The organism is Corynebacterium sp. P3-F1, assembly GCF_030503635.1.
Classification (GTDB): domain Bacteria; phylum Actinomycetota; class Actinomycetes; order Mycobacteriales; family Mycobacteriaceae; genus Corynebacterium.
Genome location: NZ_CP129965.1, coordinates 1317945 through 1374807, shown reverse-complemented (window position 1 = coordinate 1374807; position 56863 = coordinate 1317945). Strand labels below are relative to the sequence as shown.

General features: G+C 63.4%; 52 protein-coding genes, 5 tRNA genes and 2 pseudogenes (1 of these 59 running past the window's edge). 29 read left to right on the top strand and 30 right to left on the bottom strand.

Annotated features, from left to right (window positions below):
- Window positions 1-57: 57 nt before the first annotated feature.
- From tgt to QYQ98_RS06405, 6 genes are all read right to left on the bottom strand, one after another.
- Window positions 58-1323 carry a tRNA guanosine(34) transglycosylase Tgt gene (gene tgt / locus QYQ98_RS06430; RefSeq protein WP_302006065.1) on the bottom strand — a complete coding sequence of 422 codons (1266 nt, stop codon included), beginning with the start codon at window positions 1321-1323 and terminating at the stop codon, window positions 58-60.
- Window positions 1320-3770: an MMPL family transporter gene (locus QYQ98_RS06425; protein WP_302006064.1), complete on the bottom strand. Its 2451-nt coding sequence runs from the start codon at window positions 3768-3770 to the stop codon at window positions 1320-1322. The genes tgt and QYQ98_RS06425 overlap by 4 nt, the downstream gene beginning before the upstream one ends.
- Before the next feature lie 94 nt (window positions 3771-3864).
- A tRNA-Ser gene (locus QYQ98_RS06420) sits at window positions 3865-3952 on the bottom strand.
- Window positions 3953-4018: 66 nt separating this feature from the next.
- Window positions 4019-4231 carry a CsbD family protein gene (locus QYQ98_RS06415; protein ID WP_302006063.1) on the bottom strand — a complete coding sequence of 71 codons (213 nt, stop codon included), beginning with the start codon at window positions 4229-4231 and terminating at the stop codon, window positions 4019-4021.
- Between the two features lie 128 nt (window positions 4232-4359).
- Window positions 4360-4833, bottom strand: a complete 474-nt coding sequence (locus QYQ98_RS06410) for a nucleoside deaminase (RefSeq protein ID WP_302006062.1) — start codon at window positions 4831-4833, stop codon at window positions 4360-4362.
- A 26-nt stretch (window positions 4834-4859) separates the two neighbouring features.
- Entirely contained in the window at window positions 4860-5384 is a 525-nt protein-coding gene (locus QYQ98_RS06405) for a tRNA adenosine deaminase-associated protein (RefSeq protein WP_302006061.1), read from the bottom strand.
- A 105-nt stretch (window positions 5385-5489) separates the two neighbouring features.
- Here QYQ98_RS06405 and QYQ98_RS06400 point away from each other — a divergent pair, with 105 nt between their 5' ends.
- Window positions 5490-6500: a prephenate dehydrogenase gene (locus QYQ98_RS06400; RefSeq protein ID WP_302007711.1), complete on the top strand. Its 1011-nt coding sequence runs from the start codon at window positions 5490-5492 to the stop codon at window positions 6498-6500.
- Window positions 6501-6597: 97 nt separating this feature from the next.
- Here QYQ98_RS06400 and QYQ98_RS06395 read toward each other — a convergent pair.
- The 4 genes from QYQ98_RS06395 to QYQ98_RS06380 all read right to left on the bottom strand — a co-directional run bounded on the left by QYQ98_RS06395 (window position 6598) and on the right by QYQ98_RS06380 (window position 8406).
- Window positions 6598-6670, bottom strand: a tRNA-Arg gene (locus QYQ98_RS06395).
- Between the two features lie 87 nt (window positions 6671-6757).
- Window positions 6758-8119, bottom strand: a complete 1362-nt coding sequence (gene mgtE / locus QYQ98_RS06390) for a magnesium transporter (RefSeq protein WP_302006060.1) — start codon at window positions 8117-8119, stop codon at window positions 6758-6760.
- Window positions 8120-8239: 120 nt separating this feature from the next.
- Window positions 8240-8315: transfer RNA gene (locus QYQ98_RS06385), tRNA-Arg, on the bottom strand.
- Between the two features lies 1 nt (window position 8316).
- Window positions 8317-8406 (bottom strand) — tRNA-Ser (locus QYQ98_RS06380).
- Between the two features lie 77 nt (window positions 8407-8483).
- On the opposite strand from QYQ98_RS06380, the gene hisC reads away from it, so the two are divergent.
- From hisC to QYQ98_RS06340, 8 genes are all read left to right on the top strand, one after another.
- Entirely contained in the window at window positions 8484-9509 is a 1026-nt protein-coding gene (gene hisC, locus QYQ98_RS06375; RefSeq protein WP_302006059.1) for a histidinol-phosphate transaminase, read from the top strand.
- Between the two features lie 354 nt (window positions 9510-9863).
- The gene (locus tag QYQ98_RS06370) at window positions 9864-10154 is read left to right on the top strand and encodes a hypothetical protein (RefSeq protein ID WP_302006058.1); all 291 of its coding nucleotides are present in this window, start codon (window positions 9864-9866) and stop codon (window positions 10152-10154) included.
- Window positions 10155-10308: 154 nt separating this feature from the next.
- Entirely contained in the window at window positions 10309-10635 is a 327-nt protein-coding gene (locus QYQ98_RS06365; RefSeq protein ID WP_302006057.1) for a hypothetical protein, read from the top strand.
- Window positions 10636-10642: 7 nt separating this feature from the next.
- Window positions 10643-11209, top strand: coding sequence for an ATP-binding cassette domain-containing protein (locus QYQ98_RS06360; RefSeq protein WP_302006056.1), 567 nt, complete (start codon window positions 10643-10645; stop codon window positions 11207-11209).
- A complete protein-coding gene (locus QYQ98_RS06355; protein ID WP_302006055.1) occupies window positions 11190-11378 on the top strand; it encodes a hypothetical protein in 189 nt (62 codons plus the stop codon). Before QYQ98_RS06360 ends, QYQ98_RS06355 begins: the two co-directional genes overlap by 20 nt.
- Before the next feature lie 11 nt (window positions 11379-11389).
- A complete protein-coding gene (locus QYQ98_RS06350; RefSeq protein ID WP_302006054.1) occupies window positions 11390-11590 on the top strand; it encodes a trypsin-like serine protease in 201 nt (66 codons plus the stop codon).
- A 28-nt stretch (window positions 11591-11618) separates the two neighbouring features.
- A complete protein-coding gene (locus tag QYQ98_RS06345; protein WP_302006053.1) occupies window positions 11619-12047 on the top strand; it encodes a hypothetical protein in 429 nt (142 codons plus the stop codon).
- A 49-nt stretch (window positions 12048-12096) separates the two neighbouring features.
- The gene (locus QYQ98_RS06340) at window positions 12097-12477 is read left to right on the top strand and encodes a phage holin family protein (protein WP_302006052.1); all 381 of its coding nucleotides are present in this window, start codon (window positions 12097-12099) and stop codon (window positions 12475-12477) included.
- A gap of 149 nt (window positions 12478-12626) precedes the next feature.
- Here QYQ98_RS06340 and QYQ98_RS06335 read toward each other — a convergent pair.
- Both QYQ98_RS06335 and QYQ98_RS06330 read right to left on the bottom strand, forming a co-directional pair.
- Window positions 12627-12711: transfer RNA gene (locus tag QYQ98_RS06335), tRNA-Ser, on the bottom strand.
- A 158-nt stretch (window positions 12712-12869) separates the two neighbouring features.
- Window positions 12870-14120, bottom strand: coding sequence for an aminotransferase class V-fold PLP-dependent enzyme (locus QYQ98_RS06330; protein WP_302006051.1), 1251 nt, complete (start codon window positions 14118-14120; stop codon window positions 12870-12872).
- A gap of 154 nt (window positions 14121-14274) precedes the next feature.
- Here QYQ98_RS06330 and QYQ98_RS06325 point away from each other — a divergent pair, with 154 nt between their 5' ends.
- On the top strand, window positions 14275-15123 hold the full coding sequence (locus tag QYQ98_RS06325) for an ABC transporter permease (RefSeq protein ID WP_302007709.1): 849 nt from the start codon (window positions 14275-14277) through the stop codon (window positions 15121-15123).
- 38 nt (window positions 15124-15161) lie between these two features.
- Window positions 15162-15962, top strand: coding sequence for an ABC transporter ATP-binding protein (locus QYQ98_RS06320; protein WP_302006050.1), 801 nt, complete (start codon window positions 15162-15164; stop codon window positions 15960-15962).
- Window positions 15963-16152: 190 nt separating this feature from the next.
- Here QYQ98_RS06320 and QYQ98_RS06315 read toward each other — a convergent pair whose 3' ends face one another.
- Window positions 16153-16905 (bottom strand): hypothetical protein, encoded by a 753-nt coding sequence (locus QYQ98_RS06315; protein WP_302006049.1) that lies wholly within the window; start codon window positions 16903-16905, stop codon window positions 16153-16155.
- Between the two features lie 328 nt (window positions 16906-17233).
- Between QYQ98_RS06315 and QYQ98_RS06310 the strand changes: the two genes are divergently transcribed.
- Window positions 17234-18172 carry a glycosyltransferase gene (locus QYQ98_RS06310; protein WP_302006048.1) on the top strand — a complete coding sequence of 313 codons (939 nt, stop codon included), beginning with the start codon at window positions 17234-17236 and terminating at the stop codon, window positions 18170-18172.
- Between the two features lie 9 nt (window positions 18173-18181).
- On the opposite strand, the gene QYQ98_RS06305 is transcribed toward QYQ98_RS06310, so the two are convergent.
- From QYQ98_RS06305 to QYQ98_RS06295, 3 genes are read right to left on the bottom strand one after another with little or no spacing between them, the layout of a single operon-like run.
- A complete protein-coding gene (locus tag QYQ98_RS06305; protein WP_302006047.1) occupies window positions 18182-18640 on the bottom strand; it encodes a GtrA family protein in 459 nt (152 codons plus the stop codon).
- A 6-nt stretch (window positions 18641-18646) separates the two neighbouring features.
- Window positions 18647-19576 (bottom strand): hypothetical protein, encoded by a 930-nt coding sequence (locus QYQ98_RS06300; protein WP_302006046.1) that lies wholly within the window; start codon window positions 19574-19576, stop codon window positions 18647-18649.
- A gap of 29 nt (window positions 19577-19605) precedes the next feature.
- A complete protein-coding gene (locus QYQ98_RS06295; RefSeq protein WP_302006045.1) occupies window positions 19606-20121 on the bottom strand; it encodes a hypothetical protein in 516 nt (171 codons plus the stop codon).
- Between the two features lie 35 nt (window positions 20122-20156).
- Here QYQ98_RS06295 and QYQ98_RS06290 point away from each other — a divergent pair, with 35 nt between their 5' ends.
- The 7 genes from QYQ98_RS06290 (at window position 20157) to QYQ98_RS06260 (ending at window position 31267) form a co-directional block, all read left to right on the top strand.
- Complete coding sequence (locus QYQ98_RS06290; protein ID WP_302007708.1) at window positions 20157-20387, top strand: hypothetical protein; 231 nt, start codon at window positions 20157-20159, stop codon at window positions 20385-20387.
- A 119-nt stretch (window positions 20388-20506) separates the two neighbouring features.
- Entirely contained in the window at window positions 20507-21922 is a 1416-nt protein-coding gene (locus QYQ98_RS06285) for an FAD-binding oxidoreductase (RefSeq protein WP_302006044.1), read from the top strand.
- Between the two features lie 61 nt (window positions 21923-21983).
- Window positions 21984-22748: a decaprenylphospho-beta-D-erythro-pentofuranosid-2-ulose 2-reductase gene (locus QYQ98_RS06280; protein WP_302006043.1), complete on the top strand. Its 765-nt coding sequence runs from the start codon at window positions 21984-21986 to the stop codon at window positions 22746-22748.
- Window positions 22749-22786: 38 nt separating this feature from the next.
- The gene (locus tag QYQ98_RS06275) at window positions 22787-24790 is read left to right on the top strand and encodes a galactan 5-O-arabinofuranosyltransferase (protein WP_302006042.1); all 2004 of its coding nucleotides are present in this window, start codon (window positions 22787-22789) and stop codon (window positions 24788-24790) included.
- A gap of 38 nt (window positions 24791-24828) precedes the next feature.
- Window positions 24829-28347, top strand: coding sequence for an arabinosyltransferase domain-containing protein (locus tag QYQ98_RS06270; protein ID WP_302007707.1), 3519 nt, complete (start codon window positions 24829-24831; stop codon window positions 28345-28347).
- An 80-nt stretch (window positions 28348-28427) separates the two neighbouring features.
- Complete coding sequence (locus QYQ98_RS06265) at window positions 28428-30356, top strand: M13 family metallopeptidase (RefSeq protein WP_302006041.1); 1929 nt, start codon at window positions 28428-28430, stop codon at window positions 30354-30356.
- Window positions 30353-31267: a hypothetical protein gene (locus tag QYQ98_RS06260; RefSeq protein WP_302006040.1), complete on the top strand. Its 915-nt coding sequence runs from the start codon at window positions 30353-30355 to the stop codon at window positions 31265-31267. Before QYQ98_RS06265 ends, QYQ98_RS06260 begins: the two co-directional genes overlap by 4 nt.
- 56 nt (window positions 31268-31323) lie before the next feature.
- On the opposite strand, the gene QYQ98_RS06255 is transcribed toward QYQ98_RS06260, so the two are convergent.
- The 5 genes from QYQ98_RS06255 to QYQ98_RS06235 form a co-directional block, all read right to left on the bottom strand.
- Complete coding sequence (locus QYQ98_RS06255) at window positions 31324-32139, bottom strand: hypothetical protein (RefSeq protein WP_302006039.1); 816 nt, start codon at window positions 32137-32139, stop codon at window positions 31324-31326.
- A gap of 80 nt (window positions 32140-32219) precedes the next feature.
- Window positions 32220-32999, bottom strand: coding sequence for a VOC family protein (locus tag QYQ98_RS06250; protein ID WP_302006038.1), 780 nt, complete (start codon window positions 32997-32999; stop codon window positions 32220-32222).
- 3 nt (window positions 33000-33002) lie between these two features.
- Window positions 33003-33302, bottom strand: a complete 300-nt coding sequence (locus QYQ98_RS06245; RefSeq protein WP_302006037.1) for an RNA-binding S4 domain-containing protein — start codon at window positions 33300-33302, stop codon at window positions 33003-33005.
- 80 nt (window positions 33303-33382) lie between these two features.
- On the bottom strand, window positions 33383-34057 hold the full coding sequence (locus tag QYQ98_RS06240; RefSeq protein ID WP_302006036.1) for a LysE family translocator: 675 nt from the start codon (window positions 34055-34057) through the stop codon (window positions 33383-33385).
- The gene (locus QYQ98_RS06235; RefSeq protein ID WP_302006035.1) at window positions 34058-34762 is read right to left on the bottom strand and encodes an SDR family oxidoreductase; all 705 of its coding nucleotides are present in this window, start codon (window positions 34760-34762) and stop codon (window positions 34058-34060) included.
- Between the two features lie 46 nt (window positions 34763-34808).
- Here QYQ98_RS06235 and QYQ98_RS06230 point away from each other — a divergent pair, with 46 nt between their 5' ends.
- The 3 genes from QYQ98_RS06230 to QYQ98_RS06220 all read left to right on the top strand — a co-directional run bounded on the left by QYQ98_RS06230 (window position 34809) and on the right by QYQ98_RS06220 (window position 39354).
- Entirely contained in the window at window positions 34809-35393 is a 585-nt protein-coding gene (locus tag QYQ98_RS06230; protein ID WP_302006034.1) for a sugar O-acetyltransferase, read from the top strand.
- Window positions 35394-35542: 149 nt separating this feature from the next.
- A complete protein-coding gene (locus QYQ98_RS06225; RefSeq protein ID WP_302006033.1) occupies window positions 35543-37825 on the top strand; it encodes an ATP-dependent helicase C-terminal domain-containing protein in 2283 nt (760 codons plus the stop codon).
- A 47-nt stretch (window positions 37826-37872) separates the two neighbouring features.
- Window positions 37873-39354, top strand: coding sequence for an amino acid permease (locus tag QYQ98_RS06220; RefSeq protein ID WP_302006032.1), 1482 nt, complete (start codon window positions 37873-37875; stop codon window positions 39352-39354).
- Between the two features lie 96 nt (window positions 39355-39450).
- On the opposite strand, the gene QYQ98_RS06215 is transcribed toward QYQ98_RS06220, so the two are convergent.
- Both QYQ98_RS06215 and QYQ98_RS06210 read right to left on the bottom strand, forming a co-directional pair.
- The gene (locus tag QYQ98_RS06215) at window positions 39451-39741 is read right to left on the bottom strand and encodes a hypothetical protein (RefSeq protein ID WP_302006031.1); all 291 of its coding nucleotides are present in this window, start codon (window positions 39739-39741) and stop codon (window positions 39451-39453) included.
- A 71-nt stretch (window positions 39742-39812) separates the two neighbouring features.
- Window positions 39813-40559, bottom strand: a complete 747-nt coding sequence (locus QYQ98_RS06210) for a TSUP family transporter (protein ID WP_302006030.1) — start codon at window positions 40557-40559, stop codon at window positions 39813-39815.
- Window positions 40560-40585: 26 nt separating this feature from the next.
- Here QYQ98_RS06210 and QYQ98_RS06205 point away from each other — a divergent pair, with 26 nt between their 5' ends.
- Window positions 40586-41728: an AbrB family transcriptional regulator gene (locus QYQ98_RS06205; RefSeq protein ID WP_302006029.1), complete on the top strand. Its 1143-nt coding sequence runs from the start codon at window positions 40586-40588 to the stop codon at window positions 41726-41728.
- Here QYQ98_RS06205 and QYQ98_RS06200 read toward each other — a convergent pair.
- On the bottom strand, window positions 41725-43377 hold the full coding sequence (locus QYQ98_RS06200) for a DUF885 domain-containing protein (RefSeq protein ID WP_302006028.1): 1653 nt from the start codon (window positions 43375-43377) through the stop codon (window positions 41725-41727). The two genes, QYQ98_RS06205 and QYQ98_RS06200, sit on opposite strands and share 4 nt — an antisense overlap.
- Window positions 43378-43609: 232 nt before the next feature.
- On the opposite strand from QYQ98_RS06200, the gene QYQ98_RS06195 reads away from it, so the two are divergent.
- On the top strand, window positions 43610-44689 hold the full coding sequence (locus QYQ98_RS06195; RefSeq protein WP_302006027.1) for an ROK family transcriptional regulator: 1080 nt from the start codon (window positions 43610-43612) through the stop codon (window positions 44687-44689).
- Between the two features lie 33 nt (window positions 44690-44722).
- On the opposite strand, the gene QYQ98_RS06190 is transcribed toward QYQ98_RS06195, so the two are convergent.
- The 3 genes from QYQ98_RS06190 to amn form a co-directional block, all read right to left on the bottom strand.
- Window positions 44723-45973 carry a glycosyltransferase 87 family protein gene (locus tag QYQ98_RS06190; RefSeq protein ID WP_302006026.1) on the bottom strand — a complete coding sequence of 417 codons (1251 nt, stop codon included), beginning with the start codon at window positions 45971-45973 and terminating at the stop codon, window positions 44723-44725.
- A 173-nt stretch (window positions 45974-46146) separates the two neighbouring features.
- Window positions 46147-47058 carry a Sir2 family NAD-dependent protein deacetylase gene (locus tag QYQ98_RS06185; protein ID WP_302006025.1) on the bottom strand — a complete coding sequence of 304 codons (912 nt, stop codon included), beginning with the start codon at window positions 47056-47058 and terminating at the stop codon, window positions 46147-46149.
- An 80-nt stretch (window positions 47059-47138) separates the two neighbouring features.
- Window positions 47139-48521, bottom strand: a complete 1383-nt coding sequence (amn, locus tag QYQ98_RS06180) for an AMP nucleosidase (protein ID WP_302006024.1) — start codon at window positions 48519-48521, stop codon at window positions 47139-47141.
- Window positions 48522-48571: 50 nt separating this feature from the next.
- Between amn and QYQ98_RS06175 the strand changes: the two genes are divergently transcribed.
- The 3 genes from QYQ98_RS06175 (at window position 48572) to QYQ98_RS06165 (ending at window position 52631) form a co-directional block, all read left to right on the top strand.
- Window positions 48572-49564, top strand: coding sequence for a hypothetical protein (locus QYQ98_RS06175; protein ID WP_302006023.1), 993 nt, complete (start codon window positions 48572-48574; stop codon window positions 49562-49564).
- Window positions 49565-49656: 92 nt separating this feature from the next.
- Complete coding sequence (locus QYQ98_RS06170) at window positions 49657-51072, top strand: M20/M25/M40 family metallo-hydrolase (RefSeq protein WP_302007706.1); 1416 nt, start codon at window positions 49657-49659, stop codon at window positions 51070-51072.
- Window positions 51073-51128: 56 nt separating this feature from the next.
- Window positions 51129-52631, top strand: coding sequence for a succinic semialdehyde dehydrogenase (locus QYQ98_RS06165; RefSeq protein ID WP_302006022.1), 1503 nt, complete (start codon window positions 51129-51131; stop codon window positions 52629-52631).
- A 166-nt stretch (window positions 52632-52797) separates the two neighbouring features.
- On the opposite strand, the gene QYQ98_RS06160 is transcribed toward QYQ98_RS06165, so the two are convergent.
- A complete protein-coding gene (locus tag QYQ98_RS06160; RefSeq protein ID WP_302006021.1) occupies window positions 52798-53991 on the bottom strand; it encodes an alpha-amylase family protein in 1194 nt (397 codons plus the stop codon).
- Between the two features lie 285 nt (window positions 53992-54276).
- Here QYQ98_RS06160 and QYQ98_RS06155 point away from each other — a divergent pair, with 285 nt between their 5' ends.
- Entirely contained in the window at window positions 54277-54633 is a 357-nt protein-coding gene (locus QYQ98_RS06155; RefSeq protein WP_302006020.1) for a hypothetical protein, read from the top strand.
- Window positions 54634-54987: 354 nt separating this feature from the next.
- Window positions 54988-55116, top strand: a pseudogene (locus QYQ98_RS06150) (IS30 family transposase); the annotation flags it as partial.
- Between the two features lie 436 nt (window positions 55117-55552).
- Here the strand turns inward: QYQ98_RS06150 and QYQ98_RS06145 are convergent.
- A pseudogene (locus QYQ98_RS06145) lies at window positions 55553-56806 on the bottom strand (glutaminase); the annotation flags it as partial.
- A 39-nt stretch (window positions 56807-56845) separates the two neighbouring features.
- A protein-coding gene (locus QYQ98_RS06140; protein ID WP_302006019.1) for an aquaporin crosses the window boundary here: on the bottom strand, window positions 56846-56863 show its 3' portion. It continues 435 nt past the right edge of the window; the window shows 18 of its 453 coding nt (coding positions 436-453); its start codon lies beyond the right edge, outside the window; the stop codon is at window positions 56846-56848.

The following is a 56863-nucleotide window of genomic DNA, read 5'->3' as shown; positions in this document are numbered from 1 at the left end:
CGCGCCGGTGCGCGGGCAGAGCGGGCGCGGGCAGAGCGGGCAGGCCCGGCCTGCGCGTTAACGCCCCGCGTAGTAGCGCCCCAGGAACTCGTCGCGGTAGGCCTCGTAATCGCCGGCGTCGATGGCGGCGCGAATGTTGTCCACAAGCCGCACCATGAATTCGAGGTTGTGCATGGTGCACAGGGTTCCGGCGAGGTACTCTTTCGCGCGCAGCAGGTGGTGGATGTAGGCGCGGGAGTAGTGCTCGGAGACGTATCCGCCGAATTCTTCGTCTACCCCGGCGAAGTCCCGCTTGAAACGGGCGGCCATGAGATTCATGCGTCCGTCCAGGGTGTACACGCCGCCGCGGCGGCCGAGGCGGGTCGGGGCGACGCAGTCGAAGGTGTCGGCACCGGCCTCGATGGAGGTGAACAGGTCGTCGGGTTCGGAGATTCCCAGCAGGTGGCGGGGCTTGTTTTCGGGGAGTTCGTCGGTGACCCAGCCAACGATGGTGCCCAGGTTCTCTTTCTCCAATGCGCCGCCGATGCCGAAGCCGCCGAAGCCGCGTCGCCCCTCAGCGCGGGCTTCTTCGTCCAAACCGATGAGACCGCGGGTGGCTTGCCGGCGCAGGTCCTCGTACTGAGCGCCCTGCACGACACCCCAGAGGGACTGGAGAGCTTTGCCTGGGCGCGCCTGGGTGAGGCGGTCGTGTTCGACGAGACAGCGCTCTGCCCAGAGGCGGGTGCGTTCGATGGAGTGGTCCTGGTAGGCACGGGTATCCACGAGGGTGGTCAGCTCATCGAAGGCGAAGATGATGTCTGCACCCAGCTGGTGCTGGATCTGCATGGACACCTCGGGGGTGAACCGGTGGGAGGAGCCGTCGATGACGGATTTGAAGTCGACGCCGTCGTCGTCGACACGCGCCATGCGGTCCTTGTTGGCGGCGCGAATGTCCGCGTCGGTCAGGCCCGCGACGTCCATGGCCAGGATTTTTTTGAAGCCGACCCCGAGACTCATCACCTGGAAGCCGCCGGAGTCGGTGAAGGTGGGACCGTGCCAGTTCTCGAAGGCGGCTACTCCGCCGGCTTCGTCCACAGTGTCGGCGCCGGGCTGGAGGTAGAGGTGGTAGGCATTCGACAGAATCGCCTGCGCGCCAGTCTGGCGGATCTGCTCCGGAGTCAGCGTTTTCACCGTGGCCTTTGTGGCCACCGGGACGAACGCGGGGGTTGCGATGTCCCCGTGGGGGGTGTGAATCACACCTGTGCGGCCGTGGCGTCCCGGCGCCTCGTCGAGGCGGGTGCCCACGTCGAAGGAGAGGTCGCTGGCGGGGGTTATTTCGGTCATGCTGGGGCATGGTCCTTTCCGGAGCCGTAGCCTTCGGCGACACGGCCTTCAAACTGCCGCTCGAGCGCCTCGCCTTCGATGTCGAGGTTGGGCAGGATCCGGTCGAGCCATTTCGGCATCCACCAAGTGGTCGTGCCCAGGATGAACATGGTGGCAGGGACAAGGGCCATGCGGACGAAGAAGGCGTCGAAAAGAACCGCTGCTCCGAGCGCGAAGCCGAAGATCTTGATGAACGGCAGCGGCTGGTCGATGAATGCGACGAACACGGCAATCATGATGATGGCGGCGGCGGTGACCACGCGCGCGCCGCGGGCGAAACCTTCGACGGTGGATTCGTCCACGGCATCGAGGACAGCTTCCGGGGAGTCGCCGGGGCGGTGCAGGCGCATGTACTGCTCGCGCATGCGCGTGACCAGGAAGACTTGGTAGTCCATGGCGAGGCCGAAGGTGACGCCGATGAGCAGGATCGGCAGGAACGACAGGATCGGTCCGGGGGTGTTCACCAGGCCGGTCACGCCTTTTTGGAACACGAGGACGGTCGCGCCGAAAGCAGCGCCAACGGATAGCAGGAAGCCCAGCCCCGCGACGAGCGGCACGAGAATCGAGCGGAAGACGATGATGAGCAGCAGGATCGCCAACCCCACCACGATGGCGAGGTAGAGCGGCATGGCGTTCGCGAGCTCCTCGGTGATGTCCATCTGCACAGCGGTGAAGCCGGTCAGTCCGACGTCAGCGCCGGTGGCATCCTCGATCTCCGCATCCGTCTCACGGAGCGCGTGCGCGGTGTCCACGGTGTACTGGTCGTCCGGCCCGGTTTCCGGGGTGGCTAGGATCTGCGCGGCCGTCATGTCGTCGTTAACGCCGACCAGCTGCGCGTGCCGGATTCCGGAGACGCTACCCGCGCGTTCCATCGCGTACAGGAAGGAGGACAAAGCAGCTTTTTGCTTATCGACGCCCTCTTCTCCCTCTTCCACCGCATCATCCGGGATGAGGCTCATGTAGGGGCCGAGCGCCTCCGAGTCCGGGTTCACGGTGTGGGCGTCGACAACGAGTAGGAACGGCGCGTTCACACCCGCGCCGAACCCCTCGGCCATGAGGTCGGCGGATTTGCGCTGCGTGGTGTCTTTGTCGCCGTTGGAGTCCGAGGGCAGGGACATCTCCATGTCCAGCACCGGCAGCGAGCACACCCCGAGGAAAATGACCACGCCCGCCATGACCACAGCTGGCGCTCGACGCACGGTGTTGACCCAGGTGCGGCCGAGTGAACGGGTGTCCAAGTCTTTGGCGGGACGGTTTCCGGGCCCGGGGTTGCCGGCGACACCGGGGATCTGACCTGCGAAGACCTTATCGCCGAGCAACCCCAGCAAAGCCGGCAGAAGTGTGATGGCCACGAGAACTGCGATGGCCACCGTGGCGGCAGCGGACAGACCCATCCAGGAGAGGAACTCGATGCGTGCCAGCACGAGCGCCACTAGCGCGGTGAAGACCGTCGTGCCTGCGAAGAGCACGGAGGATCCTGCTGTTCCGACAGCGAGGCCCGCGGCCTCCGGCCCCGGCAAGCGGCGCCTTTCTTGTTTGAAGCGCGAGAGGATGAACAGGGCGTAATCAATGCCCACCGCCAGACCGATCATCACGGCCATGATCGGGGTGACCTCGTTGAGTTCCGCGAAGCGGGTGGCCATGAGGATGAGGAATGTGCCGAGCCCCACTCCAATGACGGCTGTGATCACTGGCATACCGGCGGAGACCAGGGAACCGAAAGTGACCAGCATGACCACGAACGCGACACCTATACCGATGATCTCGCTCGTCGTCTTGATCTCGATCGGGTCACCGAACCCCGGGCCGCCCGCCTCGACCTGCAAGCCTTTGGACCGGCCGAGCTCTAACGCCTCGTTGACCACTGAACGCTCAGCGTCAGTGACCTGCATGGAGGTTTCCGCACCGAACTGGAAGGTGGTGTAGCCGATCCGGGCGTCGTCGGAAAGCAGGCGCACGTTGTGCGCGTCCGCTGTGGCGCGCTCCTCGGGCAGCCCCATCTCCGTCATCATGGAGACAATCTGTTCTGTCTGCGATTTGGACACAGTGACCGGGTTACCGAAGCGCTCGGTTCCCTTTATTCCGGGGAGGTTGTCCTCCACGTACGCGACTGTCTCATCGATAGCCGCCATGTTCCTGTCCTCGTCGAGGCGCTGCCCGTCGGGTGCTTTGAAGACGAGATTCACCGATGGAGCTTGAACTGGGTCGCTTTGACCCGGGAAATTCTCGCCGAGCGATTCCAGCGCGTCAATGGAAGGAGTTCCGCTGATCTGGAAATCAGACGAGAGCGGCTTTGACAGAGTCGCAGCGCCTGCGGCCCCGGCGGCGAAGAGAAGCAGCCACGCGATAATGACCTTCCACTTGTTCAGGAAGGACCACTTGCCTAGCCGGTAGAGGAACGTCGCCACGGGGATCCTTTCGCAAAAACAAGAAGTTCGTGGTCCGGTACGTTGATCGGCGATATTTCGCCGAATCTTACCTAAACCACGAACTTCTTGAAAATGGCGGTAGCGGCGGGATTTGAACCCGCGGAGGTTTTACCCTCACTCGCTTTCGAGGCGAGTACCTTCGGCCGCTCGGACACGCTACCGCAGAACAGAGTAGCGGTAGCGTGTCCCGGGAACCAAATTCTTAGGTACCTGCCCCAAGCGACGGACTAGTTCTCGTCGCGGGCATCCTGGATCTTGCCAGCGACCTCGTTGGCCTTGTCCTTGATCGCGTCGCCAGCCTCGTTCAGCTTCTCCTTGATGCCGCCGCCGAGCTGGTCAGCCTTGCCCTCGTTCTCCAGGGACTTGTTGTCGGTGACGTCGCCGAGAGCTTCCTTCGCGTCGCCCTTGACCTGGTCCAGCTTGCCATCGAGATCAGCCATGATGCTTCTCCTTCTAAATCGTTTTCGTTTACGTAGACCATCGTAGAGAGGTCGGCCTGACCATTCCGTAACAATTCAGTGTCAATCGCCCCGCCAGCGCATTGTGCCGTGCGACCGCAGGCGGTCGGTCAGCGGAGACGTTCGAAGAAGCCCGTCATTAGCTGGGCTGTCTCGGACTCGAGCACACCACCGCGGACCTCGACGGTGTGGAGGTGAGCGGGGTCGCGGAGGACGTCGATAAGCGAGCCCACAGCTCCCGTCTTGGATTCGTACGCGCCGAAGACGAGGCTTCTCATACGCGAACCGAGGATGATGCCTGCGCACATCGTGCAGGGTTCGAGGGTGACCACGATCTCGCAGCCGTCCATACGCCAGGTGCCCAAGGCGCGCGCTGCATTTCGCGTTGCGACGACCTCCGCATGCCCCGCCGGATCCTGGTCCGTTTCCCGCCTGTTCGTCCCGGTGGCGATCTCTGTCCCGTCGGGCCCGTAGATGACGGCACCGACAGGAATATCCGCCGCCGGCGTGGTGCGGGCCACCTCGATAGCGCGGCGCATCCGCTCTTCAGCGCGTCGCTCCAACTGGCTCGCCGAGTGGCTCATCGGGCCTAGCACCGACTCTAAATCCCCTAACGAAGCGTCCGGTCCAGTTCGTCGATGAACCCCAGCTCTTCCGCAATAGCATCGATGATGTCGGAGGGGTCGGCCTCGGTGTCGTCGATAAGCACGCTCATGATCTCCTCGCTCATGCCCACATCCTCGAGAATCCCGAAGTCGCCGTCGGCCCAGCCGTCTATATTGTCCAGCTCGTCGGGATCGATGTCGGGAATGTCGATGCCGGCGGTGTCTAAGATGTCCGCGGCGAAATCGTCGTCGACCGCCATCGTCGCGTCCGAAATCAGCACGCGCGTTCTCGACGGGCCGGGACGGACAATGACGAGGTATTCCTCCTCGACGTTGAGCAGCGCGAACGCCGCACCCTCGCTGCGGAGCGCACGGACCGCATTGACGGAGGTCGACAGATTTTCGAAGTCATCATCGAATTCCGCGACGACCCACTCGCCGTCGCGACGTGCCACAGTGACAGCGAAACCGTCCTCGGGTGCGCCGTCGTATCCGCCACCCTGACCAGCATGCCCTCGTCCGTCACTCATGCCTAGTCAGACTACTCGCGTTGTGGAAAACTTGTCAGGGTGATTGAGCAACACCGTACGACAGGCAACCCGGGGTCCATCGCACGCTTCGGGGGGCGGCGCACACTGCCCACCACCTGCATCATCGGGCTGGGGCTCATCGGCGGCTCCATCATGCGCGACCTCTCCGCCGCGGGGCTGCCCGTGTACGGCTACAACCACTCGCGCTCCGGCACCCGCACCGCCAGCCGCGAAGGCTTCGACGTCTCCGATGATCTCTCGCGCGTGCTCTCCCGCGCATCCTCTGACCGTGCGCTCATCATCATCGCTGTGCCCATGCACGCCGTGGAGGATGTCCTAGACTCCATCGCCATGTACGCACCGAACTGCGGTGTGACCGACGTGGTCAGCGTGAAAAAACCTGTCGACGAGCTGATCAAAGCCCGCGGCATGCAGCTGCGCTACGTCGGCGGCCACCCGATGTCCGGCACAGAGGACTCCGGCTGGGGAGCATCCCGCGAAGGCCTATTCACCCGTGCCGCCTGGGCAATCACGTACGACTACGCGATCGAGTGCGACGAGGCCGGTCGCCGAGTCCCCAACGATTGGGTGGACTTGTTCGGCCAGGTCTGCGAGCTTGCCCGCGTGTGCGGCGCCGAGGCCGTGCCCGTGTCCGTGGACACGCACGACGAGGCCGTCGCCCGTGTGTCGCACCTGCCCCACGTCTTGGCGGAAGCACTGGCGATCGTCGGCGACCGCGGCGGAACTCTCGCCCAATCCTTGGCCGCCGGGTCCTTCCGCGGCGCGACACGGGTCGCCGGCACCGAGCCCGAATTGGTCCGAGCCATGTGCGAGACCAATGCCGATGCCGTGGTGAAGACCCTGGACGAAATCATCCCTCTGCTGCAGGAAGCCCGGGAGTCCTTGGCCGCGCCCGAACCCGATATCGAGCAGCTTGCCGGCGCAGGCTACCGTGCCGTCACCCGCATGGGTGCGCGCAAGGGAGCCCGCGCAGAATCCGTGTCCCCCGTCAAGATCTCCTCGCGGCCTGTCATGCGCATCCAGCTCGGCGCCGACGGGTGGGTGAAAGCTCTCCGCCAGACAGAATCGCTCGGCGGGCGCATCGACGTCTTCTGACGTCTCGGTGATGGGCCGGGCGACAAAGGCGGCCCCAGCAATAAAGCCCGCGATCCAGCCTGGCTGACAGGTCCTGGATCACGGGCTTTTGTGAACGTGCGCCCGGAGGGATTCGAACCCCCAACCTTCTGATCCGTAGTCAGATGCTCTATCCGTTGAGCTACGGGCGCGTGTTTTACAACGAGATGTAACGGTACACCACGATGAACAGCGGGCAAAATTTGCAGGTCACCGGGGCGCCAGTGCCGCCACGATGATCACAAACCGAGGATCGATGTGGCGATGAGGAAGTAGACGATCAGGCCCGTCGCATCACAGAAGGTGGAGATAAAGGGGTTGGAGAACACTGCCGGGTCCGCGCCGACTGTCTTGGCCACGATCGGCATCGCTCCACCCACTGTCGCCGACATCGTGCAGATGGACAGGAGGGTCAAACCGATTACCATGCCGATGTCGAAGCCGTAAACCAGTGTGGCTAGACCAAAGCCGAGGGTGCCCAACACAGCACCCAGCATCAGGCCCACCCGGACTTCGCGCCACATGACTTTGAGGACGTCGGACTTCTTGACGTCGCCAAGCGCCAATGCTCGCGTGACTGTGGTCGCCGCCTGGTTGCCCGTGTTCCCGCCGGTTCCTGTGAGCAGCGGGATGAAAAGGGAAAGCACCACGGCTTGCTCCATCTTCTCCTCGAAAATGTCCAAAACCTGGACGGTGAGGATCGCGGAGACAGCGAGGACCAAAAGCCACACGATGCGCGAGCGCACCAAGCTGGTCAGCGGGGTGGACAGGTACGGCTGTTTCAGGGATTCGGAGCCACCCTGGCGAGCGCTGTCCTCAGTATCCTCGCTCTCAACGATGTGCTGCGCCTCGTCGAACGTGAAAATGCCCACGAGGCGGTTGCCGGAATCCACCACGGGAATGGCCAACAGTGCGAGCGGGAGGAACCAGCGCGCAGTCTCCTCAGCGTCGGCGGTGGCGACGACCGACGGGGACTCCTCCAGCAGCTCCACCACCGGGATGTCACCCTCAGCCAAGAAGAGCCGACGCATTTTGACGATGCCGGTGAGCTGCTGGTTGCGGTCGATGACGGGCAGGGTGTACAGCGTCTCCAAATCTTCGTGCTGTTCGCGCAGCAGATCACGTACCTCGTGCGCTGTCATCTCCCCGTAAATCTCGGGAATCTCGGGGGACATGACTCGGCCAACTGTCCCTTTCTCGTACCCGAGAACGGCGTTCGTATTCTCCTTATCCTTTTCGCCTAGGTCTTTGAGCAGGCGTTCGGCGACGGGGCCCGGAAGCTCGTCGAGAAGCATGACGCGGTCTTCCGCGCCCATGTCCTCGAAAAAATTTCCCACGCTGTCGCTACCCAGCGCGCGCACCATATCCGCCTGGTGGCGCGGATCGAGCGCGTCGAATACCGCCCCTGCGCGCTCCGGCGGCAAAAGGCGGAACAGGACAGCACCGCGCTTGACCGGCGAGTGCTCGATGAGCCGGATGATGTCGCTGAGCTTGGCATCCTCGAGTAAGCCGGAGATTTCCTCCGCACGGTCGCCCCGCAAGCGGGTCTCCACGAGTTTCTCCAGTTCCACGAGGGCATCGCGCTGCTTCGTTGTCGTCATGGCGACCTCTTTCCTCCAGTGCACGCTATATCCGTTCACCGAATCTACTTCACGGTGCGGCCCAAGCCACTAAACGAAAAGAGAAACCGGCGAGACAACGCTCTGACCGGCGAAAATGAATGGTGCGCCCGGAGGGATTCGAACCCCCAACCTTCTGATCCGTAGTCAGATGCTCTATCCGTTGAGCTACGGGCGCATGGCGGAGATGACAGGATTTGAACCTGCGGACCTCGTGAAAGGTCAACTCCTTAGCAGGGAGCCCCAATCGGCCACTCTGGCACATCTCCATAGCCTTGTTACACACTACCCACAACCGGGCAGCCGGACAAAAACCTGGGCGCGGGCAGGAATAGACTCTATATGCATGATTCGCCGCGATCTCGACGACATTCCCGCATACGTTCCAAGCAAGAGCGATCCGGACGCGCTCAAACTGTCTTCTAACGAAGCTCCGGAGGGCCCGTTGCCGTCAGCTGTGGCCGCGATGGAAGCTGCTGCGCGAGGGGCGAACAGGTACCCGGACATGGCGTCGACCGCGCTGCGTCAGGCACTCGCCAGCCACTTAGGGGTCGAGATGGAAAACGTCACCGTTGGCTGCGGCTCCTCCGCGTTGTGCCAGCAGCTCGTCCAGGCAACGTCTAGGGCGGAGAACAACGTTATTTTCCCGTGGCGCAGCTTCGAGGCGTACCCGATTTTTTGCCAGGTTGTGGGAGCAAAACCACGCCCGGTTCCCCTTCTCGCCGACGGCAAGCACGATCTAGAAAGCATGCTTTCGCTTATCGACGCTTCCACCTCGCTCATCTTCCTTTGCTCCCCCAACAACCCCAGCGGTCAGGTAATCACCCGCTCCGAATTCACGGCGTTCATGGACCGCGTCCCCGACCATGTCACCGTGGCACTGGATGAGGCATATGTGGAGTACAACCGCGACCCCGCGGCTGTGGAGGGCCGCACTGTATTCCGCGACTATCCCAATCTTGTGTGCTTGCGCACTTTCTCCAAGGCGTACGGTTTGGCCGGTGCCCGCGTCGGATACGCATTCGGCGCCGCGAACCTCATCCAGGCGTTGGACAAGATGGGCATCCCTTTCCAGGTCAGCGCCGTCGCTCAAGCCGGGGCGATCGCATCCCTGGAGCATTCCGAGGAACTTCTCGCCCGTGTGGAAGACACCGTCGGCGCGCGCGACGTGGTCGCGGACGGCATCGGCGCACTGCACTCTCAGGCCAACTTTGTGTGGTTGCCGGACGTGGATTCCGCCGACCTTGCCCGGCAGCTGGCAACCCGTGGGATCCTTGTCCGCGCCTTCCCCGAGGGCTTGCGCGTCACTGTGACAAACCGTGAGGATGCTGAAGAATTCCTGTCGGCGTGGGAAGCTATTTCCCAACCATAATTTTCCCTCCTTAGCTTGCGATCCCTGCAGATGAGGGCCGTTAGGGATGTGCCAACTACCGCCCGAAACCGCATAACGGATTGATGACATCCAGATAATGCATCAGCAACTTGATCGATGTAGCTGTTGAAAGCCGAAACGGAGCCCCCTAGCGTCGTCGGCGAACGCGGTGCACACCACCGAGGAACGTTCCACAACGAGCCTTCGACTGCGAATTCTCGGCAGTCTCCTGAAGTCTCAGGCGGATGATCGCGAAAGACCGACCCCGTTCACCTTCCTCACTCATTCACTTTCACTTCGAGACTGCCGAGCGCGCCACCCGCGCGGTCTTCCCTACCTCGGAAAGGATTGTCAATGCCCAAGTTCAAAGCACGTACCGCCATCGCAGCACTCGGCGCTATAGGCGCCGCAGCCATCTCCCCGGCCATCGCAGCAGCAGCCACCAACGCCCCCTCGACTGCTGTCCTGACCTCAGAGCAGGCCCAGGCAGTGGAGAGCGAAAACTACGGCTTCTGGAGCGAGGTCGGAGGCGGAGCAGCCAGGGTGCCGCCACCGGTGCGGCGGGCGGCTGCGCTACCGGTGCCGTTGATCACTTCACCGATGGCGACTAAGGCGAACGAAGTATCTCTTCTCTTCAACGTGTAGTTCGTGCTTCCAGCGATAACTTATGCTCAAAGCTTCGTCGGAAGCACGAGCACACCCGCAAGATTGGCTATCTTGGCCTTAGCCCATCCCTATCGCACAACTAATCCGTTAATTCTTCGATGAACTTCTCGAGACAGTTAGCTAGGAGAAAACCATGCAAACAACCCAGTTCACAACGTCGCTGAATATCGACGAGATCAAGAGTCGCCTATCCCCACTCGACAACTTCAAGATCGAGGAGGAAGAAGACAACACCATGACCGTCAAGGTGGGAAGCCTGTTCAAGTACAAGATGATTGGCGTTTATCTCACCGACAACTATCAGGCCCCATTGAGCATTGCCGTCCAGGAATCCACCGACAGCAATGCCCCCACGACCGTGCAGGTCTCAGCACGCAGCTACGAACTGATTGACGCAAAAAAGGCTTCCGACTTCTTCGAACGTGGCTTCACAGAGGTCCGTGAGCTTTTGGAAGCATGACGAGACTATGGGTGACACAGTCCGGTTTCTTCAGGGCGCAAACGTAGGGCACAATGGGCGCGCTCTGCTGACAGATGTCGACCTTGAGCTGCAGGCCGGCACCGTCACACGCCTCGTCGGCGCCAATGGTGTCGGAAAATCCACGCTCATTGACTCTGCTTTAGGGCTCCTGCCACTCGTCGACGGCACCTGGCAGTACCCCCACCAACCGGGCTCCCCCAGCTACCAGCGCGAAATCGGTTACATGCCTAGTACGGTTCCGGGCTACCCCAACCTCACGCTCAGGCAGTGGCTCGACCTTGTGGCCACTGGGTTCTCCATTCCCTCCAGCGACGTGAAGGCGACGTCGGAGGACCTCGGCGGCCGGGGCGACCCAAAGACGCTGCTAGCCAACCTCTCATCGGGCAACCGAAAGAAGTCCCTCTTCGTGCCCGTCATTTCCATTCCCCGAAGTGCCATTTTCCTCGACGAGCCGTTCGAAGAAGTGGACCTTTACGGTTACCGCGGGGCACTGCGGCCCCGAGGGCGCCGAAGTCAGAGAAGGGGACAAGGTCGTGGGCACCATCACCAATAACTATCTTGTCGATGGAGCGGGGGCAGATGTCGCGCTCATCGACCTCGACGACAACTACGACACCGAGGCTCTCCCAGATTCCACCGCATTCGCCTGCACTGAGACCCCGGACACCACGGATGGCGTGATCATGGACGGGCCTTCTCCGGCGAGCAAGCCGGCGCAGTAGTCTCCGAGAAAGTGCATAAGGAGGCCAGCGCGTTCGGAGAGAAATACACGGTCGAATACGTGCTCACCGATAACGAATCCGAACGCGGCGACTCCGGGGCTCCCGTCGTCACCGATACCGGTTGCCTCGCAGGAATCCTCAACGGAGGAAACGGCGAGTACTCCGCCCTGACATTCCTGCCCGAAGACATCCTCGATGATGCCGGGCTCTAACCGGCCAGAAACCGCTAGGATTGCGGGCATGAAGCTCAATTACTCCCTCACCTCCGGTTTCGCTTCGGGCGACGGCGCTACGCCGACCCGCGACAACGTCTCGTCCTGGATCGCATGGGCCCCTGTGCAGGCCGCGGAGTTCACCGCAAACACCACGTTGGGCACCACGTTCTACCTCACCCCGCGCGCAATTCCCCAGCTCACCGAGGACACCCTTCTCCTCGGTGTCCCTGTCGGGGAAGTGGGCATCGATATCGATGCGTCTCTCGACCCGCAACAGCTCTCCTACACCGGCGGCGCGAGCGCGACCGTCGAAGCTCCCCGCCCGGTCGAGCTCGACGCGGTTCGCGTCGTTGCGGCGAAGAGCGGCCCTGCTCGTCGAAAAGCACAAAACGCGCTTATCGACGCCCCCGGCGAACGCCAATTCCACATCATGCACGAACTTTTTGAGCAATAATTAGTTGCGCAATTACTTCTCCTTAGTTGGAATTAGAAAGGATAATTTCATGCGTTTCGCAATCGATGTAGTCATGACGGCCCTTGCCCTGTGGCTGGTCACCCTGATCGTCCCCGGGGTGGAAATCATGGGCGGGGTCGGCGCGTTCATCTGGGTCGCGCTCGTGTTCATGTTCGTGAACGCATTCATTTCCCCGGTGGTGAAGCTGATCAGTCTCCCCCTGACAATTCTCACCCTTGGCCTGTTCTCTCTGTTGGTGAACACCTTGCTGTTCTCGATCGTGGGTTGGATCTCCGACGGCCTGGGCAACGGCCTCGCCATCAGCGGTTTCTGGGCCGCGTTCTTCGGCGCTATCGTGATGGCGATTGCCAGCTGGATCGTCGAAGCCGTGTTCAAGGCTGCCGGCATCGGCTCCTCTGCCTCGGTGTAACGCGGCCGCTCGACCCCAATAGCTCTGCCTGCTCCCGCCCTGCGCGGGGTGCAGGCTTTTCGCTGTTTTACACCTATTGACTAGACCTCGGCTGGTAGCCGGTTCATGGCCGAACAGATCGTCCGCCACTTGTGATATGAGCTGACCTGCGGAGACGGCGGGATTTGAACCCGCGGAGGTGTGACCCTCGCTGGTTTTCAAGACCAGTGCATTCGGCCGCTCTGCCACGTCTCCCCGCCGCACACGAATGTGCGACTCACTTACTCTACAACACCGCGCATCCTGGCCTGCCAACGAGCGGAACGGCAAAACAGCGAAACAGGCGGAATGAGCAGAGCGGGGCAGAATGAGCGGCACCCACACGAGGCACACCAGCCCGAACTCGCAGGCCTCTAAGCCAGTGACGCCACAACTCGGATAAGTTGCTCCACATCGCCTTCCGTGTTGAAGGGCCCCAGGCCGACAGTCACCGCACCGCCCATTTCCTCGATGCCCATCTCGGCGAACAACAATGTCGCCTGCTGCGGAGTGGTCAAGGTTGTCACGATGCCATTGTCGAAGAGACGCTCGTACACCGTCGACGCCGGCACGCCCTGTACACCGAAGGTCAAACGCGGCAGGCGGTCGTTGCTGGCCTCAGAAGCCGCCTCACCAGTCACACCAAGGATGTGCACCGCGGGGAGTGTCCCCAGGAAGGTGTACAGGTCATCGCGCAGCCCGTCTAAATAAACAGTCATCTGCTCCATCGACCGCGTCAAACGTGCACGACGAGTGGTGCGCCCAGCCTGTTCAGGGACCAGATCCGCCACGTGATCGACCAGTGCCGCGGCACCTCCAGCCAACGCCGGCGAGATATCCAGAGACAGTTTTTCCGCCCCGCTCACACGCGGATCCCCGTTCAAGGCTTCCAAGCGTTTGAACATCGCAGTGTCGCGCACGACCAGAGCCGCCAAGTGGGGGCCGCCCAACGCGCCGAGGTCGAGACCGACCACATCGGCACCCCACGCGTCGAAATCCACCGCGTGGTACGGCGCATACGCTGTGGCATCCACCACCACCCACGCACGTGAACGCTCCCGCACCTGATCGACGATCTGGGAAACAGGAGCCACCGTTCCCAGAAGAGGATGGGCGGCGGGAAGGGAGACGAGGCGGGTCGAGCCGTCGATAAGCTGCCCGTATTGCCACGCAGGAAGCTCGCCCGTCCCCAAATCCACGTGAGCCGTGCGGACTGTAGCCGGCGCTCGGCGAACAGCTGCCATCAACGCGGGATCATCGAGCGCGCTCACCACAAACGACGAGTCGTAACGGAACATTGGGCGCATCCCCGTCACCAACGCCGCATACAGCACAGGAAGACTTGGCCCGAGCACAACACGCTCCGCCGACGCCCCCACCAAGTCCGCGACCGCATGGCGTGCCGACGCCACAAACGTCTCCCCCTCCGGACGCCCCCACGCCCGCCGCGAATGCGACCCCGCATTCACCTCCGGCGCCGCCACCGCCGTCGCCATACGGAACGACCGCGCCACTGCCGCCGACACGCGCTCCGGGACCTGCGGGCAATCATGCGCGTTGAGGTACGTCCAGCCATCCGAAAGAGAGGTGTAAAGCCCGCGCACGCTGGCGACATCGTAAGCCACGCCGAAGCTCCCTTCCGGACGAAATCAAAGTGTGAGGCTATTGAACACCACCCACGCCACAAGCAACAAGTATGCCTGCACAACTTGGCACTCGCAGGGCACTAGGGTGGAACGAGTGCAGGACAACGAACAGCTGCTTGCCGACGTCTCCCGCATGACCTCGGCGGCCCACGATCACACCCCCGCATCCACGTCCGCGACCCTCAGCGCAGCCGCCTCCGACCTCGCCCGCGGGTGGGGACAGCACGAGCTATGGCTCCAACTCGGTTGGCAGGACATCAAACAGCGTTACCGCCGCTCGACGCTTGGACCGCTTTGGATCACCATCGCGACCGGGGTCATGTCCCTAGCACTCGGCCTGTTGTACTCGATGCTGTTCCAGATCTCCGTCCGCGAATTCCTCCCGCACGTCACCGTCGGATTCATCGTGTGGGGCTTCATCTCCGGGTGCATCAAGGACGGCGCGAACGTCTTCATCGAGAACGAAGGCTTGATCAAGCAACTTCCCTCAGCCCTGTCAGTGCACGTGTACCGCCTTGTGTGGCGCCAACTGCTGTTCTTCGCCCACAACATGGTCATCTGGCTGCTGCTCGTTCTCGTGTTCCGCATTGAGCTCGGATGGAACATCCTGCTGTTCATTCCTGCGCTCGCCCTGATGATCATCAACGGCGTGTGGGTGACCATGCTCTTCGGCATCATCGCCACCCGCTTCCGCGACGTTGCTCCCCTGCTCGAAGCGCTCGTCCAGCTGCTGTTCTATGTCACACCGATTGTCTGGACCACCAAGACCCTGCGCGAACAAGGCGGCGAGGTGGCCCAGCGCGCCCGCATCGCCGAACTCAACCCGCTCTACCACTACCTAGAAGTCGTGCGCGCACCGCTCATTGGCGAAGAGCTCGCGCTCTACCACTGGTGGGTAGTGCTGGCCGGTACGGTGATCGGCCTGTTACTAGCCCTGCTGGCCATGAAACGCTGGCGCTTCCGCGTCCCGTACTGGGTTTAACCTCAATTCTTGAATCAGGTGTAAACAAGGAGTTCACCATGGTTTCCATTGACACCTACAACGCCTGCGTCGACTTCCCCATTTTCGACGCCAAGTCACGCTCCTTGAAGAAAGCGGTGATGAGTTCCGCCGGCGGCGCCATCGGAAAAAACGCCTCCAACACCGTCGTTGTGGAGGCGCTCCGCGACATCAACCTGCACCTGCGGGAAGGCGACCGCGTAGGACTCGTCGGCCACAACGGTGCCGGCAAGTCCACGTTGTTGCGCTTGTTGAGCGGGATCTACGAACCGACCCGCGGCGTTGCCGACGTCCGTGGTCGAGTCGCACCCGTGTTTGACCTCGGCGTGGGCATGGACCCGGAAATTTCCGGCTACGAGAACATCATCATCCGCGGCCTGTTCCTCGGCCAGACCCGGAAGCAGATGAAAGCCAAGATGGACGAGATCGCCGAGTTCTCCGAGCTCGGCGACTATCTAGCCATGCCCTTGCGCACCTACTCCACCGGCATGCGTGTCCGCTTGGCACTCGGGGTGGTCACCTCCATCGAGCCTGAGATCCTTCTTCTCGATGAAGGCATCGGCGCCGTCGACGCCGCCTTCATGGCCAAAGCCCGCGTCCGCCTCGCCGAACTAGTCAAGCGCTCCGGCATCCTCGTCTTCGCCAGCCACTCGAACGACTTCTTAGCGCAGCTGTGCAACACCGCGCTGTGGGTGGATAAGGGGGAGATCAGGCAAGCCGGTCTCGTCGACGAAGTAGTTGAAGCGTACGAAGGCCCCGAAGCCGGCGACTACGTCCGCGACCTTCTGACCCGCTTCGACGAGGACGATCCCGCCACCTAGGATGAGCCCGCCCACGCTCACCGGGATCCCCCCTACCCTAACCGCCGCTTGGGGCTTGGGTGGGTGGGGCCCGGGGGCGTCGATAAGCAGCTGGTGAATTTGTTTACATTTTCGGCAGTGCCTACCGTCGACTCAAAATGCCTCTACCTGCAACTATAAAGCGTCACGCATTCCTAGTTTGTAAACAAATTCACCGCTTGATCTTCACCAACCTTTCGAGATAGCGGGCACTGTCGAACAATGTTCCCGCAGTGAATCGAATGATCACCCAACCCTGCAAGGTGCTTTCGACGTTGATCCGTGAATCCCGATCTCGCTGCTTCCTCTGCAGATGGTGTTCCCCGTCGTACATGATCGCGATCTTGAGCTCCGTGATGGCCAAATCAAAAACCGTGACTATTTTGCCGTTAGCAACCAGAGGCACCTGTTCCGATAGCTCGACCCCAAGATCAGCGCAGATTCTGGAACAGATAAGTCGCATCTCCGTTTCCTTCGGCGAATCAGCGAGGGCGCTCGAGTGCGACATCAGCTTGAGCAGCCATCGCCGATTCACCCGTCCTTTCGACGCCATGACAACCTCGTCACAATGCAACCCCAGAAAACGTCTCACCGAGTCTAGGAGCTGGATCTCCTGAATCTCTTCGAGTGACCATGGCTCGATCCGCGGAACCACCCAAGCATGCGAATGTGCCCTCACTTCAGCAATTGCCTCAGCCGCGGCCAGTGCGGGTTCAGAAATGAGCAGAGGACGATCCTTGAAAAATACTGTCCACGTCTTGGTCCACCCGACCCGCGTTACCCGTGGTGTGAATTGGGTCGCCTGAACTGTCCGTTTCACAGGCCCGTGCAATGTGGTGTCGCAGCAGTCGGCGAAGAACCGTAACCCGAAAACTGCGAGCGCGCTCAGACCGCATATCGAATAGTGAGGATGCTCGAGTGCCATGGCGACGGCCCGTGCATCTGCGGGCGCTTCGTACACGATGCTGCAGGGGTGACTCGCTGATTCCCGGAACGCGAGCTCGCTAGGACGCAGCGCGTGCTCGGCAAGGTAGTGGCTCGACGAGATTCGAGCACCTACCACGTCATCCCGCAACGTATGAGTGTGGCGGAGCGCGACGTCCATCTTGTTCCGAAGAGAGACTGTCCTGGGCGCGACACGTTGAGGTTGCATATCTACTTAGACTGCATCCGAGCATCCTGCGGTTCCGTGTCGCACTCAGCCCGCCACTCCCAGCCCAGCCCGGTCGAGGCTGCGTGGCAGAATGGTGCGCATGAATTCCCCCGCAGAACGCCCACGCGCCGCCGCTGACGCAACGCTGAACCCGGCGGGAACGACGGCCGCGGTGATTGTGACGCACAAGCGTGTGGAGCTGCTCCGGCATTCCCTCGAACAGGTGGTGGGGCAGACTCACCCGGTGGATTGGGTGATTGTGGTGGACAACGGCCACGAAGCTGAGGTGAAAGACCTCCTCGAAGGGCTCGCGGGCGATAGGGCGGTGTACTTGGCATCGAAGACGAATCTCGGGGGCGCGGGCGGTTTCGCGTACGGCTTCTTGCACGCTTTAGCGCTCGGCGCGGACGCGATCTGGTGCGCGGACGATGACGGACGCCCGGCGGACGAGCATGTGCTGGCTACGCTCTACGAGGTCGCCCGCCGCGAGAAGCTGGCCGAGGTCTCCCCCGTCGTGTGCAATATCGACGACTCGGACCGTCTCGCTTTTCCCCTCCGCCAGGGCCTGGCTTGGCACCGCCGCCGGGAGGAGCTAGAGGGCGATTTCCTGCCGCAGTACGCGAGCCTGTTCAACGGTGCGTTAGTCAGCGCCACGGCGATGGAACGCATCGGTGTACCGGATTACCGCCTGTTCATCCGTGGCGATGAGGTGGAGTACCACCGACGCCTCGCCCAGTCGGGTCTGAAATACGGCACGGCGTTGACCACGGCGTACTTGCACCCCGATGGGTCGGCTGAGTTCCACCCGATCATGGGCGGCCGTGCTCACGCCCAGTGGCCGGACAACGAAACGAAGCGCTATTTCACCTACCGCAACCGCGGTTACATCATCAACCAACGTGGGATGCGGAAGATGAAGTTTCAGGAGTTGGTGCGTTTCGGCTGGTTCTTCCTCGTTCAGCGCCGCAGCCCGCGAGAGTTCAGGGAGTGGCTTACCCTATTGCGCATGGGTGCACAGGAAGACTTCCAGCGCCCCTAGCGCTCAGAACTACCGCGGCGGCTCGTTGACGACAACGCGGGTCGGCTCGCGGAAGATGAGCACGCGCTGGAGCACGAAGTTGGTCACGGTGGCCACGCCTTGCGCGATGACGAAGGACACCGCGTCTTTCCACGGGTTCACCAGGCCGAGGGCGATCAGGGGGTCGTTAGTCACCCAGTACAGGAAGGTCTGCACGCCGAGGGTGGACAGATACAGCACGAACACCGCGAGCGCGCGTTTGCCGGTGATTTTCGCCTGGAACGTGAACTTCGAGTTCAGCAGGTACGCGACGAGTGTTCCCAGGCACCACCCGATCACTTTCGCGGTCACACGCGTGAACCCGAAAGAATGGGTGAGCAGGTACGTCAGACCGAAATCGAGCACGGCGCAGAACACGCCGACGACAAGGAACCGCAGCAGCTGACTTTTCGCGCTGGTGGGCTGAGTCGTTTCAACCTTCGAAGACACGCCGGATTACTTTACCCGAAGCAGCGCGCGATAAAGGTCAAGCTTATCGACGGCCGACCTGCCCCCCGCCCCGTATCCCCCCACGGATGCGAGCCTGACCAGGGAGCCCGCGCATAGTTGGTGAATCTCATCGGCGCAGTAGGCGCTGCCGTCTTCCCTGGTTCGCCCCAAAGCTGCCATGGCGGATTCGACGACATCGTCGCTGCTGGCGTCGTCGACGAGGCATGACAGAGCGAGGACGGTGCACCAGAAGGCGTCTCGTGCCTCACCGGTGCGTTCGCGGGGCAAGGTGTTCAGGATGTGCACTTCGGAGGGTTCGAGCTCAGCGGGGCGGGCTAGGTCGAGTGCCTGCAGCAGGGGCACGAAGTCCATGTTCCGCGAGCGCGCGACCACATCCACCACCTCCGGGCGGGCAGTGGCCAGGACAGCTTCCACTGCTGACGGACCGAGGAGCTTCGCGTTGATGGCGGCGACGTCGAAAGGCTCACCCGCGAATTCCCCGGCACCGGCCACGCACAATGCGCGCGGCGTGGCATCGTCGCGCGGATAGACGTCAAGGAGGGAAAGGGTGAATTCCCACAAACCCCAGTGAAAAAACAGGGTGTCTCCGGGGGAACTGAGGTAATCGCCAATCGTTCCGGTGGTGTCCAAGCGGCCGGAGTCGGAGGCGGCGCGGGTGAACCGGCTCGGGGTGGGCGTGTCCCCCGGCACCGAAAACGCGGTGTGGAGTGCCCGTTGCACATCCTCGAGAGTGCTGTCGGAACTAAGGCCGATGTGGCGGAGCACGGTTTCGTCGGCAAGCGAAGTCGCGCACCGCACCAAAAGCGTGCTGGGGTTCTGGCGCGGTGCCCCGCGCAGGCGGGCGCGAGCGGCGTCAAGGTCGACGACAGACGCCACCTGTTGGCGGCTGCGCGGTCGATACAACGTGCTCGGCATGGGCCCCACCCTAGTGGCGCTAGTGCGGTTTAGCTGGCGGTGAATCGTGCCACGGCCTCCGAGCCAGCGAAAACCAGGGCACCGACGATGAGGCCGAGCAGCGTATTGGGGCGTTTCGCGCCGCGGCGGCGAAGGGCGCCGGCAAACTTGTTTTGCACCGCGATGCTCAGACGCGCCCCGCCGATGGTCAGTGCAAGAACGCCGCCAAGCAGCGCCCACGTTTTCGCCGGACTGCCGGTCTCAGCGGTGTGCTCCACACGGGCCGTGAGGTCGTTGCGCGGATCTTCGTCGAATGCGTTGAAAACGGCGACGGTTCCCGTGAACGCCGCGGCGACCGCTGCCCACGAAGCCAATCGCGCTGGCTTGGACCGCGCATAGTCCGGCACCGCTGTGAACGCCACAGCGAATGCCGCCTGGAGCAACCGGCCACCGGTGGTGTTGTCCAAGGCGTTGTAATCGATCCGGGTCTCCCCCGTCTGCTCCTGGACTGTCTCTGCCGTTGTGGGAGTCTGCTCCCCGGCGCGTTCCGTCTTTGGCTCTTCCATGCCACCACACTACTGCCGGAACAGCGGACCGTATGATGATCCGCATGGCCCACAACGACGATTCCCCACACATCGCGGCCCAACTCACGGATTTGCCGCTGGATGATTTCATGACTCGGCTCATCGCCCAGGAATTGCCGCTTCTGGATAGCACGAGCCGCTCCATCGTCTACGCCGAACTGCGCGAATACAAAGAATCGGGCAAGCCCCTGATCACTAGCCAGGAAGAGCTGCCGCAGCGGATCCGCGACATCATGGAGTTGTGATCCTCCTCGCTAATAGGCCCTAGTCGGGCATTTCCGCCCCATCGTTTTTCCGCCGCCGGGACTAGGCTGGCCGATAGTGCCCAAAACCAAGGCAACCGAAATCGATGGGGATGGAAGAGATGGAACTTCACACCACTACGAAATCGCTCTACGGCTGGGGCCGCACGGCTCCGTCCACCGCGCACGTCCTGGCTACGCCGGACGTGGACGTAATCAAGGAAGCTGTCCGCCAGGTCGCCGAGGACAACGCGACACTGCCGGAGAACCGGCGCCGCGGCGTCATCGCACGCGGCATGGGCCGCTCCTACGGCGACCCGGCTCAAAACGGCGGCGGGCTCGTCGTGGACATGCAGCCGCTGAACAAGATCCACGACATCGATGCCTCCACCGGCATCGTCGATGTCGAAGGCGGCGTGACGCTGGACCAGCTGATGAAGGCGGCGTTGCCGTACGGCCTGTGGGTCCCGGTGCTGCCGGGCACCCGGCAGGTGACCATCGGCGGTGCGATCGGCCCGGACATCCACGGCAAGAACCACCACTCCGCCGGCTCCTTCGGCGACCATGTTCTATCCATGGAATTGCTCGTTGCCGATGGCCGCGTCCTGCACCTCGAACCGGAAGGCTCCGCGGATGACCCGGACGGCACGCTGTTCTGGGCCACGGTCGGTGGCATGGGCCTGACCGGCATCATTCTCCGCGCGCGCATCCAGATGACGTTCACGGAGACCGCCTACTTCATTTCCGACACGGTGCGCACAAACACCTTGGACGAGACGATTGAGGAGCACTCCCACGGCCAGGAGGAGGGCTACACCTACTCCTCGGCATGGTTCGATGCGATCTCCGCTCCGCCGAAGACGGGCCGCTCCACGATTTCCCGCGGCTCGCTGGCCACGCTCGCGCAGCTGGAGGAGTTCGCGCCGAAGCTGGCCAAGAACCCGCTGAAGTTCTCGGCGCCACAGCTGATGACGGTGCCGGACATCTTCCCGTCGTGGACCATGAACAAGCTGACGCTCATGGCAATCGGTGAGGCCTACTACTTCATGGGCAAGCCCAGCAAGAACGACATTTTGAACCTGACGCAGTTCTACCAGCCGTTGGACATGATCGCGGAGTGGAACCGCGGCTACGGCCCGGCCGGCTTCCTCCAGTATCAGTTCGTCGTGCCCACCGATGCCGTCGAGCCGTTCAAGCAGATCATCTACGACATCCAGTCCTCCGGCCACTACACCGCCCTGAACGTGTTCAAGCTCTTCGGCGAGGGCAACCGCGCGCCGCTGTCCTACCCGATGCGCGGCTGGAACGTGTGCGTGGACTTCCCCATCCGCGACGGCCTGCACTCCCTCCTGGACCGCTTGGACGAGCAGGTCATGGAGTTCGGCGGCCGCCTCTACCTGGCCAAGGAATCCCGCACATCCGCCGAGAACTTCCACAAGATGTACCCGGAGATGGGCAGCTGGCTGGAGACCCGCCGCGCGATCGACCCGACCGGCGTCTTCGCCTCCGACATGTCCCGCCGACTGGAGCTCTCTTAGGTCGCTCAAGAGAAATCCGCTTACGAGATAACGAACTGAGAACAGGAAAAGGACAAACACCATGCTTAACGCAGTTGGACAGGCACAGAACATCCTTCTTCTCGGCGGGACGAGCGAGATCGGTCTCGCGATCGTCGATGAGCTCGCAGCTCGCGGCGGTTCCCCTACCGTGACACTCGCCGCGCGCAAGAACAGCCCGCGTATCGACGCAGCAGTCGAAGAGGTCACCAGCCACGGCGCCGGCGAGGTGCGTGTGCTGGACTTCGACGCCTTCGATACCGCCTCCCACCCGGCTGTCATCGAGGAGGCGTTCGCGCACGGCGATGTCGACGTGGCCATCGTGGCTTTTGGCACCCTGGGCGACCAGGAAGAGCTGTGGCAAAACCAGGAGGCCGCGGTCGCATCAGCACAGACGAACTTCACCGCCCCGGTGTCCGTGGGTGTGCTTCTCGGCCAGAAGCTCAAGGATCAGGGCCACGGCACCATCATCGCGATGAGCTCCGTGGCGGGCATGAAGGTGCGCCGCTCCAATTTCGTCTACGGCGCGACCAAGGCGGGAATGGACGGCTTTTACACCCAGCTCGGCGAGGCGCTGCGTGATTCTGGTGTCACCGTCACCGTCGTTCGGCCGGGCCAGGTCCGCACGAAGATGACGCAGGGGCTGGATGAGGCGCCGCTGACCGTCGATAAGCAGGATGTCGCGAAGGCTGCTGTGGCCGCGGCCCTCGACGGGAAGCCGAATGTGTTCGTGCACAAACTCTTCGGCCCGATCTCGCTCGTGCTCCAGCACATTCCTGCGCCGATCATGCGCCGCTTGAGCTTCTAATACAGGCAACGGCCCAACGCTGTGCGAAACTGTCAGGTATGACAGAGCACCTCACCGAGCAGCGCGAGCGGCAGTCAGGATCGACGATTGCGGAGCGCAAACGTGTCTCCGCACACGCACCAGATCGCTTATCGACGTCAGGCGCCCTGGTGCGTTTTGTCTGCGCCCTTCTCGGCGGCGCCGCATTCGCGCTCGTCTCCTGGTACATCCTGCATTCCGTCTCCCTGGCGGCGTTCAACGTCTCCATGCTCACCCGCGCCTTGGCAACAGCATGCTCCCTGCTGGTGATTGTGGCGGTGGCCGCACTGACCTGGCTGTGGCTGCGCGACGGTGACGGGCGCAGGCCCCGTTGGCGCGAAGTACTCACGGAGCTGGTGTGCACCCTGGCCCCCGCCGGGCTGGTGGTCTCCGCACTTGGCGTTCCTCTTTCGGCAACTAAGCTGTACCTCGACGGAATTCAGGTGGACCAAGGCTTCCGCACCCAGTTCCTGACCCGCATGGCGGAATCCGCCGCCAACCAGGACATGAACTACATCGACATGCCGACGTTCTATCCGCTGGGATGGTTCTGGCTCGGCGGGCGCATGTCGAACCTCCTTGGCATGCCGGGGTGGGAGGTGTACCAGCCGTGGGCGCTGATGTCACTGGCTGCGGCCGGCGCCGCGCTGGTGCCGGTATGGCGGAAACTTATCGGTTCCTTGCCTGTGGCCACCGCGATTGCCCTCGCCACCACGGCGATCTGCTTGACCATGGTGCCGGATGAGCCTTATGCCGCGATCGTGGCCATGGGCGTGCCCGCCGCCGCTGTAATGGGGTGCCGCGCGATGCGGGGTTCGTGGGAATCCACTATCGCGCTGACTGTCTTCCTGGGCGTTTCCGCCTGCTTCTACACGCTCTATACCGGCATTGTGGCGTTGATGATGGTCACGTTCGCCGTCATCGCCATGGTTGCCCGGCCGCGCGGGCAACGGTGGTGGGTGCCGCTGCGCCAACTGGCTGTGATGGGTTTCGGGTCCATCGCCATCGCTTTGGTGGCGTGGGCCCCCTACATCACAGGTCTGCTGACCAGCCCCGAGGCCGTCAAGTCGACTGCGCAGCACTTTCTCCCGTCTGAGGGAACGACGATCCCGATGCCGTTCTTCGAGCTCAGTGCTGTCGGTGCCCTCAGCCTGCTCGGCCTCATTTACATCGTCGCACGCTTCCGCGAACCGGAAATCACGTACCTCGCTCTCGCGGTGAGCGTCTGCTACGCCTGGGTTTTCGGCTCCATGGTGATAGCGCTCGCTGGCACGACCTTGCTAGGTTTCCGCGTGGAAGTGCTCATCGCGCTTCTTTTGTCCACTACCGGCATTTTCGCTATCGCCGACCTGCGTCTCGCCGGCGTGGAATTTCTGTATCCGGACAGGCTGAACGAACGCGGCAACCGTACCGTCACCGCCCTGTTCGTGGTGCTGCTTGCCGCTGGCGCGCTGGCGTACATCCAGCAGATCCCGGACGAGAACGAGAGCTTCATCGATCAGGCCTACACTAGCACCGACGGCAACGGGGAACGCGCGGACCGGCGCGAATCCGACGTGGGCCGCTATTACATCGAGATGAATGACTTCATTCAGGACCAGGGGTACGAGCCGGCCGACACCGTCTTGCTCACCGACGAGATCAACTTCATGGTCTACCACCCGTACCACGGGTTCAATGCATTCACGAGCCACTACGCCAATCCGTTGGGCGAGTTCGAGGCACGCAGTGAGGCCATCGCTTCTTGGGCGCGCGGCTCCTTCCGCGAACTATCGGACCCCGCAGAATTCACAAAAGCCATCGACGAGACAAACGAGAGGTGGCGCTCACCCGATGTGTTCATCCTGCGCGGCAGCGAGACGGACCCGGATGAGCCGTGGAAGACGCACATCGCCCACGACATCTTCCCCAGCCAGCCGAACGTCCACTACGAGGCGCTGTTCTTCAACCCGAAGGCATTCGATTCCGCCGACTGGACCACCCAGCAATTCGGTCCGTTTGTGGTGGTGGTCCGCAACAAGTGAACAAGCAGCAGAAAGTAGAATCACAGGCCGTGAGCAAAGTGAAGGCGAAGACCAATGACACGTCAGTCGCGGGCAGTACCCGCGTCGAGGCCGTCCCGCAAAGAAGTCCCCGCACACTGACCCGCACGGCGATACTCTCGGGCGCGTTGGCGTTCCTGTTCTTCGTGCTCACGCCGCTGCTTCCGGTGAAGCAAATCCAGTCGTCCTTCGACTGGCCCCAGAACGGATCGCTGAATTCGGTGAACGCCCCGTTGATCTCGTTGGCGCCGGAGTCGTTGGACGTGACCATCCCGCTGAGCGCCACTGACAAGCTGAATCCGGGCCAGACGAATGTGCTGTCGACGCTGCCGTCGGACTCGACCGAGGCACTGGACCGAGGCCTTTTTGTCATTGTCCCTGAGGACGGTGGGCTGACGGTCTCCTCCCTCAACGAAGTCATTTTCGAGCTTACCCCCGCGGAGTTGGAGAAGGCGCTCAAAGACGACAACAGCGCACTGCACCTCACGGTCACGGGCGACGGCGTCACAGTCGAGGTCCCGGGCACAGATTTCGCCGAAAAAACCGATGAGGACATGCGCCCCCAGCTCACGGGCATCTACACGGAGCTTGCGGGAGACGAGGCGCAAGCACTTATCGACGCCGGCCTCACCGCCCACATTGACATCAACTCCCGTTTTACCTCCCACCCCTCGGTGGTGAAATGGCTGGCCATGATCGCGGGCACGATTTCTGCGCTGGTAGCGCTGTGGTCCCTGGCGCGCCTGGACCTGCTCGACGGCCGGAAGATTCGTCCGCTGCGTGCCGAGTGGCGCTCGTTCACCCCGCTGGATGCTGTGGTCGTGGGTCTGCTGCTGTTCTGGCACTTCTTCGGTGCGAACACGTCGGACGACGGCTTCCTGCTCACTATGGCGCGCGTGGCCAACGACTCTGACTATATGGCCAATTACTACCGCTGGTACGGCGTGCCCGAATCGCCGTTCGGTGCCCCGTTCTACAACCTGCTGTCGCTGCTGGCGAAGGTAAGTACGGCCTCGGCGTGGATGCGCATCCCGACGCTGCTGTCCGGCATTGCCATTTGGTGGGTGCTCTCGCGGGAGATCCTGCCGCGGCTGGGCGAGAGCATTGCCACCCGGCGCGTCGCGTACTGGACGGCAGCGTTCATGTTCTTGGCGTTCTGGATGCCCTACGACAACGGCCTGCGCCCCGAACCGATCATCGCCCTGGGCACGATAGTCACCTGGGCGTCGTTCGAGAGCGCGATCGCTTCACGTCGGCTGCTGCCCGCCGCGCTGGGCACCGTCTTCGCCGCGTTCACGTTGGCCTGCGGCCCCACCGGATTGACCACTGTGGGTGTGTTCTTGGTGTGTCTGCCCGAGCTGCTGCGCATTGTGCGGGAACGCACCGCCTATGCGCCGGCCGGAGCGTATGTCCTGCCATTTTTGGGCTTGGGCTTCGCAGTGATGATCCCGGTCTTCCACGACCAGACCCTCGCTGCCGTGCTGGAAGCCACGTCCGTGCGCTCCGAAGTCGGCCCGGCGCTCGAGTGGTACAACGAGTACGTCCGCTACACCACGCTCTTTGAAGCGACAGTCGACGGGTCGCTCACCCGCAGATACGCGATGTTCGCGCTGCTGTTATGCCTGGGCCTGATGCTGTGGAGCATGTCCCGCTTCGGAAAAGTGCACGGTGCTGAAAAGGCGCCGACGAAGCGCCTGCTGGCCATCTTCGCGCTGTCCATGTTCTTCCTCATGTTCACCCCAACGAAGTGGACCCACCACTTCGGCATTTACGCCGGCATTGCCGGTGCCGCCGCCGCGCTCGGAGCAGTGGTTCTGGCGCAGATCGCCGCGCGCTCCGCCCGAGCACGCACATTCTCCTTGGCAGCGGTGATGTTCCTCTTGGCCGTCTCCTTGGCCGGTTGGAACGCCTGGTGGTACGTGTCGTCCTTCGCTGTCCCGTGGTGGGATAAGACCGTCCAGCTCAAGGGCGTGGAAGCAAGCACGGTCATGCTCGGGCTCTGTCTCATCACCGTCATCGTGGGTGTATTCCAGTCTCTGCGCTACAACCAGCGCCGCGCTGAAGCCGAAGAGGCGGGCGTTGTCAAGAAATTCGAGGCTGCAGAGGCAGCAGAAGGCACACGCTTTGCCAAGATGATGACAGCCCCGATCGCGGTGGCTTCGATCCTGATGGTCGCGGTCTCTTGCCTGACCTTCATCAAATCCTTCGTCGACCAGGCACCGGCCTATTCCGTGGGCATGGGCAACGTCCGCTCGCTGAAGGGAAACACCTGCCAGATGAGCAGCGACGTACTCCTGGAGACGGACACGAACGACTCCTTCCTCACCCCGGTCGATGGGGTCCCGCTGGGCAGATCCCTCGAGTCCGGCACTGTCCGCGGCTTCCACCCAGAGGGCGTTCCGGCCTACATCGATTCCGGGAACGAGGGGTCCGCGAGCGTCGGTGCGATCGGCAACACCGCAGCCGCGAACAACAACTCGTCGAGCTCCGCAAACTCGGCTAACGCCGCGAATGCCGCCAACTCTGCGGATACCGCCAACTCTGCGAAAACGGATTCGGCCGCCGCGGACTCCCCCGCGGCTGAGACCGCGACCGGCTCCAACACGCAGGGCGACGACGTCACGTCCGACACTGTCCAGTCCACCAGCCGCGCGGGAACACAGGGCAACCGCTCCACCGACCGGGTGGGCATCAACGGCTCCACCGTACGCCTCCCGTTCGACCTGGACTACAACCGCATTCCCGTGCTGGGCACCTTCGAGGAGGAAGCGCAAACGTCCTCTGAGATCACCACTGCCTGGTTCGAGCTCCCCGAGGCAACAGAGGAAGCCCCGCTGCTGGTCGCCTCCGTCGCGGGCCGCATAGCGCACCACGACATCAACGGCGAAGAGAAGGAAGGGCAAACCCTCAAACTCGAATACGGCACACGCAACGAGGGCGGCTCTGTCACCAACATCGGCGATGTCGAAATGTTGGACCCCGGCCCCACCGGCAAGTGGCGCAACCTCCGCTACCCCATCGAGGATCTGCCGGAAGAGGCGAACGTGGTGCGCCTGGTAGGCGAGGACATCAACCTCGACCCGTACGAGTGGATGGCGCTCACCCCACTGCGCAACCCCACCCTGGAGCACATCACCGATGTCTTCGACTCCGACACCCCGGGCCTGCTCGACTGGCCGGTAGCCCTGCAGTTCCCGTGCCACCGCACGTTCAACCACTACGCAGGTGTCACCGAGATCCCGCAGTTCCGCATCGCGCCGGACGCCCCAGGCAAGGAGCAGCTAAGTGGCTTCCAGGACTTCCTGGGCGGCGGTGCCATGTCCACAGCGGAGGCGGTGAATTACGCCTACGAAATGCCGGGCTACCTAGACAAGGACTGGCACCGTGACTGGGGTTCTGCCTACCGCTACCTTCTGCGCACGAACTCACTCGGGGAGGAACCGGCGCTCGCCGACATCACCCACGAAGAAATAACCCGGTCCGGCTGGTGGAAGCCATCGGACATGAAGATCCGCAACCCGAACGAGAAGAAGGACTAGCGGATTACATCCGCTGACACCCAGGGACCACCGGGGGACCGAGCGCTCGGTCCCCCGGTGGTTCACTACAGTGGGGTGCCATGAAGGACCTTTACCGACTTGTGAACGGACCCTGGCTGGAAAGCCACGTCATCCCCGACGACCGCGGGGTGGACGGTACATTCCACAGTCTGCGCGACCGCGCCGAGGAAGACGTGCATGAACTCGTCGAAAAGGGGTCCGGCCGCGCCAGCGACCTGTATGCCTCGTTCATGGACACCGTAGCGGTCAACGCGGCAGGCATGAGACCGCTGGAGGAGGACTTCGCCCTGCTCAGCGTTGGTAGCATCGACGAGCTCGCCCACAACTTGGGTGTGCTCGATCGCCGCGGTGTCTCCGGGCCGCTCAGCTACTGGGTGGAGAAGGATTCTGGCGGCGACATCGCCGTGCCGTACCTCATCCAGTCCGGACTCGGTCTTCCCGACGAGGCCTACTACCGCGACCCGGCCCACGCCGAGACACTGAAGAAATACCGCGCGCACGTTGAGCGCATGCTCAGCTTCCTCGACCCATCCCGCCTTTTCGGTTTAAGCGCTGCCACGGCAGCCGAGCGGATCGTGGAGACCGAGAAGCAGATCGCGCACAGCCACTGGGACGTTGTGGCCAGCCGCGATGCGATGAAAACATACAACCCGAAACAGCTCAGTGATCTGCCCGCCATCATCCAGACGCTGCTGCGCGGCTCCGGGCTTACCGACGGCCGCGTCGTGGACATGATGCCGTCTTACACCCAAGACCTGTCGAAGATGCTGCGCGCGGAGACCCTCCCCGACTGGCAGCTGTGGGCGACATGGCACATCCTCATCTCCCGCGCCGGCGTGCTTCCCGAAGAGGTCGGCGCCGCCAATTTTGAGTTCTACGGCACAGTTTTGTCCGGTGCAACCCAGCAGCGCGACCGCTGGAAGCGCGGCATCGCCCTCGCGGAGGGGCTGGTGGGGGAAGACATGGGTAAGGAGTTCGTCGATAAGCACTTCTCGCCGGAAGCGAAAGACGAGATGCTGAAGCTCGTCGATTACCTTGTCGCCGCCTACCGTGAGCGCATTGGCGCGCTCGAGTGGATGTCGCCCGAGACCCGCGAACGCGCGCTGGAGAAGCTCTCGCAGTTCCGCGCGAAGATCGGCTACCCGGACACGTGGCGCTCCTTCGACGGCCTCGAGTTCTCCCGCGACGGGAAGGACCTCGTAGCCAACGTGCGCGCGGGCGCTGAATTCGAGCACGATTACCAGGTGTCCAAGATCGGCAAACCCGCCGACCGCAACGAATGGGTGACCACCCCGCAGACCGTCAACGCGTTCTACAACCCGGTGGTCAACGACATCACTTTCCCCGCCGCGATCCTGCGCCCGCCGTTCTTCGACATCGATGCTGACGCCGCGGAGAATTTCGGGGCGATCGGTGCCGTCATCGGCCACGAAATCGGCCACGGCTTCGACGACCAGGGCTCGCGTTACGACGGCACGGGCAACCTCAACTCCTGGTGGACCGACGAGGACCGCGAACGCTTCGAGGAGCTGACCAGCAAATTGGTGAAGCAGTACAGCGGCCTTGTCCCCCACGTCCTCGAAGGCCGCGACACCGCGGGCGTGAACGGCGAGTTCACCCTCGGCGAGAACATCGGCGACCTTGGCGGACTAGGCATCGCCGTCGTCGCGTACAGGAATTACCTCGCGGACAAGCAGCTTGACGACGGCCCGTCCCTCCCCTTCGACACCGACGGCTCCTCGGAGGAACTGTCCGGCCAAGAATTCACCGGCCTGCAGCGCCTCTTCCTCTCGTGGGCCCGGATCTGGCGCACCGCCATCCGCCCCGAAATGGCTGAGCAGTACTTGGCCATCGACCCGCACTCCCCCGCTGAGTTCCGCTGCAACGTCATCGCCGGGAACATCGCCGAGTTCTACGAAGCCTTCCCCGACGTCAACGAGGGTTCCGCGATGTGGGTCGCCCCGGACGATCGTGTGGTGATCTGGTGACAGATTCCGCCGCCTCCGATCCCGCTTTCCCCGTCGACTCCGCATCCTCCAGCCACGCGCACACACCGGGTGCCAGCCACGCCGCCGCCCAAGAGCGTATGCGCCACATTCCGGAGCAGATCGAACCGGACGGTCCCCTGCCACAAGGCGGCGCCGGCGACGCGTATCCGGTCAACGAGCAGCACTTGGAGAACTTCAACGTCGGCGGTGTCGGGCGCTCCCTTCCGCCAGAGCAGCAGCTGGGGCAGCTGGTCTCCTACATGGAGTCCAGCTACCCGGTGCCGGACGCCTCAGACCATGATGCGCTCGACCGCTATCTCGCAGCACTGCCCGACCGGGTGACGCACGCTGCGATGCTGATGCTCGGCTCCGGGCTCGACCACACCATGCCCGGTGTCGCGTACGGCATCGGTGTCGGTATCCAGGAACTTCCCGAGATCGGAGCATGCCTTTTCACCCCGTCCGGCACCTCCGAACCGTCCGGCCGGTGGGCCGTGTCCGTCCACCCGGGCTTCGGCCCCCGCGCCTTGGAGCTGTACTGGCGCCCCCTCCTCGCAGCAGTCGCGCAGCTTTCCGGCACCACGATTGTGGACGTGGACAACCCGGACCCCGATTCGGTGGCGGGCGCACTCGACTTCATCTCCGCCCAGAACCCCACGGAGACCGCGAAGACCACGAAGACTGCAAAGACCGCAGTCCTGGCCTCGGCTGCGGATGAGCAGGCACGGGCTGCCGCCGACCAGCACACGGCAGAGTTCGTCGATGCGGCTCCTTTCCTGCGGCCCTGCGGGGGCTACGTGTCTGCCAGCATCGACGCGGACAACGAGGCAGGGGGCAGACTGGGCATCATCGCCACCCCGGAGGAATTCCGCCGCATCGCTCGCGAAACCGCTCAGGCTCTTAGCGGATAAACTGCGCGGGGGCTGGGCAGTGTCAGATGCGCCCGGCAGGGCCAGCTGACGGACGCCTACACCTTGTCCAGGGTGCGCAGCCCCCAGCGGCCCTGATCTGTCATCCAGATGGACAATTCTCCCGCGCCGTTGACTGCGGTGAGGGTATCTGCAGTGCTCTCCTTCAAACCGAAGGAGAGCGGATTCCGCTCCGACTGGTCAATCCATTCGTGGACATCGTCGGTGTGTTCGTCGATATCTCCGTAGCTCATCGCCGCGGCCACCCAGTTCGGACCAAACGACACGGAGCCGAACGCGGACTCCCTGTCGTCGGCCCAGCCGAATTTGGAACCGATCGCCCCCTCCAGCTGGTCCGTCCCAAAGTCCTGCTTCAACCCGTCTTGGGCGTACGGTGCGTGGTTGGCCATGCCACGGACCAGAGGCTCCGCAATTGGATCATCGAGGATCGCACGCACGAACTTCGCCAGATCGTAGGGCGATGTCCCCGATTTACCCCAATACCCACTGCTGTGAGTATCTTCCAGCTCGAATTCCTCGGCCACCCTGTTGATGGCGTCCGGGTACTCAGAATCGAGCTCGACCGCCAGAAGGTCGTCGGACACCCGAATCATCCGCAGCACCTTTCCCTGCTCTTCCGGTGTGCCGTTCGCAAGCACGTAATAGCCCAGGTACAGCTTGGCCAGGGAGAGCGCCGGGCGTGTTTCCCGCGCATTCGGCGTCCCCGTCCAACGCCCGTCGGAGTGGAAGACAACAAGGTCGGTGCGTTCCCCCGGGTCGCCGGGAATGACGTCGATCGCGCGCGCCTGCTCAGCCGCTTGTACCGCGGCGAGCAGGCCCGCAGTCAGCGTCGCTGCGGCGAAGAACCTTTTCACAAGAGCTCATTATGCACTGGAACGCGTACGCTGAAAATTCGCAGCCACCGCCCGCCACATCGGCCTCAGCGTGGCCGGCGCTACAGGTGGAGGATCGAGTCGCCCTCGTCCAATGCATCTTCGTCGACAGGTTCGTCGACCTCACACAACGTCACAACAGCGCCAGTCGAGTCTACTGCCGTGAGCAGAAGACCGAACGGGGAGTTCTCGGGGCCACGGAGAACCTCGCCGCCGAATTCCTCGATGCGAGAGCGAGTCTCGGCCACATTAGCCACACCCAAGTACGAGCGCCAGAAGCTGGGCACGTCAGCAGGAATCTGCTCGCGCGCGTCCCAGATCCCGGCAAAAGCAGCACCATCCTGCATCGCCAGCAGGTATCCGTCGTTCTCGACGATGTCCCACGCGAACAGATCGCCGTAGAAAGACGCGAGCTTATCCGCGTCCCCCGTGCACGTGTATTCATGCCACACCGGGGTCCCCGGCTCACCAGCCGCCACGAAAGAATCTTCGCCCTCAGGCTGGAAGAGACCGAACCAGCCGCCGACGTTGTCGGCGCACAAAGCCATGGTGCCCAGGGACACACGCTGCGGTTCCGCCAACACCCGGCCGCCAAGGTCGCTCACCCGCTGCGAATCCCGTCCGATGTCGGTGGACAGGAAGTACGTCACCCAAGCGTCCGGCATCGTGTCCTGCGGGACCATTCCCGCCACCGGCATTCCCTCCACGCGGGCGATGCGATAGTCACCCTCCTGAACATCCCAGCCCAGAATCCGCGAGTAGAAATACGCCGATTTCCGTGTCTCGGACGACAGCAGGTCGATCCAGTACGGCATGCCCTCACGGGCCTCAAAAGCTGGCATTGGTTACAGGTTCCTCCACTTTTCCGGGTCGAAGTCGTCGTTGGCGGTGCGCTCGTCGAAATAGTCGTCGCCGTCAGAGCCATCGGCGCCGTCGGCCACCACCGTCGCGGTGATGCTGGCGGACGGGATGGAGACCACGTCGCCGTCGATAAGCTCGTGCCCACGCGCCGTGACGGACTGGCCGTTGACGAACACCTCGCCTGCAGAAATGAGCTCCTTCGCGTGCCCTCCAGTTTCCGCGAGGTTTGCGAGCTTGAGAAATTGGCCGAGTTTGATGCTTTCACCGCTAATGCTGATATCCATATGCAGGCAATTCTAACCGGGCGACCTCGATCCAGTCGGCGGGGCATCGCTTGTGCGGCAGGGCGAATACCCCTGCGCGATCAGAAAAGTGACTGAAGCCCCACCGCGCCTTCAGCGACCATCCACACCGCCAAGGTGATGAAGATCAGCCCCGTCACAATGTCGACCACATCCCCGTGCCGGTCCAGGAAACCGGCGAAAGTGTCCACCAACAGCGCGAACCCGACGAACCACGCGAACCCGATGACCACCAGTGTGAACAGGATGACCATCATCCATTCCAACCCCATTCCGGGGCGGATGAATTGTGCGAAGACCGCGCCGAAGAACAGCACCGCCTTCGGGTTGGACAAGTTGGTGGCCACCCCGATCCCAAACGCCTTGCCGGTCGTCGGAGCTGTGGCCTGGCTCGCGGCCTCTTGCGGGCCCTCGCCTACGCCAACGCCGACACCAGCACCCAGCCGCCGCGCGGCGAGACCGGCGCGGACTGCACCGGCACCCATGTAGAACAGGTACGCGCCGCCAACCAGCTGCAGGAAGGCGAGAATCTCTGGCACCGCCTGAATGAGGGCGCTGAGCCCCAAGAGCGAAGCGGCGATCCACAGCGTGTTGCCCGCCATGATGCCCACCGCACACGCCACACCCGCCGCTCGCGACTTCACCCCCAGGCGCGCGATCTGCACAACGTCGGGACCGGGGCTGGCAATGGCCGCAATCCAGATGCCGACGAGAGCCAGCACATCCGCCGAGCTCATCTAGCGTTCTGCCTGGTCGCGCGGCATGATGTTCATCGTGTCGATGTTCACGTGCGGCGGCAGTGACGCCACCCAGCGGATCGCCTCCGCAATGTCCTCCGCCGTGAGGTTGAGCTTCCCGTCGTAGACTTCCGCGGCGCGCGCCTCGTCGCCGAAACGGTTGAACGCGAAATCGGTCTTCACACGGCCCGGGTCGATCTCGGTGATACGAATCGGGGCATCGACCTCTTCACGCCTGAACGCGCGCGTGAGCGCACGAAGCCCGAATTTGGCCGCGTTGTAGCCCGACCCGCCGACATACGCGTCCCAGCCGGCGACGGACCCGACGTTGATGACTAGGCCTTCCGCCGCGACGATCGCCGGGTACAGCGCTTTCGTCACACGCACGGTGCCCAGCACGTTCGTCTGGTACATCCAATCCCAGTCTTCCGGCTTCGCGTCGCGCAACGGATCGAGCCCCCGCGCGCCGCCCGCGTTGTTCACCAGCAGGTCAACGCGCTCAAGCTGCGCCGCGAGCTTATCGACGCTCCCTTGGTCCGTCACATCCAACTCCACTCCAACGCCGCCGATGTCGGCGGCGATCGCGTCGCACAGCTCCTTGCGGCGCGCGCAGACGTAGACGGTCCACCCGTCTGACGCCAATGCCCTCGCCGCTGCTTCCCCGATCCCTGCAGACCCCCCAGTGACTACTGCGATATTGCTCATGCAATGCAGTCTAGGCGCGCCGCCGCGCTCCATTACCCTGGCGCGCATGAGCACACACGACCACTCCGTAGAAAACGCCACCCTCGACGACCTGCGCGCCTCCCGCTGGTACACGCCCGGCTCAGAGGACATCGACGCAGCCCATCAGGCGGCGTGGAAACGCATCCGGGAATTCAACGCCCTCGGAAACACCGACCAGTCACGCGCCCAAGACTTCCTGTCCGAAATTTTCGCCCCCGGCTCCGCGGTCCCTGGCGTCTTCGCGCCGCTCCACGTGGAGTACGGCGTGAACACCAGCTTCGGCGAGCACTGCTTCCTCAACTACAACTGCGTCATTCTCGATGTGGCGGAGGTGAAGGTGGGCGAGCACACACTGTTCGGTCCTGGCTGCCAGCTCATTACCGTCGAGCACCCGGTCGACGACGCCGAAGCACGCGCCGCCGGCTGGGAACGCGGACGCCCCATCTCCATCGGCGATAACTGCTGGTTCGGTGCCGGCGCGATGGTCATGCCCGGGGTGACCATCGGCGACCGCTGCGTCATCGCCGCTGGTGCCGTAGTGACCAAGGACGTGCCGGACGATTCACTCGTCGGTGGTGTGCCGGCGAAACTGATCCGCTCGCTGGGCTAACTGGCCACGTCTACTCTGCAGTTACTGTCCAGGTAGATCTCGTCGAGGTCCGCCATCGCCTGTTCCAGCGCATGCCGCGGCGAAACCGCCTGGTAGTCGTTGATGGTGACGGTCGGCGCAAGGTCGACGCACGGTAGATTGGGGGCACCATGTTCGACCTTTCCACCATTGGCGCGGGCCTCCCTGTCGCGGACGTCATCGGCGACATCCCGGCGCGCGGCCCGCTGGTCGTCGAGGCGCCCCCGGGCACAGGCAAGACGACGCTGCTGCCGCCGGCGATCAGCAACCTCACCGCCGACAGTGGCGTCACGTTGGTCACCGCGCCACGACGCGTCGCTGTCCGTGCGGCGGCGCGCAGGCTCGCGCTTCTCGACGGCTCCCCCTTAGGCCACCGCGTCGGCTATTCCATCCGCGGCGAGCACAAGGATGGTGCCCTAGTGGAATTTGTCACCCCAGGGGTCCTGCTCAACCGTCTGTTAAAGGATCCGGAGCTGACCAGTGTCGGCGCCGTCGTCATCGACGAGGTCCACGAACGCCAGCTGGACACCGACCTAGTGCTCGCCATGGCAATGGAGGTGGCGTTCCTGCGCGAGGATCTCTACCTCGCCGCCATGTCCGCGACCCTCGACGCGGACGCGCTCGCGAAACACATGGGCGCGCAGATCCTTTCCACCGAATCTGTCACCCACCCCCTCGACGTGAGCTACCACCCGCATCCCGGCCGCGCGGAGGGGTCGATGGAGTTCTACCGCCACATCGCCAACCTCGCCGCTGGGGCGTCCGCTACATCTGCGGCCCCGCCCGCCCACGACGGCCGGACCCTCGTCTTCGTTCCCGGCGCACGCGAAGTGGACGCAGTGTGCGCGCATCTTACCAGCGCCGCACCGTTGCACGGCAGATTGAGCAGCAAGGAGCAAGACGAGGCACTGAACGGCAACGCGAAAGTCGTCGTGGCAACCTCCATCGCCGAAAGCTCGATCACCGTGCCGGGTGTCAACCGCGTCGTCGATGCAGGGCTGTCCCGCGTGCCGCGCCGCGACGCTGCCCGCGCCATGACGGGCCTGGTCACTGTGTCTGCCGCGAAGACGAGCACCGATCAGCGCGCGGGACGCGCGGGCCGTCTCGGACCGGGAGAGGTCCTGCGCGCCTACTCGCAGTCCGACTACCAGCACTTCAGCGCCGACATCGCCCCCGAGATCACCACCGCGGACCTGACCTCCGCCGCGCTCGCCATCGCTGCGTGGGGCTCGCCCGACCTGCCGCTTCTCACACCTCCTCCCGCTGCAGCGCTCGCCGATGCCGAGCAGACCCTTCGCTCCCTGCGCGCTCTCGATGCGGACGGTGCCATCACGAAGCTCGGCACTCGGTTGGCCGCGATGCCACTCGACCCGCGACTTGGTGCCGCCCTGCTCGAGCACGGATCCGGTGCTGCACCTACTGTCGCCGCGCTTGCTGAAGGGGTCGGCGGCGATCTCGCCCGCGCGCACGCCCCGCAACGGCAGGTAGAGCGCTTCGCTCGAATGGTGCCCGCCAGCGCCGCGGTCCCGCCCGGCGACGTCATTGCCGCCGCCTACCCGGAGTGGGTGGGCGAACACCTCGGGGACCGCGAATACCTCCTGGCCAGCGGCACGCGCGCCACGCTCGACACCACGATCCCGCCCAGCGAATGGATCGCCGCCGCCGAAATCCAGCTCACCGGAAAAGGCGCCGTCATTCGCGCCGCAGCCGCCACAGAGTTCCCAGCCGACCGCGTCAAAGAATCGACAACAGCATCGCTCATCGACGGCCGCCTCCGCTCCCGCCGCCTCACCTCCGTCGGCGCCATCGAGCTGACCTCCACCCCCATCAAACTCTCTCCTGCTAAGGCCCAGGAAGCCCTTGCCGGCATCCGGATCGACTTCGATGATTTCGTCCTCGACGAGCCCGCCCAGCGTTTAGCGGACCGTCTCATTTTCCTCCGTGAACGCCACGGAGACCCCTGGCCCGACGTACGGGAGGGCGACTACTCGCCCGAAGTGGCGGAACTCGCGCACGGCGCGCAGATCAGCACTCTCGACATGCGCACCGCGTTGATGCGGCAACTGCCCTGGCCTGAAGCCGCCGACATAGACACCCTCGCGCCCGAGCGCCTCAGCGTGCCCAGCGGCTCCCACCCGCGGATCGCCTACTCCACAGGCCGGCCCGTCGTCCACGTGAAGCTGCAGGAATGCTTCGGGCTTGCCGCGTCCCCGGAAGTCAGCGGCGTGCGCGTGCTCTTCCACCTGCTCTCCCCCGCCGGACGTGAACTCGCTGTCACCGACGACCTGGCCAGTTTCTGGGACGGCCCCTACAACGATGTGCGCAAAGAAATGCGCGGCCGCTACCCCAAACATCCCTGGCCCGAAGACCCGTGGAGCGCGCAAGCCACCGCGAAAACGAAGAACCGGATGTGACCCCATATTTAACAAAAGCTGGGAAACTCCCCGTAAGTTAATCCCCTATGAGCACAGCCCAAAGCCAACGCACCCATTCGGTGACCATCTGGACGCTGGTGTCCCTCATCATCGGCTCCACCGTCGGATCAGGCATCTTCGCTCTGCCGCAGAATATCGCCTCTGTGGCAAGCCCCGGCGCGATGCTCATCGGCTGGGCGATCGCGGGCGTGGGCATGCTGTCCATCGCCTTCGTGTTTCAGATTCTCGCGCGCCGCAAGCCGCACTTGGACTCCGGGGTGTACTCCTACGTGCGCGCGGGTCTGGGCGACTTCATCGGCTTCACCTCCGGTTGGGGCTACTGGCTCGGCTCGGTGATGGCGCAGGTCGGGTACGCGACGTTGTTCTTCGGCACTCTCGGCCACTACCTGCCCTTCTTCGACCAGGACAACCCCTGGGCCATGGCACTCACGGTCTCCGTGCTCACCTGGGGCATCTTCTTCGCGCTCACCCGCGGTGTGAAGCAGGCGGCGCTCATGAATCTGGTCACCACCATCGCGAAACTCGTCCCCATCCTGGCGTTCATCGTGCTCATCGCCTTCGCGGGGTTCAGCTGGGATAAGTTCACCCTCGACTTCTGGGGCGAGAGTTCCGGTATCTCGCTCTCCGAGCAGATCCAGGGAATCATGCTGTTCACCGTGTGGGTCTTCATCGGTATCGAGGGTGCCTCGGTGTACTCCAAGCAGGCACGGTCCCGCCAGGATGTCGGCCGCGCGACAGTCATCGGCTTCCTGTCGGTGCTGGGACTCCTCGTCGCCGTTTCGACGCTGTCCTACGGTGTGCTCACCCGCGAAGAGCTGGCGGCGCTGCCGGACAACTCCATGGGCGCGGTGCTTGAGGCGGCTGTCGGACCGTGGGGTGGCGCGCTGATCTCTGTCGGTCTCTGCCTGTCGGTGCTCGGCGCTTATATTTCCTGGCAGATGCTCTGCGCGGAACCCATTGTGATGATGGCCAGCGATGGCCTTCTGCCCGAGCGCCTTGCCAGCACCAATGATGCCGGCGCGCCGTGGATGGCGCAGCTGGTCTCCACCACTGTGGTCCAGTTCTTTGTCATCCTGTTCTTTGCCAACGAGACCTCTTATAACGCAATGGTGCAGCTCGCGACCATCATGTACCTGCTGCCGTACATTTTCTCCGCGCTGTACCTCGTGCTCCTCGCGGTTCACTGTAAAGGCCTGACGCACCCCCACGCGGGTTCGCGTTTCGACGACTCCGGCCCCACCATCTCCTCCTCCGACAACCGCCGCCACCTCGTCATCGGCATCATCGGCTTCATCTACTCACTGTGGCTGATCTACGCAGCCGACCCCGTCTACGTCCTCTTCGGCGCCCTCGCCGTCCTGCCGGGGTTGATCCCCTACCTGTGGACACGACGCGCTAACAACGAGAAGGCCTTCAACAAGTTCGAGTGGGTGGTCGTCGCTCTCGTCATCGTCGGCGCAATCGTCGCTGTTGTCGGCCTCGTCAACGGCTCCCTCGTTTTGGACTAGCCGACGATCCACAACCACCGACCGCCTACCACCTGGTCTCCCATACCGGGGCTACCGAGCCGTCCATTCATTCGCCCCGGATCACCCTGTCCCGGATCACCCAGTCATGGCCAGGATGAAGTCTGAGGACACCACCACGAATTCGTTGTCCAGCTCATGACCTGCCTCCACGAGCGTGAGGTTGTCCGGCAATTCCTCCCTCGTCGCGAGAGCTACGGCCAGCACAGGGAGCGATTCCGAGTCAGCCACGATGTGCAGCTGCTCAATGGTGGTGCCGGAAACGAACCTCAGCACAGCATCCACGATGTCCTCGGCCTGTTGCGTATCCACGGCCTCCTCATCGAAATGGCTGACAGTGACAGCCATGGCCGTCTTCGTTTGAATCATGGGGACCAACCCTAAGACCGCCGCCTGATGAATCACTGTGCCGAGCTATCGGCCCCGCCTGAAAATTCCGCTTAGAGCTGAACGGCAAGGTAGGTAGACAACACCACCACGAGGGTGAGCAAGGCATACCGCACCAGTTTCGCGCCGCCGCCGAGGACCGTTCGGGCACCGATCTGAGCACCCACGACATTCGCCGCGGCCAGTGCCAGCGCCAGCGGCCAATCCACCAGGCCGGCGGAGATGAACACCACCAGCGCACCGACGTTGGTGGCCGTGTTCACCACCTTCGCCATCGCCGCCGACCGCACGAAATTCTGGGCGAACAGCGCCGTGAACCCCATGATGAGGAACATGCCGGTGCCGGGACCGAAGGTGCCGTCGTAAAACCCGATGACCGCCACCAACCCGGCAGCAGCGAGCACGCGGCCACGCGTCAACTTTGGAGGCAGGTCCGCCTCCGATGTGCCGAACTCCGGCTTCACCGCCACGAACACCCCCACGGCGATGAGGAGGACGAGGATGGTGGGGCGGAGAAGGGAAGCGTCGATAAGCGATGCTGCGAGCGCACCCACTGCCGACAGAGCCCCTGCGATGAGCGCGTAACCCCATGTGTGGCGGGGCACGCCCACGCGGCGCACAAGCGTGACCGCCGCCGACGCTGTGCCCGAAACAGCCGCGAGCTTATTCGTAGCCAGGATCGCCGCCGGCGGCATCGACGTCGCCGCCATGAGCACAGGAATGAGAATCAAGCCACCGCCCCCGATGACCGCATCGACCCAGCCTGCCAGAGCTGCCGCGGCGACCACGATGGCGAACATAGGCCCCCACGCTACTATGACGAGACGTGGAACAACGCAGCCGATGGATGATAGTCGCTCCGCTCTCGGTGCTCCTCGGGTACCTGCTCACCCGCCTGCACGTTCCCGCCGCGTGGATCCTCGGAGCGATCGTGGTGTCCGGTTTTTCCGCGCTCGGCACCGGTCGCGAACTGAAGGTCAACGCGACCTTCTACAACTTCTGCCGCGGAATCATCGGTGTGCTCGCCGCCGTCCCGCTCGCCGGAGTGCCACCGGCGGAGCTACTGCACTACCTGCTCCCGGGACTCGTCTCCGCAGCCATGATCATCGGCATCGGCTTCGTCGGTGGCCTCTCGCTCGCGCGGTACGCCGGCAATAAAAACGACGACGCGCTGGCAGTCAGCCGCGAAACCGGCGTGCTGTCCATGCTGTCCGGTGGCGCGTCCGTCATGATGTCGCTCGCCAGCGAACTCGGCGCCGACATGCGCTACGTCGCACTCACCCAGTACCTGCGTCTGCTCGCCGTGTCGATGACGCTGCCGCTCGTCGCATCGTTTCTCACCCACCCCGGCGGCAACCACTCCGACGGGATGGAGGTGACGTGGTGGATGCCGCTGCTGGTCGTCGCCATCGCGATTATCGGCGGTCCGCTCGGCCGCAAACTCCACCTGCCAGCGCCGGCGGTGTTCGGGCCGCTGATCATCACCGCCATCCTTGGTGCGGTGCTGCCGGTCCCCATCGCCCCGCCAGAGACGCTGGCGATCATCGCTTTCATGTCCATCGGCTGGGCCTGCGGCGGCGGGCTGAGCGTCCCCGCCCTCAAGCGCTTCGCTCGCCTGTTGCCCGCCACGATCACATTCATCGTGGTGGTCATGGTGGCGTGCGCGGCAATGGGCTACGTCGTCGCGCACTGGCTCGGCATCACCTTCTTCGAGGGCTACCTGGCCACCAGCCCCGGCGCGATCGAGACCGTGCTGGCGCTTTCGTCGGAAGGCGGCGGCGGACCAGCCGTTGTCGCGCTGCAGCTCATCCGCCTCATCTGCATCCTCGTCTTCGCCGGTTCGCTGCCGAAGATTCTGCGCGCGATGGACCGGCGCACAGGCCACGCCGACGGGGACGACAGGGACAACAGGGACGACGGAGACAGCGCAAACGATGCGGGCGCCCCAAGCGACACCGACCGCGGCTAGCGGCAGAGCACCTCGCGGGCCAGCATGTCCATCGGCATGGATCCCAAGCGCAGTGCCTTATCGTGGAACTCACACAGCGTCATGCCTTTGTCGCGGGCTTTCTCGCGCAGATCCATCCAGTCCCTGTAACCGAGCGCATAAGACGTGGCCTGGCCGGGCCAACCCATGTAGCGGTCAAGCTCGAATCCCAGGTTCTGCTCGTTCATCGCGGTGTTGTCGCGCAGGAAGGCTTTCGCGTAGGACGCGTCCCAGTGGCCGGTGCCGTCGGGTGTCTTCTTGTGCAGGTGGACACCGATGTCGACGGCGACGCGGGCAAGACGCATGCGCAGAGAGTCAAGCAGGCCCATGCGGTACCCGGGGTCGTCGAAGTAACCCAGGTCCTCCATCAGGGTCTCGGCGTAGACGGCCCACCCTTCACCGTGGGCGGCGTTCCAGTTCAGTGTGCGGCGCCACAGGTTGAGGGTGTCGCGCTGGGTCATGGCAATGCCTTGCTGCACGTGGTGGCCAGGAACGCCTTCGTGGCAGATGCGGGCGAGCTCGTGCCAGGCGTGGAAACCGTCCTGCCCCTGCGGCACGGACCACCACAGGATGCCGGGACGCATCAGGTCCTCGGACGGCGGGGTGTACATCATCCCGCCGGTTCCGGCGGCGTCGACGCGGCAGTCGAGGTGCTTGATCTCTTCCGGGAGAGTGAAGATTTCGCCGTCGAGACGCCCGATCATTTGGTCGGACACCGACTGCATCCAGTCAACGAGTTTCTCATTGTCGGTGAGGGTGTAGGAGGGATCTTCATCGAGACGCCGGTAAGCGCCTCGTGCGGTGCATTCCCCGTCGAAAAGGTTTCGCGCGACTTCCTGTTGCCGTTCCACGATCTGAGCGAGCGCGTCGAGCGACCATTGGTACGCCTCATCGAGGTCGATCTTGCGCCCAAGGAAGAACTGGGAGAACAGTTCGTAGCGTTCGCGGCCGACAGAATCCTCGTGGGATGCCAGCGGGGACAGCTCGGTGGACAGCCAGTCAGCCATCTCCGCGAACGCGTACTTCGCCTGGGAGACCGGCTCCACGTCGAAGTCGAGCCCCATCGATTCCAGGAGGGAGCCGTCTTCAGCGAGCGCTTCGCACTGGCTGATCACAGCGTCGATCTGGCGTTGCGACGCCACATCGCCCTGCCCCGCCGCCTCCGCCAACGACTCGCGGTAGCCGGCGAGAGACCGGCGCACACACAACATGCGCTCGGCAAGGTTGTGCAGGTCCTCCTCCGTGTCCTTCGGCATCACGGTTAAGGCGTTGCGGATGATCTGCACCGGCGACGTGACATTGTTGAGCATGCGCAAGTTCTCGCCGCGGTGGTGCAACTCCAGCTCCACCAGCATGCGGTCACGGAGGATCGCGCCGGTGACGTAATCCACCTCGTCGAAATCGTCGTCGTCGTCGGAGGCGTCGGTGCCGTCGTGAAGCGCGTCGACGTCAGCGATGAGGTCGCGGATTCGGTCGGCGATATCGTTCCAGTGCTCCGGGCTGAAATCCTGCAACCGGTCGTCGTAGCCGGAAATACCAAGCTCAGTAGCGAGCGTCGGGGAGAGCTCGGCGAGGTCGTAGACGAAATCCTCGCAGGTAGCGTCGAGTAGCGATGGGGCGCGTTCACTCATGAGTGCAGAGTTTAACCATGTCGGGACGGTTTGGGCATTTGGGAAGCGCAAGGAGCACCCCAAGCACCTGGAGCACCAGCCACACCAAGGGCACCTGAAGCGCAACGCCCGAGCCCGCAAACGCCGACCCGAACCGTCCTCCCGCTTGCCCCCCGCTTGAATAGTCCGCTTAGTGCAGAGATTCACGGACCGAATGGACAACATGGTCTAGTGGCGTTCTACAATACGAGGCATGAAATCCTCGTGGTCTGCGTTCTCGCGCCCCCACAACCCCGCCGCGAAGTGTTTGCACTTGGTGAGGTTGAACACGGTGACGTCGAGAAGCGAGCTGGTTGTGGCGACAGGCTTGTCGCAGCCCACGGTGACCCGCGCGATCGCCGCGCTTATGTCCGCCGGCTACGTCAAAGAGCGGACGGACCTGACCAAATCGCAGGGGCGTGGCCGCCCGATCATCCCGCTGGAACTCGCTGAACTCACCCCGGTGTTCGCCGGCATCTCCGTCGGAACGGCCACGACATACATCGCGCTCTTCGACATCAAAGGCCGCACGATCCGCGACCTGGACGTGGACCTGCCCGTTGCGGATGTGAGCCAAGACGACTTCATCCAGCACATCATGGCGGGCCTCAACCGGCTCATGGCGAACCTTGACCGGCCGCTGGCCAATGTCGGAGTGACCACGTCCGGGGCCGTGAGCCCCGACGGCCTTGTCAACGCACCCAACCTGGGGTGGCACGACGTCAACATTGGCGCACAGCTCAGCGAACAGTTCTCGGTGCCCGTTACCGTTTCGTCCGCTGTCGCCGCGATAATCGGCTCAGAAATCCAATCCGGTGAAATCATTGGCGACGCACCTATCATGGCGATTTTCGCCGACGATTCCATCGGCGCAGCAGTCACCGAAAACAAACGCGTCCTGCCCATCGCCGTCGACCGCGAGGACCTCACCACGCACGGACTGCTCGACAGCATCAAGAAACCAGGGCATTCGCTTATCGACACCGTCCAGCTCTCCCAAACCGACCCCTCCATCCGTTCTGCCCTGGACAAACGCGCCGAAAACCTGGGGGCCGTCGCCGCTCAGCTCATGGATGCGCACGGCGCCTCCACTCTGGTCGTCGCCGGCTCCGCATTCATCGAGGACTCGAAAGCACCCGCCGTCTTCGCCCGCTCCGTCCGCCAGACCCTGCCCGGCGGTGCCGAAGCGCGTCTGCGCATGATCCCGACCCACCGCGAGATGGTGCGCGACATCGCCCGCGCAGTCGCTCTCGATCTAGTGCTTCGCGAGCCGCTGGCCGTGACCCTGCCCTAGCGCCGCACCCCGACTAGCGCCGCCCCGCCGCGATCAGTGCTGCGCTGCCACTGCCCCCTCGCCGAGGGGCTGCACAAAGCTGCCCTGCAGCTGACTTTTGGCACGCCGCCGCTCTAAGAACCCGTGGAAAATGTACGCCACCAGGAACACCAGCGCCGCTGGCAGGTACATCCACGAGAGCCCGCGCTGACCATTCCATTCCCACACCAAGTCCGCGGCAACATTCCCCGCGATGAACGGCAGACAGACCACCACCAGCGCCCCCACCGACAGCAACCCCGCGACCTGCCAACGGACAGCGTTTCCGCCGAAAAAGCTAGCTGCAGCCTGGTTCGCGGCGACGAACACGGCAATGCCCAAAGGCACGATCCAAACCCAGTGGTGGTACCAGGTGAACGGGGAAACAAGGCACGCGCCAATGCCAGTCACGCCAACGGCGACGGGGATGCTGCCGCGCTCGACAGCCAGCCATGCAGCTGTGCCCACAAGGACGATTGCTGCCACCACGGCGACAAGCCACACCGCACCGGAGTCGATGCCGAGGTTGCGGACCAACACCGATTTCAACGATTGCGCTCCGGGATTGAAATGGTCTCCGACGCGGCTGGAATTGAAGATAGCGTCCGTCCAGAAGATCTTCGCGTCCGGCACCACGAGGAATCCGAGCACCACTGTCACCAGGAAGGTGAGAAAGCTACCCAGCGCTGCCCACCAGCGCCGCTGAATGAGAAAGAGGATGCCAAAGAACGCTGGAGTGAGCTTGATACCCGCGGCCAGCCCCACCCCAATCCCGGGCAGGCGGTGTTTCAGCGGCAGAAAATCCAGACACACCAGGAGCATGAGCACGACGTTGATCTGGCCCCAGAACAACGTGGCGTGCAGGGGTTCCGTCCCGAGCAGGAAGAATACGGCCAGCAGCGGAATGATGAGCAGGAATGACAGGGAACTCACGTCAATCCTCAACCGCCGCAGACACAGCCAGACCACCGCGATCACGCAGGCGACGGTAGTGGTGTGCCAGATCGCGGTGACAGTGGTGTCCTCGATCGCGCTCACCCAAGCGAAAATCAAGCCAGCAAAAGGCGGGTATGTGAAGGGAAGATCGTTGAAAATCGGGCCTTCGTACAAGTTGACACCGTCGGTGACGCGTTCCCCTCCGCGCATGTAGATCCACAGATCGAGGGGGATGTCAGTTTCGAACACGCTGTGCACGGGCGCCTGTGTTTTCGCGTAGCCCAGCGCGATGAGCACCACAAGCACGCTTAGGCTTGCGATCACAGTCATACGTCCTGCCAGCTGATTCACGTCCTGAACGCTACCCTGTCACCACTATGCCCTGCAGTAGAGCACGCTCAGTGAAACGGGGATTCTCAGCTGGGCTACAGGTCTCGGCTGCGGGCTTCACTTCCGGCTCACGGCCACCGATCACAGCCACGAGTCTCGGCTGCACGACAGCACTACAGGTCGAGGGCATCGAGCAGCGCGTCGAGCGCGTCGCCCACGTCGGTGCGCCACAGGACAGCCGCTTTCTGGTCGGCGCGGCCGGGACCACCGTTGATCACGGCGACCGGTTTTCCGGCGGCGCGCGCGTCGAGGACCAGGCGGTACCCGCTCATCACAGCAAGCGAGGTGCCCACCGCGACCAGAGACGTCGACGCATCCAGCCATTCGCCAGCCGTTTGACGACGCTCCCCCGGCACGTTCTCCCCGAAATACACCACATCCGGTTTCATGCGCCAGCCCCCGCACCGGGTGCACTCCACCATGGTGAAATCACGGACAGCCTCCTCCGGCAATTCCACGTCGCCGTCGGGGTTGATCATGGAGTCAGTCACCAGGACTTTTTGCAGGTAGGTGGGGTTGGCGGAATGGAGGCGGGCGTCGAAAAGCGATCGTTCCTCCCTGAAACCGCAATCGAGGCACACGACGTGCTCCATGTCTCCGTGCAGCGCGATGACGTTGCGGGAGCCAGCCTTGGTGTGGAGACCATCGACGTTCTGCGTGATGATGCCGCTGATCATCCCGGCGCGCTCCAGCTCCACCAGAGCGAAATGCGCGCGGTTCGGCGTCGTGGCGCGCATCTGCTGGATCCCCACGAACGCGCGCGCCCAGTAGCGCTGCACCGCCGCCGGTGAATGCGCGAACTCCTGGTACGTCATCGGACGCCCCTTGGACAGGCGGCCACCCGGCGAGCGGTAATCCGGAATCCCGGATTCCGTGGACACCCCGGCACCCGTGACCACCAGGGCGGGACCTCCTCGCAGCAACCCGGCGACCTGCTCGAGCGACTCCTGCGGCGGGGTCGGGTCCGCGGTCTCGCGCACTACGCGCTCGATGGAGCGGACAGCGCTACGGTGAGCAAGTGCCACCACCGGGTCCGTGAAATCGGGCTCCGGGAACACGGGCTTGGCTGCAGATCCGGCTGCGGGCCCGGTCGAGCACCGCCGCGTCACCTGAACGGTACCTCGCCCTGCGCGCGACGCAATTTGCGGGTGCGCAGACGCTCCGGGTTCTTGGCCAGGCGCTCCATCGCGCGCACCGCGCACATGACGTGCGCCTCCTTCGAGTTGGAATAGAACGCCTGCGCCGCGGCCGGCAGCTTCGGCACCGCGTGCAGCGGAAGATCGGACACCGCGAGCAGCGTTCCGTACGGCACCCGGTAGCGGTACCCGTTCGCGGCGATGGTGCAGGACTCCATGTCCACAGCTGCCGCGGTGGAATTGCGCAGCCACTCCCACAGGTCGCGCGGCGCTTGCCACTCCCAGTTCCGGTCGTCGGTGGACAACACCGTGCCGGTGCGCATGAGCGACTGCTCTTCGTCGCCGTAGATCTTCTTCACGGATTTCTCCAGTGTGCGCTGGATCTCCGGTACCGCGGGGATCGGAGTCTCCGGGTCGATGTGGTTGTGCAGGACATGGTCGCGGCGCTCGTACGCGTTGCCAAGAATGAGGTCACCGATACGCATACGCGCGTCCAAGCCCGCGCAGTGGCCGATCATGATCCAGCACTCGGGGCGCAATACCGCCAAGCAGTCCGTGATGGTTTTCGCGTTCGACGGGCCCACACCGATGTTGATCATGGTCACGCCGTTGTTGTCATCGGCCACAAGATCGAAGCGCGGCATCTGGTAGTTCGACGCGAGATCCATGGCCAAGGCATCGATGCCATCCACGTCACCGCGCTCGATGCGGGTGCCGTTGGGGAGGACAAGGGCGTGGTAGCGGGCGGAATCGTCGGCAAGCTGGCTCAGCCCGAACTTCACGAACTCGCGGGTGTGCATCTCGTAGTTGGTGAACAGAATGAACTTCTGCACCGAGTCCACCTCGATGCCGGTGTAGTGCTCAATGCGGGCGCAGGCGATATCGAAACGCTGCGGCCCGAAGTGGAACAGGGGCTTCTCCGCACCGTGGAAGGCGTCCCAGTCGCCGTCGATGATGGCATCGTGAACGTCGTCAAGCGTGGGGCGCGGAATCTTCGCGTCGGCGCGACGCGTCGCGCCCTTGATGTACTCGGGCGCGATCCCGATATCGGAGTAGCCGACGGAAATCTCCGCGTTGTAATTGTCCACCAGGCACCGCAGCTGCTGCCGCAAGTACCCCGACATGAGGTCCGGGCGCGACACCGCCGCCGCGTACACCCCCGCCTCGTCGACATAGCCGAACGGCTCAGAGCGGTCGATCGGCTTCCATTCCTTGATGTCCACCGCGATCTTCGGGTACAGGACCTCCGCGTAATCCCCACCGTCGCGTGCGACATCGCAGGCAGCGGCATACAGCTCGATCAGCTTATCGACGGCCCCGTCAACGCTTCCCACAACCTCTAACGCTCCCATGCGCCCAACCCTACTGAAACGCAGAAAGTAACGGGCTAGAGTTCAAGTCTGTGACTCCACCTGTGAACATGAAGCGTCGAATCGCGGCCCTTTTCGCCGTGCTTCCGCTCGCGCTCGTGTCGTGCTCCGGCCCAGGCTCGCCGTCTTCCGCCCCATCCGACGAGCCGGCCGCAACCACCGCGCCTGATGCGACCGCGAACCTGAACCTCGATGGGTTGGATGAGAAAATCGCCGCGATCGAAGAGAAAACACACACGCAACTCAGCTTTTCGCTTTTCGACGGCACCCGCGCCACCAACTCCGGCTCCGGCGGTGCTCTCCCCGCATGGTCCACCATCAAAGTCCCCATTGCTCTGACCGCTTGGGAACACTGCGACGACAAAGACTTCGTCCTCGAACAGACCAGGGCCGCAATCGAATGGTCCGACAACGATTCCGCCTACGCCCTCTGGCGCTGCATCGGCTCCGACGACGAGGCCAGCCGGTTAGTCGGCGAGGAAATCGCCAGATCCGGCGTGTCCGTGCACGTTGAGCCCGTCTTCGGCACCACAACCTGGCCCAATCCTGCGCAGGCGCGCTACGCCCAGCACCTCGCCTCCATCCCCGCCGACAACCCCGTCATCCAAGAAATGCACAAGATTGACGAGGATCACAGCTACGGCCTCGGCACCATCGCCGACTTGCCGTTCAAAGGCGGCTGGTCCGATGACACCGACGGGTCGTTCCACGTCCGGCAGCTCGGATTCTTCACTTTGAGCGGCTCCGGTGCTGGTTCGGACGCGGGAGCGGCGTTCGGCGTCGCCCTCGCCGCCCGGTCCCCGCTCGGCTCCGAGCAGGACTGTCACGACGCGTTGGATGAACTCGCCGCTCTCCTCGCCAGCTCCACACTCCAGCTTCGGCTGAAAAACAATCCGGTTCTTCCCGGGGAGCAGGATCCGGAGAGCAGCGACAGCAAAGAAAGCGACACCGGCTCCACCGATGGCCCCGCCACGGACACCAAACCTGAGGATGCTGACGCTGAGGCTGCCGAAACTGAGGCTTAGGCCAACGCCGGCGCAGGTCCCCCCCATTAACGCACACCATGAGTGGCAAACCGAAACTAAACCCTGGATAAGGAGATGCAGTGACACCGCCGATGGCGCATGAAGGAAGTCTCGAAGGAACCACCGTCGATCTGCTGAAGAAGCTGATCCGCAACGCGTGCGTCAACGACCTCACCGCGGACTCCGGCCAGGAAGTGCGCAACGCGGACACGCTCGAGGAGTTCTTCGCGGACACCTCCGTAAAGATCCGGCGTTTCGAGCCCCATCCCGGCCGCGTCTCGGTCGCCTTCACGGTCCCGGGCAGTGACCCGTCAGCTGAGCCGTTGACACTGCTCGGCCACACCGACGTCGTTCCTGTGGACGAAGACAAGTGGACGCAACAACCCTTCGCCGCCGAGACCGTTGAGGCAGCTGACGGTGCCCGCATTTACGGCCGCGGCGCCACCGACATGCTCTTCATCACCGCCGCGATGGCAGCAGTCACTCGGGAAGTCGCCGTGGCTGCCGAGGAGTCCGGCACCCCGCCCCGCGGCACCCTCACCTTCGTCGCCTGCGCAGACGAGGAAGCTCGCGGAGGTTTGGGCGCCGGGTGGATTGCCGAAAACGAGCCCGAGGCCTTCAGCTGGCGCAATTGCCTCTCTGAGACTGGAGGATCCCACATCCCCGTGCAGGGTGTGGGCAACGCAGGTGACACGGGGAGTGCAGGTGACACAGACAGCGCGGACGGCGCGGGTGCGAAAGATGCGATCGTAGTAGTCGTCGGTGAGAAAGGAGCAGCCCAGCGCCGCATCACTATTCACGGCGACGCCGGCCACGGATCCGCGCCCTACGGACGGGAGCTCACCGTCGGACTGATCGGGGAAGTCGCGCGCCGCTTGAGCGCCATTGAACCGGATGTCGTCTCCGACGACCTGTGGCAGGGCTACATCCGGTCCTTCCGCTTCGACCCGGCAACGGAGGCGGCACTCATTGCGGGAGAGAACTACGAGGCGCTCGGCCCCCTTGCGCGCTATTCGCACGCCATGAGCCACCTCACCGTCGCACCGACAGTGTTGCATGCCGGCGGTGCGATCAACGTGCTGCCGTCCACCGCCTACATTGAGCTGGATATTAGGCCGTTGCCGGGGCAGGGGCAGGGGGATGTCGATAAGCTGCTGCTTGAAGCTCTCGGCGACTTGGCCGAACGCGTCGACATCGAACACCTCATCACCGAAGACGCGACCGTTTCGCCTGCGTCCGGGCCGCTCTACGACGCCATCACCGCCACCCTCCACGAGTTCTTCCCCGACGCCGAGATCGTGCCCACCATCGCAGCCGGCGGCTCCGACCTCCGCTTCGGGCGAAGGCTCGGCGGAGTCGGCTACGGCTTCGCCCTCCACGCCACGGGGCGCAGCTTCGGCGAGGTGCTCGACCAACTCCACTCCCACGACGAATTCGTCCACGTCGAAGACGTCGAACTCACCGCCCGCGCGTACCGCAGCCTTGTGCGCCGTTTCCTTGGTATTTGATTTTTGTCGCCAAAGGACCTGTGCGGCGCTATGCCTGTGCACTATGTTTGGGGACTATGACGACGCAGCTCAACCAGGATAATTCCACGAAAACCATCAAAAACCCCGCTGACGGCAGCATCGTCGGCACCACCAACTACCACTCCGCAGACACCGCCCGGCAGTTCATTGAGCGCGCCCGCGCCAAGCAACCCGAATGGGCCGCCACACCGGTCAAAGAGCGCAAGAGGATCATGCTGCGCTACCACGACCTCGTGCTCAAACACCAGGCCGAGCTGCTCGACCTCATCCAGGACGAAAACGGCAAGAACCGCCGCTCCGCCTTCGAAGAAGTTCTGGACAGCGCCCTGACCGCACGCCACTATGCGTACCGCGCAGGGAAAGTGCTGACGAACAACCGGGCCAAGGTCGCCCTGCCGATCGCCACCAAGACTCACGTCGAGCACGCCCCCGTCGGCGTCGTGGGCATCATCGCGCCCTGGAACTACCCGCTCGTGCTCGCGCTTTCCGACGCCATCCCCGCCATCCTCGCCGGCAACACCGTGGTGCTCAAACCCGACTCCTCCACCCCGCTCACCGCGCTGCGCGCCGCAGAACTCTTTGCTGAAGCCGGCCTGCCGAAGGACGTGCTCAATGTCGTACCCGGCTCCGGCCGCGAAGTAGGTCAGCTCCTCGTCGAGGAGGCCGACTACCTAATGTTCACCGGATCCTCCGCCACCGGCGCAAAGCTCGCCGCACAAGCCGGCGAACGGCTCATCGGCTTCTCCGGTGAGCTCGGCGGCAAAAACCCGCTCATTGTCACCGCAGATGCTGACGTGGAAAAGATCGTCAGCGGTGTCCGCCACGCCTGCTTCTCCAACACCGGCCAGCTGTGCATCTCCATTGAACGCATGTACGTCCACCGCGATGTCGCTGACCGTTTCATCCCGGCGTTCGTCCGATGTGTGGAAAAGATGCGCATCGGCGGCGGCCACGACTGGAATATCGACATGGGCTCCCTCATCAACGAAGACCAAGCAGACACCGTCGCGGAATTCGTCGAGGACGCAGTGAGCAAAGGCGCGACCATCGCCACCGGCGGCAAGCGCCTGGCCAACCTCGGCCCCGCCTTCTACGCTCCGACCGTGCTGCTCAACGTCCCCGAAGACGCCAAGCTGTACCGCGAAGAAGTCTTCGGCCCGGTCGTCTACATCGAAGTCGTCGACTCGCACGAAGAAGCCATCGCCAAGGCCAACGACACCGAATACGGACTCAACGCCTCCGTCTTCGGCAAGCCGTCCACCGCGCACAAGATCGCGTCACAGCTCCAGGCGGGAACTGTGAACATCAACGAGGGGTACGGCGCCGGATGGTCCTCGATCGGTGCACCCATGGGCGGCTGGAAGCGCTCCGGTGTCGGTCGCCGCCACGGCGACGGCGGGCTGCTCAAGTACACCGAGTCCCGCACTGTTGCCGAGCAGCGACTTGTCCCGATTGCCGGCCCCGATGGCATCGCCCCCGAAAAGTGGGCGCAGGCACTCACCTTTGCGCTCAAGTACGGCCGCGACCTGATGCGCTAAGCGTTTCCGCGCATGCCTGCGGGGCCGCGGGGCGACCTTTCCGCCCGGCTGTGCGGTTTGTACGTAGTTCTAGTTGCTCCGGGGCGCCAAAGTCCACGCGGGGAAAGTTTGGGGTGCTCAAGCCCATGCGGAGAAGCTCGGGACACCCAAACCCAACAGGAGGGGCTTAGAGTACCCACTCATAGACGGTCTCGGCGGCGTCGGAGGCGGCAGCGGCGGAGCGGATGCGGATGCCGGGGGCGGGGGTGAGCCAGGCGTCGATAAGCAGCTCCTCGTTGTCGGCGAAGACGCGGTAGCTGATGGTCTCGTTGGTTTTGTCGAGAACCTCGATGTCGGCGTGTGTGAGCCACTGGTTGCGGCGGCGTAGGCCGATGAGCGCCTGGTGCTCGCGGAAGATCCACGCGCCGAGTTCGGACAGCTCGCCGGGGGTGGCAGGCAGCGGCGGGCGGACGGCGTCATCGGCGCTGAAGCCTTCGCCGCGGGCACCTTCGAAGCCTTGCTCATCGCCGTAATAAATGCTGGGCATGCCCGGCAGCGTCAGCAGAATGCCCAAAGCGATGACCGACTTGTCCTGGCCGACCTTGCTGGCGATGCGGTCGACGTCGTGGTTGCCGATGAACGTGTTGGTCAGCAGTTGGCTGGCCACCTTCTGGTGGCGGGTGAGGGCGTGGTCGAGCTCCCAGAAGTTCTCGTCCTTGAGCGAGCTCCAGATGGCTTTCCAAAGCTCGTACTGGGTGACGGCGTCGAGGGTGCCGTCACGTGCGATCTGGACGTAGTCGCCGTGGATCACTTCACCGAGGAAGAGAGCATCGGGGTAGTCGGCGCGCACGCGGGCGAGGACATCGGACCAGAATTCGGGCGGGACGGAGTACGCGACATCGAGGCGCCAGCCGGCGATGCCGCGGGCGAGCCAGAATTTCATGATGTCGGCGACCATGTCGCGCACGCGCTCGTCGTCGTGGTGCAGCGTGGCCAGTTCGTCGTGCCCTTCCCAGGAGGTGCTGCCCGCAAGGCCCTTATCGACGGCCGCGTGGCTCGCCGCCACATGGTTGAACACCCCGTCCAGCATCACTTTGATGCCGCGCTGGCGGCAGGCGTCCATGAGCCAGTCGAAATCCTCGTTGGTGCCTAAGCGGGAGTCAATGCGGTAGTGGTCGAGGGTGTCGTAACCGTGGCCGACGGACTCGAAGATCGGGGCGAGGAGCAAGCCGTCGCAGCCGAGCTCAATGAGGTAGTCGAGCCAGGGTTCCAGCTGGCGCAGGCGCGGGGCGGCGTCGGAGCCGTCCCCGGCGCGGTCGCGGATCGGGGCGCCCGCGGCGCCGAGTGGGTACACATGCCACCAGATCGTGCTGTCGAGCATGATTCCTCCTGGTTTTCAGTGGTTTTAAGTGATCGCAAAATGGGTGAGCTGGAACGAGCTGCTTAGCAATATTCAAAAACCGATATTACCGCCCAATTCTGGTGTTCTAGCCATGGCCCAGAAGGATTGGAGGCTTACCTTTACTCAGCCCGATAGCATGTCAAATACTCAGCCCGATAGCATGTCAAAAAGGGTGGACAATCACGACTCCCATTTGTATATTCCTAGTTGTCAATTTCTGGATGTTCTATCCTTTCCCTCGAAGCAGAAAGACAGCAAGCGCCAATGGACCTGCTAATTCAAATCAACGAGATTGTGTCCGGCCCTATCAAGGACCTGCTCCTAAAGCTTTCTCTTGGGTTGCCCGAAGTCAACCTTCCCCAAATCAGCTTGCCGGCACGCCCCGAAAACGTGAGCGTTGAATTCAGCCCCGAAATCAGCCCGTCTTCCTCCTTCAGCAACGAATTCAGCCCGTCTTCCTCCTTCAGCAACGAATTCAGCCCGTCCCACGACAAGACCCCGTCTTCCTCCTTCAGCAACGAATTCAGCCCGTCCCACGACAAGACAAGGACTGCGCCTTCTAATTTCCTTAACAACTTAAGCCTGCCGGGCCTACCGGACATCAACATCAGCGCGCTCTAGAACAGCTCAACACCCCACTCGGCGTTACAGCTGTACGGTTCCTCTAGCTACTCAGAAGGACCCCGCATGGATAATGCGGGGTCCTTCGTAGTTCCATCGCACTTCCCGGAATCTTGGGAACGTTGCAACACCGATCAGAAGGGTGGTTTTTGGGTGTGGCTGGTACCTCGTGCTGCCCCGTTTGACTCATGGGCACGGAACCAGCACGGTGCGCGATGCGATTGTAGAAACCTTCACGAACTAACCGAAGTAACTACAAGCATCAATAACTTGGGATCAGAAATAGCAGGCCATGAGTCGATTAGCATTGCCGCGGACTAGCCGGTATAACGCAGCACGCTAGCATCTCTCTAGCAACGTGGCGCTAACGAGAACACCAACGGGTTACTCCGCCAGTATTTCCCCAAAGGCAGTGACGCTGGTGTTTATGACGAAGAGGACCTTGAGATGGTTGCGTGCAAACTCAACTGCCGGCCACAAAAACTTCGGATACGCAACCCGCGCTAAATGAATGGCTGAATTGTTTCATTTGGACGAAAACTAGGAAACGTTGCAACGATCCGCCCTTTCCACAACTTAGAAAACCTCGGCGCATGCCAAATGGTTTCGGTCAATAGCGGTTGATCAGCGGCTCGAGGCGCTGGCGGATACGCTCGTGCCAGCTTTCCGCCGCCTCCTCGAAATTCGGTTTCAAACCGCGGTGGGTGAGGTGCACGCGGGTGCTGCCGTCCTCGTGCTCGTCGAAATCGAAGATGAAATCCTCGCCCGTCGGATCGCTGTGCAGCACGACGCGCTGGCCGTCGTCGACCTCGTCGACGGTGAGGCCCCCCGCCTCGCTGTCCTCCCACCATTCCTGCGGTTTGGAAACCACGCTGAAGGCATCTTTCGCGGAGACGCTGACAGTGAAGGAATCGGTGAAGTCCTGGATGGATTCCACGTGCGTGCCGTCGGAGAACTCGTAGTCCGGCATGGCTGAGTCGGGGTCGTAGACGGCGACGTCGAATCCCTTTTCGCGGAACTCGCGTAGGCCTTCCTTGATCAGACGACGGCCCGCCAGGTTGAACGAGGTGACATGGGAGAAGTCCAAAACGAGCTCCTCGCCGACGAGATCGCGCTCCACGAGGTCGTGGAGGATCGCCTCCGCGGCGGTGAAGTTGATCATGCCCTGCAACTCCACCACGTTGGTGTCACCTTCGCGGCGCACGGAACGGATGCCCGGCGCGGAGTAGTAGTGGGATCCCATCATGTGCAGGCCGAGCGTCTTGGACAGGCGGCGGAAGATTTCCACGCCACGGACCGAATTGCCTTTGTCGTTGAGGCGCGGGGACAGCGATGCCGCGCCGAGTTGCCCCGGCAGGGTGCCGATCAAGCCGCCGGCAACACCGGATTTGGCGGGGATGCCGACCGTGCTCATCCATTTGCCGGAGCCGTCGTACATGCCGGCGGACGCCATGACGGACTGGGTGAGGCGGCATGCCTGGGAGCTGAGCACCCGCTCCCCCGTCACGGGCTGGATACCGCCGTTGGCAAGGGTCGCCGCCATTACGGCTAGGTCTTTCACGTTGACCAGGATGGAGCACTGGCGGGTGTAGCTGGTCACTGCATCGTCGACGTCGTCCTCGATGATCCGGTATTCACGGAGCATGTGGGCCAGCGCCATGTTTCGGTCGGCGCTGGAGAGCTCGGCGGTGACGATGTCTTCGTCAAAACGCAGTTGGCGTCCGGCCAGTTTGGAGAATTCCTCCAAGACCATGGTGGAGCGTTCTTCGACGGTGGCGTCGGTGCCGGCGACGAGCTGGTTCACCGCAATGGCTCCTGCATTGATCATGGGGTTGGTGGGGCGCTTGGTTTCGTCGTCAAGCGAAAGCTCGTTGAAAGCCTCGCCGGACGGCTCCATGCCCACGACGCTGTGCACGTTTTCCACGCCGCCTTGGTCGAGCGCGATGGCGTAGACGAAGGGCTTGGAGATGGACTGGATGGAGAATTCGTACTCGTCGTCCCCCACCGAGTACAGGTGGCCGCTGCGCGTGCACAATGCGAGCGCGAGCTTGTCCGGGTCGGCGTTGCGCAGAGTTTCGATGTAGTCAGCGTTCTCACCGTCGGTGATGTCGCGGACATCGTCGAGGATCGCGTTGAGATATCCGGGGATGGGGGTGTCAGGCATGCCGGCCAGTGTAATGGCGGCATGCCGAGGATGCTGCAGCGTTAAGTGTTAGGCCCGCAGGTCGTG

Coding starts and splice junctions, on each gene's coding strand:
- tgt (WP_302006065.1), bottom strand. CDS start 1,323: ATGACCGAAATAACCCCCGCCAGCGACCTCTCCTTCGACGTGGGCACC.
- QYQ98_RS06415 (WP_302006063.1), bottom strand. CDS start 4,231: ATGGCTGATCTCGATGGCAAGCTGGACCAGGTCAAGGGCGACGCGAAG.
- QYQ98_RS06410 (WP_302006062.1), bottom strand. CDS start 4,833: ATGAGCCACTCGGCGAGCCAGTTGGAGCGACGCGCTGAAGAGCGGATG.
- QYQ98_RS06405 (WP_302006061.1), bottom strand. CDS start 5,384: ATGAGTGACGGACGAGGGCATGCTGGTCAGGGTGGCGGATACGACGGC.
- mgtE (WP_302006060.1), bottom strand. CDS start 8,119: ATGACGACAACGAAGCAGCGCGATGCCCTCGTGGAACTGGAGAAACTC.
- hisC (WP_302006059.1), top strand. CDS start 8,484: ATGATTCGCCGCGATCTCGACGACATTCCCGCATACGTTCCAAGCAAG.
- QYQ98_RS06370 (WP_302006058.1), top strand. CDS start 9,864: ATGCCCAAGTTCAAAGCACGTACCGCCATCGCAGCACTCGGCGCTATA.
- QYQ98_RS06365 (WP_302006057.1), top strand. CDS start 10,309: ATGCAAACAACCCAGTTCACAACGTCGCTGAATATCGACGAGATCAAG.
- QYQ98_RS06360 (WP_302006056.1), top strand. CDS start 10,643: ATGGGTGACACAGTCCGGTTTCTTCAGGGCGCAAACGTAGGGCACAAT.
- QYQ98_RS06345 (WP_302006053.1), top strand. CDS start 11,619: ATGAAGCTCAATTACTCCCTCACCTCCGGTTTCGCTTCGGGCGACGGC.
- QYQ98_RS06340 (WP_302006052.1), top strand. CDS start 12,097: ATGCGTTTCGCAATCGATGTAGTCATGACGGCCCTTGCCCTGTGGCTG.
- QYQ98_RS06325 (WP_302007709.1), top strand. CDS start 14,275: ATGACCTCGGCGGCCCACGATCACACCCCCGCATCCACGTCCGCGACC.
- QYQ98_RS06320 (WP_302006050.1), top strand. CDS start 15,162: ATGGTTTCCATTGACACCTACAACGCCTGCGTCGACTTCCCCATTTTC.
- QYQ98_RS06315 (WP_302006049.1), bottom strand. CDS start 16,905: ATGGCACTCGAGCATCCTCACTATTCGATATGCGGTCTGAGCGCGCTC.
- QYQ98_RS06310 (WP_302006048.1), top strand. CDS start 17,234: ATGAATTCCCCCGCAGAACGCCCACGCGCCGCCGCTGACGCAACGCTG.
- QYQ98_RS06300 (WP_302006046.1), bottom strand. CDS start 19,576: ATGCCGAGCACGTTGTATCGACCGCGCAGCCGCCAACAGGTGGCGTCT.
- QYQ98_RS06295 (WP_302006045.1), bottom strand. CDS start 20,121: ATGGAAGAGCCAAAGACGGAACGCGCCGGGGAGCAGACTCCCACAACG.
- QYQ98_RS06290 (WP_302007708.1), top strand. CDS start 20,157: ATGATCCGCATGGCCCACAACGACGATTCCCCACACATCGCGGCCCAA.
- QYQ98_RS06285 (WP_302006044.1), top strand. CDS start 20,507: ATGGAACTTCACACCACTACGAAATCGCTCTACGGCTGGGGCCGCACG.
- QYQ98_RS06280 (WP_302006043.1), top strand. CDS start 21,984: ATGCTTAACGCAGTTGGACAGGCACAGAACATCCTTCTTCTCGGCGGG.
- QYQ98_RS06275 (WP_302006042.1), top strand. CDS start 22,787: ATGACAGAGCACCTCACCGAGCAGCGCGAGCGGCAGTCAGGATCGACG.
- QYQ98_RS06265 (WP_302006041.1), top strand. CDS start 28,428: ATGAAGGACCTTTACCGACTTGTGAACGGACCCTGGCTGGAAAGCCAC.
- QYQ98_RS06250 (WP_302006038.1), bottom strand. CDS start 32,999: ATGCCAGCTTTTGAGGCCCGTGAGGGCATGCCGTACTGGATCGACCTG.
- QYQ98_RS06245 (WP_302006037.1), bottom strand. CDS start 33,302: ATGGATATCAGCATTAGCGGTGAAAGCATCAAACTCGGCCAATTTCTC.
- QYQ98_RS06240 (WP_302006036.1), bottom strand. CDS start 34,057: ATGAGCTCGGCGGATGTGCTGGCTCTCGTCGGCATCTGGATTGCGGCC.
- QYQ98_RS06235 (WP_302006035.1), bottom strand. CDS start 34,762: ATGAGCAATATCGCAGTAGTCACTGGGGGGTCTGCAGGGATCGGGGAA.
- QYQ98_RS06230 (WP_302006034.1), top strand. CDS start 34,809: ATGAGCACACACGACCACTCCGTAGAAAACGCCACCCTCGACGACCTG.
- QYQ98_RS06225 (WP_302006033.1), top strand. CDS start 35,543: ATGTTCGACCTTTCCACCATTGGCGCGGGCCTCCCTGTCGCGGACGTC.
- QYQ98_RS06220 (WP_302006032.1), top strand. CDS start 37,873: ATGAGCACAGCCCAAAGCCAACGCACCCATTCGGTGACCATCTGGACG.
- QYQ98_RS06215 (WP_302006031.1), bottom strand. CDS start 39,741: ATGATTCAAACGAAGACGGCCATGGCTGTCACTGTCAGCCATTTCGAT.
- QYQ98_RS06210 (WP_302006030.1), bottom strand. CDS start 40,559: ATGTTCGCCATCGTGGTCGCCGCGGCAGCTCTGGCAGGCTGGGTCGAT.
- QYQ98_RS06200 (WP_302006028.1), bottom strand. CDS start 43,377: ATGAGTGAACGCGCCCCATCGCTACTCGACGCTACCTGCGAGGATTTC.
- QYQ98_RS06195 (WP_302006027.1), top strand. CDS start 43,610: ATGAAATCCTCGTGGTCTGCGTTCTCGCGCCCCCACAACCCCGCCGCG.
- QYQ98_RS06190 (WP_302006026.1), bottom strand. CDS start 45,973: ATGACTGTGATCGCAAGCCTAAGCGTGCTTGTGGTGCTCATCGCGCTG.
- amn (WP_302006024.1), bottom strand. CDS start 48,521: ATGGGAGCGTTAGAGGTTGTGGGAAGCGTTGACGGGGCCGTCGATAAG.
- QYQ98_RS06170 (WP_302007706.1), top strand. CDS start 49,657: ATGGCGCATGAAGGAAGTCTCGAAGGAACCACCGTCGATCTGCTGAAG.
- QYQ98_RS06165 (WP_302006022.1), top strand. CDS start 51,129: ATGACGACGCAGCTCAACCAGGATAATTCCACGAAAACCATCAAAAAC.
- QYQ98_RS06160 (WP_302006021.1), bottom strand. CDS start 53,991: ATGCTCGACAGCACGATCTGGTGGCATGTGTACCCACTCGGCGCCGCG.
- QYQ98_RS06155 (WP_302006020.1), top strand. CDS start 54,277: ATGGACCTGCTAATTCAAATCAACGAGATTGTGTCCGGCCCTATCAAG.